48 protein-coding genes are annotated in these 53,625 nt (G+C 69.0%); 21 read left to right on the top strand and 27 right to left on the bottom strand.

The window, feature by feature from the left end; genetic code table 11:
* Window positions 1–229 precede the first annotated feature (229 nt).
* Together ACFVM3_RS25420 and ACFVM3_RS25415 are read left to right on the top strand one after the other, a co-directional pair.
* Window positions 230–1,564 carry an MFS transporter gene (locus tag ACFVM3_RS25420; protein WP_378442350.1) on the top strand — a complete coding sequence of 445 codons (1,335 nt, stop codon included), beginning with the start codon at window positions 230–232 and terminating at the stop codon, window positions 1,562–1,564.
* On the top strand, window positions 1,561–3,000 hold the full coding sequence (locus tag ACFVM3_RS25415) for an FGGY-family carbohydrate kinase (RefSeq protein WP_378442348.1): 1,440 nt from the start codon (window positions 1,561–1,563) through the stop codon (window positions 2,998–3,000). Before ACFVM3_RS25420 ends, ACFVM3_RS25415 begins: the two co-directional genes overlap by 4 nt.
* 4 nt (window positions 3,001–3,004) lie before the next feature.
* Here the strand turns inward: ACFVM3_RS25415 and ACFVM3_RS25410 are convergent, their stop codons facing one another.
* Window positions 3,005–3,982 carry a hypothetical protein gene (locus ACFVM3_RS25410; RefSeq protein ID WP_378442346.1) on the bottom strand — a complete coding sequence of 326 codons (978 nt, stop codon included), beginning with the start codon at window positions 3,980–3,982 and terminating at the stop codon, window positions 3,005–3,007.
* Between the two features lie 123 nt (window positions 3,983–4,105).
* Here ACFVM3_RS25410 and ACFVM3_RS25405 point away from each other — a divergent pair, with 123 nt between their 5' ends.
* The 4 genes from ACFVM3_RS25405 (at window position 4,106) to ACFVM3_RS25390 (ending at window position 9,364) form a co-directional block, all read left to right on the top strand.
* Entirely contained in the window at window positions 4,106–5,335 is a 1,230-nt protein-coding gene (locus ACFVM3_RS25405) for a DUF445 domain-containing protein (RefSeq protein WP_378442344.1), read from the top strand.
* A gap of 50 nt (window positions 5,336–5,385) precedes the next feature.
* Entirely contained in the window at window positions 5,386–6,612 is a 1,227-nt protein-coding gene (locus ACFVM3_RS25400) for a DUF445 domain-containing protein (RefSeq protein WP_126730196.1), read from the top strand.
* 49 nt (window positions 6,613–6,661) lie between these two features.
* Complete coding sequence (locus ACFVM3_RS25395; protein ID WP_378442343.1) at window positions 6,662–7,885, top strand: DUF445 domain-containing protein; 1,224 nt, start codon at window positions 6,662–6,664, stop codon at window positions 7,883–7,885.
* Between the two features lie 165 nt (window positions 7,886–8,050).
* Window positions 8,051–9,364 carry a hypothetical protein gene (locus tag ACFVM3_RS25390; protein WP_378442342.1) on the top strand — a complete coding sequence of 438 codons (1,314 nt, stop codon included), beginning with the start codon at window positions 8,051–8,053 and terminating at the stop codon, window positions 9,362–9,364.
* Here the strand turns inward: ACFVM3_RS25390 and ACFVM3_RS25385 are convergent.
* From ACFVM3_RS25385 to ACFVM3_RS25375, 3 genes are read right to left on the bottom strand one after another with little or no spacing between them, the layout of a single operon-like run.
* Window positions 9,361–10,239: a metal ABC transporter permease gene (locus ACFVM3_RS25385; RefSeq protein ID WP_378442340.1), complete on the bottom strand. Its 879-nt coding sequence runs from the start codon at window positions 10,237–10,239 to the stop codon at window positions 9,361–9,363. The two genes, ACFVM3_RS25390 and ACFVM3_RS25385, sit on opposite strands and share 4 nt — an antisense overlap.
* 4 nt (window positions 10,240–10,243) lie before the next feature.
* On the bottom strand, window positions 10,244–11,077 hold the full coding sequence (locus ACFVM3_RS25380; RefSeq protein ID WP_378442338.1) for a metal ABC transporter ATP-binding protein: 834 nt from the start codon (window positions 11,075–11,077) through the stop codon (window positions 10,244–10,246).
* On the bottom strand, window positions 11,077–12,009 hold the full coding sequence (locus ACFVM3_RS25375; RefSeq protein ID WP_378442336.1) for a metal ABC transporter solute-binding protein, Zn/Mn family: 933 nt from the start codon (window positions 12,007–12,009) through the stop codon (window positions 11,077–11,079). Before ACFVM3_RS25375 ends, ACFVM3_RS25380 begins: the two co-directional genes overlap by 1 nt.
* Window positions 12,010–12,209: 200 nt before the next feature.
* Between ACFVM3_RS25375 and ACFVM3_RS25370 the strand changes: the two genes are divergently transcribed.
* The 4 genes from ACFVM3_RS25370 (at window position 12,210) to ACFVM3_RS25355 (ending at window position 15,936) form a co-directional block, all read left to right on the top strand.
* Window positions 12,210–13,310: a LacI family DNA-binding transcriptional regulator gene (locus ACFVM3_RS25370; protein WP_378442334.1), complete on the top strand. Its 1,101-nt coding sequence runs from the start codon at window positions 12,210–12,212 to the stop codon at window positions 13,308–13,310.
* Between the two features lie 51 nt (window positions 13,311–13,361).
* On the top strand, window positions 13,362–13,856 hold the full coding sequence (locus ACFVM3_RS25365; RefSeq protein ID WP_378442332.1) for a beta-class carbonic anhydrase: 495 nt from the start codon (window positions 13,362–13,364) through the stop codon (window positions 13,854–13,856).
* Window positions 13,857–14,009: 153 nt separating this feature from the next.
* A complete protein-coding gene (locus ACFVM3_RS25360; protein WP_378442330.1) occupies window positions 14,010–14,885 on the top strand; it encodes an A/G-specific adenine glycosylase in 876 nt (291 codons plus the stop codon).
* An 88-nt stretch (window positions 14,886–14,973) separates the two neighbouring features.
* Entirely contained in the window at window positions 14,974–15,936 is a 963-nt protein-coding gene (locus ACFVM3_RS25355) for an N-acetylmuramoyl-L-alanine amidase (RefSeq protein WP_378442328.1), read from the top strand.
* Here the strand turns inward: ACFVM3_RS25355 and ACFVM3_RS25350 are convergent.
* Window positions 15,926–16,708, bottom strand: coding sequence for an alpha/beta fold hydrolase (locus ACFVM3_RS25350; protein ID WP_378442326.1), 783 nt, complete (start codon window positions 16,706–16,708; stop codon window positions 15,926–15,928). The genes ACFVM3_RS25355 and ACFVM3_RS25350 overlap by 11 nt on opposite strands.
* Here ACFVM3_RS25350 and ACFVM3_RS25345 point away from each other — a divergent pair.
* Window positions 16,707–18,149 carry a M1 family metallopeptidase gene (locus ACFVM3_RS25345; protein WP_378442324.1) on the top strand — a complete coding sequence of 481 codons (1,443 nt, stop codon included), beginning with the start codon at window positions 16,707–16,709 and terminating at the stop codon, window positions 18,147–18,149. The genes ACFVM3_RS25350 and ACFVM3_RS25345 overlap by 2 nt on opposite strands.
* A 31-nt stretch (window positions 18,150–18,180) precedes the next feature.
* Here ACFVM3_RS25345 and ACFVM3_RS25340 read toward each other — a convergent pair whose 3' ends face one another.
* Window positions 18,181–19,392, bottom strand: a complete 1,212-nt coding sequence (locus ACFVM3_RS25340; protein WP_378442322.1) for an FAD-dependent monooxygenase — start codon at window positions 19,390–19,392, stop codon at window positions 18,181–18,183.
* Window positions 19,393–19,432: 40 nt separating this feature from the next.
* On the opposite strand from ACFVM3_RS25340, the gene ACFVM3_RS25335 reads away from it, so the two are divergent.
* Window positions 19,433–19,741, top strand: a complete 309-nt coding sequence (locus tag ACFVM3_RS25335) for an antibiotic biosynthesis monooxygenase (protein ID WP_016337748.1) — start codon at window positions 19,433–19,435, stop codon at window positions 19,739–19,741.
* On the top strand, window positions 19,734–20,561 hold the full coding sequence (locus ACFVM3_RS25330) for an NAD-dependent deacetylase (protein ID WP_378442320.1): 828 nt from the start codon (window positions 19,734–19,736) through the stop codon (window positions 20,559–20,561). Before ACFVM3_RS25335 ends, ACFVM3_RS25330 begins: the two co-directional genes overlap by 8 nt.
* Window positions 20,562–20,610: 49 nt before the next feature.
* Here the strand turns inward: ACFVM3_RS25330 and ACFVM3_RS25325 are convergent, their stop codons facing one another.
* Window positions 20,611–21,630 (bottom strand): endonuclease/exonuclease/phosphatase family protein, encoded by a 1,020-nt coding sequence (locus tag ACFVM3_RS25325; RefSeq protein WP_378442318.1) that lies wholly within the window; start codon window positions 21,628–21,630, stop codon window positions 20,611–20,613.
* A 135-nt stretch (window positions 21,631–21,765) separates the two neighbouring features.
* On the opposite strand from ACFVM3_RS25325, the gene ACFVM3_RS25320 reads away from it, so the two are divergent.
* Window positions 21,766–22,743, top strand: a complete 978-nt coding sequence (locus ACFVM3_RS25320) for an ATP-binding cassette domain-containing protein (RefSeq protein ID WP_378442317.1) — start codon at window positions 21,766–21,768, stop codon at window positions 22,741–22,743.
* Window positions 22,740–23,540 carry an ABC transporter permease gene (locus tag ACFVM3_RS25315; protein ID WP_378442316.1) on the top strand — a complete coding sequence of 267 codons (801 nt, stop codon included), beginning with the start codon at window positions 22,740–22,742 and terminating at the stop codon, window positions 23,538–23,540. Before ACFVM3_RS25320 ends, ACFVM3_RS25315 begins: the two co-directional genes overlap by 4 nt.
* Before the next feature lie 62 nt (window positions 23,541–23,602).
* On the opposite strand, the gene ACFVM3_RS25310 is transcribed toward ACFVM3_RS25315, so the two are convergent.
* Window positions 23,603–26,788, bottom strand: coding sequence for a BTAD domain-containing putative transcriptional regulator (locus ACFVM3_RS25310; protein WP_378442314.1), 3,186 nt, complete (start codon window positions 26,786–26,788; stop codon window positions 23,603–23,605).
* A gap of 101 nt (window positions 26,789–26,889) precedes the next feature.
* Here ACFVM3_RS25310 and pcp point away from each other — a divergent pair, with 101 nt between their 5' ends.
* Window positions 26,890–27,525 (top strand): pyroglutamyl-peptidase I, encoded by a 636-nt coding sequence (gene pcp, locus ACFVM3_RS25305; protein ID WP_340685372.1) that lies wholly within the window; start codon window positions 26,890–26,892, stop codon window positions 27,523–27,525.
* On the opposite strand, the gene ACFVM3_RS25300 is transcribed toward pcp, so the two are convergent.
* Entirely contained in the window at window positions 27,526–29,301 is a 1,776-nt protein-coding gene (locus tag ACFVM3_RS25300; RefSeq protein WP_378442312.1) for an Hsp70 family protein, read from the bottom strand.
* Window positions 29,302–29,621: 320 nt separating this feature from the next.
* On the bottom strand, window positions 29,622–32,180 hold the full coding sequence (locus ACFVM3_RS25295) for an ATP-dependent Clp protease ATP-binding subunit (protein WP_378442310.1): 2,559 nt from the start codon (window positions 32,178–32,180) through the stop codon (window positions 29,622–29,624).
* A 345-nt stretch (window positions 32,181–32,525) separates the two neighbouring features.
* On the opposite strand from ACFVM3_RS25295, the gene ACFVM3_RS25290 reads away from it, so the two are divergent.
* Window positions 32,526–33,344 (top strand): iron-sulfur protein, encoded by an 819-nt coding sequence (locus ACFVM3_RS25290; protein WP_378442308.1) that lies wholly within the window; start codon window positions 32,526–32,528, stop codon window positions 33,342–33,344.
* On the opposite strand, the gene ACFVM3_RS25285 is transcribed toward ACFVM3_RS25290, so the two are convergent.
* The gene (locus ACFVM3_RS25285; RefSeq protein ID WP_378442306.1) at window positions 33,341–33,922 is read right to left on the bottom strand and encodes a TIGR03086 family metal-binding protein; all 582 of its coding nucleotides are present in this window, start codon (window positions 33,920–33,922) and stop codon (window positions 33,341–33,343) included. The two genes, ACFVM3_RS25290 and ACFVM3_RS25285, sit on opposite strands and share 4 nt — an antisense overlap.
* A gap of 82 nt (window positions 33,923–34,004) precedes the next feature.
* Between ACFVM3_RS25285 and ACFVM3_RS25280 the strand changes: the two genes are divergently transcribed.
* Window positions 34,005–34,844 (top strand): DUF6597 domain-containing transcriptional factor, encoded by an 840-nt coding sequence (locus ACFVM3_RS25280; RefSeq protein ID WP_378442304.1) that lies wholly within the window; start codon window positions 34,005–34,007, stop codon window positions 34,842–34,844.
* 6 nt (window positions 34,845–34,850) lie between these two features.
* On the opposite strand, the gene ACFVM3_RS25275 is transcribed toward ACFVM3_RS25280, so the two are convergent.
* The gene (locus ACFVM3_RS25275; protein ID WP_005165380.1) at window positions 34,851–35,204 is read right to left on the bottom strand and encodes an Lsr2 family protein; all 354 of its coding nucleotides are present in this window, start codon (window positions 35,202–35,204) and stop codon (window positions 34,851–34,853) included.
* Window positions 35,205–35,355: 151 nt separating this feature from the next.
* Window positions 35,356–36,867, bottom strand: a complete 1,512-nt coding sequence (lysS, locus tag ACFVM3_RS25270; protein WP_378442302.1) for a lysine--tRNA ligase — start codon at window positions 36,865–36,867, stop codon at window positions 35,356–35,358.
* Between the two features lie 96 nt (window positions 36,868–36,963).
* On the opposite strand from lysS, the gene ACFVM3_RS25265 reads away from it, so the two are divergent.
* Together ACFVM3_RS25265 and ACFVM3_RS25260 are read left to right on the top strand one after the other, a co-directional pair.
* The gene (locus ACFVM3_RS25265) at window positions 36,964–37,740 is read left to right on the top strand and encodes a class I SAM-dependent methyltransferase (RefSeq protein ID WP_378442300.1); all 777 of its coding nucleotides are present in this window, start codon (window positions 36,964–36,966) and stop codon (window positions 37,738–37,740) included.
* Window positions 37,737–38,498 carry a class I SAM-dependent methyltransferase gene (locus ACFVM3_RS25260; RefSeq protein WP_378442298.1) on the top strand — a complete coding sequence of 254 codons (762 nt, stop codon included), beginning with the start codon at window positions 37,737–37,739 and terminating at the stop codon, window positions 38,496–38,498. The genes ACFVM3_RS25265 and ACFVM3_RS25260 overlap by 4 nt, the downstream gene beginning before the upstream one ends.
* 95 nt (window positions 38,499–38,593) lie before the next feature.
* On the opposite strand, the gene ACFVM3_RS25255 is transcribed toward ACFVM3_RS25260, so the two are convergent.
* The 7 genes from ACFVM3_RS25255 to ACFVM3_RS25225 form a co-directional block, all read right to left on the bottom strand.
* Complete coding sequence (locus ACFVM3_RS25255) at window positions 38,594–39,382, bottom strand: type III pantothenate kinase (RefSeq protein ID WP_378442296.1); 789 nt, start codon at window positions 39,380–39,382, stop codon at window positions 38,594–38,596.
* A gap of 4 nt (window positions 39,383–39,386) precedes the next feature.
* Complete coding sequence (panD, locus tag ACFVM3_RS25250) at window positions 39,387–39,881, bottom strand: aspartate 1-decarboxylase (protein ID WP_016337767.1); 495 nt, start codon at window positions 39,879–39,881, stop codon at window positions 39,387–39,389.
* A 12-nt stretch (window positions 39,882–39,893) separates the two neighbouring features.
* The gene (gene panC, locus ACFVM3_RS25245; RefSeq protein ID WP_378442294.1) at window positions 39,894–40,802 is read right to left on the bottom strand and encodes a pantoate--beta-alanine ligase; all 909 of its coding nucleotides are present in this window, start codon (window positions 40,800–40,802) and stop codon (window positions 39,894–39,896) included.
* Window positions 40,799–41,725: a Rossmann-like and DUF2520 domain-containing protein gene (locus ACFVM3_RS25240; protein ID WP_378442354.1), complete on the bottom strand. Its 927-nt coding sequence runs from the start codon at window positions 41,723–41,725 to the stop codon at window positions 40,799–40,801. The genes panC and ACFVM3_RS25240 overlap by 4 nt, the downstream gene beginning before the upstream one ends.
* A gap of 135 nt (window positions 41,726–41,860) precedes the next feature.
* Window positions 41,861–43,030 carry a PrsW family intramembrane metalloprotease gene (locus ACFVM3_RS25235; RefSeq protein ID WP_378442293.1) on the bottom strand — a complete coding sequence of 390 codons (1,170 nt, stop codon included), beginning with the start codon at window positions 43,028–43,030 and terminating at the stop codon, window positions 41,861–41,863.
* Between the two features lie 28 nt (window positions 43,031–43,058).
* Window positions 43,059–45,050 (bottom strand): DUF6779 domain-containing protein, encoded by a 1,992-nt coding sequence (locus tag ACFVM3_RS25230; protein WP_378442291.1) that lies wholly within the window; start codon window positions 45,048–45,050, stop codon window positions 43,059–43,061.
* A 69-nt stretch (window positions 45,051–45,119) separates the two neighbouring features.
* The gene (locus tag ACFVM3_RS25225; RefSeq protein ID WP_378442289.1) at window positions 45,120–45,581 is read right to left on the bottom strand and encodes a DUF3180 domain-containing protein; all 462 of its coding nucleotides are present in this window, start codon (window positions 45,579–45,581) and stop codon (window positions 45,120–45,122) included.
* A 60-nt stretch (window positions 45,582–45,641) separates the two neighbouring features.
* On the opposite strand from ACFVM3_RS25225, the gene ACFVM3_RS25220 reads away from it, so the two are divergent.
* Window positions 45,642–46,583 carry a MerR family transcriptional regulator gene (locus tag ACFVM3_RS25220; protein ID WP_378442287.1) on the top strand — a complete coding sequence of 314 codons (942 nt, stop codon included), beginning with the start codon at window positions 45,642–45,644 and terminating at the stop codon, window positions 46,581–46,583.
* A 329-nt stretch (window positions 46,584–46,912) separates the two neighbouring features.
* Here ACFVM3_RS25220 and folK read toward each other — a convergent pair whose 3' ends face one another.
* The 7 genes from folK to ACFVM3_RS25185 form a co-directional block, all read right to left on the bottom strand.
* Window positions 46,913–47,401: a 2-amino-4-hydroxy-6-hydroxymethyldihydropteridine diphosphokinase gene (gene folK / locus ACFVM3_RS25215; protein WP_378442285.1), complete on the bottom strand. Its 489-nt coding sequence runs from the start codon at window positions 47,399–47,401 to the stop codon at window positions 46,913–46,915.
* Window positions 47,398–47,757, bottom strand: a complete 360-nt coding sequence (gene folB, locus ACFVM3_RS25210; RefSeq protein WP_020632060.1) for a dihydroneopterin aldolase — start codon at window positions 47,755–47,757, stop codon at window positions 47,398–47,400. Before folB ends, folK begins: the two co-directional genes overlap by 4 nt.
* Entirely contained in the window at window positions 47,750–48,592 is an 843-nt protein-coding gene (folP, locus tag ACFVM3_RS25205; RefSeq protein WP_378442283.1) for a dihydropteroate synthase, read from the bottom strand. Before folP ends, folB begins: the two co-directional genes overlap by 8 nt.
* The gene (gene folE, locus ACFVM3_RS25200) at window positions 48,589–49,203 is read right to left on the bottom strand and encodes a GTP cyclohydrolase I FolE (RefSeq protein ID WP_378442282.1); all 615 of its coding nucleotides are present in this window, start codon (window positions 49,201–49,203) and stop codon (window positions 48,589–48,591) included. The genes folP and folE overlap by 4 nt, the downstream gene beginning before the upstream one ends.
* Window positions 49,172–51,589 carry an ATP-dependent zinc metalloprotease FtsH gene (gene ftsH / locus ACFVM3_RS25195; RefSeq protein ID WP_378442280.1) on the bottom strand — a complete coding sequence of 806 codons (2,418 nt, stop codon included), beginning with the start codon at window positions 51,587–51,589 and terminating at the stop codon, window positions 49,172–49,174. Before ftsH ends, folE begins: the two co-directional genes overlap by 32 nt.
* Before the next feature lie 189 nt (window positions 51,590–51,778).
* Complete coding sequence (locus tag ACFVM3_RS25190) at window positions 51,779–52,612, bottom strand: ESX secretion-associated protein EspG (RefSeq protein WP_378442278.1); 834 nt, start codon at window positions 52,610–52,612, stop codon at window positions 51,779–51,781.
* Window positions 52,613–52,810: 198 nt separating this feature from the next.
* Window positions 52,811–53,605 (bottom strand): ESX secretion-associated protein EspG, encoded by a 795-nt coding sequence (locus ACFVM3_RS25185; RefSeq protein ID WP_378442352.1) that lies wholly within the window; start codon window positions 53,603–53,605, stop codon window positions 52,811–52,813.
* Window positions 53,606–53,625 lie beyond the last annotated feature (20 nt).

Below are 53,625 nucleotides of genomic sequence, written 5' to 3'. Positions count from 1 at the left end.
TGAGTGTTTCGGGTCGTTCTAACGACCCAAAACACTCACGACCCCCTGTACCGATGCCGGCGTTTCGCGTGATCCGGCGGACGACACGCGTGACTGGATGGACGGGAAGGCCCCCCACCCCAACCCGCCCGGGCGCGCGAGGCTAACACGAAAATCCACCGATGTAACATCTTGAAAGTTAAGTTAACACGATCCATGATACGCTGAACACGACGTCATGGAGGCGTGCATGAACCAGGTAACACCGCCGTTATCGCGATCCGGGAGCGGGTTCGCCCGCCTGCTGAACCGTTGGGGCCTGCCCGCCCCGCTGTTCCTCGGCTACGCCGGGCTGCTGCTGTTCATGATCGGCGACGGAGTCGAGTCGGGCTTCATCGCGCCGTTCATGGCGGACAACGGCGCGGGCACCGAGATCAAGGCCTCGTACGTCATCACCGTGTACGGCGTCGCCGTGATGCTGGCGTCGTGGTTGTCGGGCGCGCTGTCGGACCTGTGGGGGCCGCGGCGTGTGATGATGATCGGCCTGGCCATCTGGCTGGTGTTCGACGTGCTGTTCCTCGCGGTCGCGGTGTCGGGCGAGAACTACCCGTTGATGTTGGTGTTCTACGGTCTCCGCGGCTTCGGCTATCCGATGTTCGCGTTCGGTTTCCTGGTCTGGATCACCGCGGTGGCGCCGGTCGCCAGGCTCGGCGCGGCCGTGGGCTGGTTCTACTTCGCGTTCACCGGCGGGTTGCCGACGCTGGGCGCGCTGGTCGCGAGCTTCACGAACCCGGTGCTGGGCCAGTACGGCACGCTCTGGCTGTCTGTGGTGCTGCTGGCGCTCGGCGGAGTGCTGGCGATCTTCGGAGTCCGGCAGCGAACCGGGTACACGCGGCTCGCGCCGCCGGACGTGAAACCGGTGCAGAGCCTGGTGTCCAGCGTGTCGATCGCGTGGAAGAAACCCCGCGTCGGCGTCGGGATGCTCGTCCGTGTCATCAACACGGCGCCCGAGTTCGGGATGCTGGTGTTCTTCCCGACGATCTTCATCGAGGACATCGGGTTCGGGGAGAGCCGCTGGCTACTCCTGGTCTCGGTCATCTACGGCACGAACATCTTCTTCAACCTGATCTTCGGCGTCCTGAGCGACCGGATCGGCTGGCGCACCACGATCTTCTGGTTCGGCGCGATCGGCTGCGCGATCTCGATCCTGTTGCTGTACTTCGTCCCGATCGCCATGGGCGCCGAGTACTACTGGCTCGCCCTGCTCGTCGGCGCGCTGTACGGCGCCACGCTCGCCGGATTCGTGCCGATCTCGGCGCTGCTCCCCTCTCTCGCCCCGGAGAACAAGGGCGGCGCGATGGCGCTGCTGAACCTCGGCGCGGGTGCGGCGGCGTTCGTCGGGCCGGCGATCGTCAGCCTGTTCCTCGGCCCGCTGGGCGCGGCCGGGGTGGTGATCGTCTTCGCCGTGCTGTATCTGGTCGCGGCGGTCATGGTGCGCTACCTGAAGTTGCCCGATGAGACGGCGAAGGCGATCGAAGAGGACAAGAGTCTGCAAGAAGTCGGAGAGAAGGTCGTCACCACGTGAACGAACCCGTCACGATCGGCATCGACGTCGCCACCGCGGGGGTTCGAGCCCTCGCGGTACGCGGCGGCACCGTTCTCGCTTCGGCCGCCGCGCCGCTGCCCACACCGGTCCGCGACGGCCGCGGGCACAGCGAGCAGGACGCCCGGTCCTGGTGGCCCGCGGTGAAGACGGTGCTGGCGAAGGTCACCGGCGAGCTGCCGGGCAGGGGCGGCGAGGTCGCCGCGGTGGCCGTCGCCGCGACGTCGGGGACGATCGTCGGGGTCGATGCCTCGGGCGAGCCGGTCACGCCCGCGCTGATGTACGACGACCGGCGTGGCGCGGAGCTCAACCGCAAGGCCACCGAACTCGGCGCGGAACGCTGGCGGCGGCTCGGATTCGGCGTGTCCGCCACGGCCGCGCTCGGCCGCATCGCCTGGCTGGCCGGGCACGTCCCCGGCGTCGCCGGGGTCCGGCACACGCCCGATCTGATCGCCGCGCAGCTCACCGGCGGGCCGGTGGCGGCCGACTGGTCGCACGCGCTGAAGAGCGGCTACGACCCGCTCGCCCTCGAATGGCCGGGCGAGGTGGTCGATGCCTTGGGCATACCGGAGAGCCTGCTCCCCTCGGTGGTCGCACCGGCCACCGTGCTGGGCGAGGTGGCCCGTCCGGTCGCCGGGCTCCCGGCAGGCTGCCCGGTCGTGGCCGGGATGACCGACGGCTGCGCGGGCCAGCTCGCGGCCGGGGCGGTCACCCCCGGGAGTTTCGTCGGGATCCTCGGCACGACCTATGTGCTCAAGGGAGTCACCGAAGAACTGGTCCCGGATCCGACGGGGGCGATGTACAGCCACCGTCATCCGGACGGCTGGTGGCTCCCCGGCGGCGCGTCGAACACCGGCGGCGAGGCCGTCGCCGGGCAGGGCCGCCTACCCGAACTCGACGCGGCGGCGGCCGCGCTGGGTCCGGCCAAGGTCGTCGCGTACCCGTTGCGGCGCAAGGGCGAACGCTTCCCGTTCACCAGCGCGGACGCCGAAGGCTTCGTGTCCGGCGAAGCCGACGAGGTCGAGCTGCACCGGGCCAGGCTGGAGGGAGTCGCCTTCCTCGAGCGGCTGGCGTTGGATCACCTCCGCCGGCTCGGCGTCACGATCACCGATCCGCTGCTGGCGGCGGGCGGCGGCAGCAAGAGTCCTTTGTGGACGCGGATCCGGGCGACCGTCACCGGTCTCGGCCTGCGGGTGTCACCACAGGCCGAAACGGGATACGGCGCCGCGCTGCTCGCCGCTGCCGGGGTCCTGCCGGGCGGGCTCACGGAGGCGTCCGCGGGGCTCGGCAAGGGAACTCTGGTCGAACCCGACGAGCGCGAAAGCGCCGCGCTCGCCGAGTCGTACCGCCGGTTCTGCACCGAGTTGCACACCAGGGGCTGGATCGACGACGAGTTGTTCGCCGTCGCCCAGCGGTGAGAGATCAGGAAGGACGTGGGCCGTTGGTCTTGGTAGGAGCCGGCTTCGGTGTGGACGCGGACGGTTTGTCTGCTTCCGGCTTGGGTGCCTCGTCGGCGTCAGGGGCGGGAGACAGCAACCGGATGGCCTCCTGGACGGCGACGTCCGTGGCGGAAAGCCGGTCGGCGACCTTCGACCGGAGGTCCAGCGCGAGCTTCCTCGCCTGCTGAGCTTCGGCCTGCTGGGTCTTCGCGTCGGCGAGGGCTTCCGCGACCTGCTCCTGCTTCGCGGCGATGTCCTCCGCCGAAGACTTCTCCGCCTTGGCGATCTTCTCCGCCGAGATCCGTTCGGCTTCGGCACGCTTGGCCGCGGACATCCGGTCGGCTTCCGCGATCTTGTCCGCGGACGCCTTCTCCGCCTCCGCGCGACGAGCGGCCGATGCCTCCTCGGCCTTCTTGTCCGCCGCGGCGCGGGCCCGGACGCTCTCCAGGTCCAGCTCCTTGCGTTTCTGCGCCGCCTCGGAGTTCAGCCGCTCGATCTCGGCCTTGGCGTCCGCGAGCAGCTTCTCGCGTTCCGCCTGCGCGTCCTTGGCCGCCTTGTCGATCGCGCGCTGCGTCTCGTGGGCGTACTTGTCCGCTTCGGCCCGCGTCGCCTTGGCGTCGGCTTCCGCGGCGGCCTTGAGGTCGGCGATCTCCTCCTCGGCGAGCTGCATCATCATGCGGACGCGTTCGGCCATCGCACCGGCGCCGGACGGGCTCGCGCTCATCCGCACGAGGGCGGCCTTCGTCTCGTCCAGCTCCTTCTGGGCGTGGCCGAGCGCCTTGGTGAGCTCACCGGCGGTCGCCACGGCCTCGTCGCGGCTGCGTGAGGCCTGCTTGATTTCGGCCGCCAGCTCGGCGAGACGCTCGTCGACCTGACGCTTGTCATAGCCACGCACGGAGCCCGCGAATTGGGGCGATTTCGCTGAGGGCGCCTGAGGCGCCGTCTTCTCAGGAGCGACCATGGCGGCCACCTTAATGAGCAGGGACCCGTCGGGCAGTACCGCCAAACGGCTGCACTCGGCGTGCGGTGGGGCGATCACATGGCATCCTGCATTGTTGACAGGTCGTAAGCAGAGGAGGCCCGGTTGGACATCTCGGCGATCCTCGAAGACATCCGCGAGCACTGGCACGTCTACGCCACGATGCCCTTCATCGCCGCGCTCATCGGGTACATCACGAAACGCGTCGCGATCGAGATGATGTTCCGGCCGCTCGAGTTCGTCGGGATCAAACCCTTCCTCGGCTGGCAGGGGGTCATCCCGGCCAACTCGCGCCGGATGGCGACCACCGCCGTCGACCTGCTGACCAAGAACCTCGTCGACCCGCAGGAGATCTTCTCCCGGCTCGATCCCGACGAGGTGGTCAAGGAACTCGAGGAGCCGCTCCTCAAGGCCGTCGAGGACGTCACCCGCGAGGTCATGGAGCAGTACCAGCCCAGACTGTGGGAACTGCTGCCGACCCGTGCCCAGCGCATGCTGGTCGACCAGGTCCGGGCGCAGGCGCCGAAGGTCGTAGCGAAGCTGATGCGCGAGGTGTCGACGAACATCGACGAGGTCCTCGACGTCAACGAGATGCTGATCAACGCGATGGTCCGCGACAAATCGCTGACCTGCCGCCTCATCAAGGAGGTCGCGACCCCGGAGCTCCGCTTCATCGCCCGGTCCGGCATCTGGTTCGGTTTCGTCATCGGCCTGATCCAGTTCGTCGCGTGGGCGCTGACGAAACAGCCGTTGATCATGCCGATCTTCGGTTTCGTCACCGGCTTCGTCACGGACTGGCTGGCGCTGAAGATGATCTTCTACCCGCGCGAGCCGCGCCGGTTCCTGTTCTTCAGCTGGCAGGGCATGTTCCAGAAACGCCGCCAGGCGGTCGCCAAGGACTACGGCGCGCTGATCGCGGACGAGGTCCTCACCGTCCGGAACGTGATGGAGGCCGTGCTCACCGGGCCCAAGTCGGACAAGCTGTTCGCGATGATCACCCGCGAGGTGCAGCGCACCATCGACGCGCAGGCGAGCATCGCGAAACCCTTGGTGGCGCTGACCGTCGGCGGGGTCCAGTACCAGGAGATGAAGAAGGCCGCGGCGGAGAAGGCGATCGCGTATCTCCCCGAAACGGTGAAACACGTGGAGAGCTACGCCACTGACGCGCTCGACGTCCGCAACACCATCGTCACGAAGATGCAGCAGCTGACCCCGCTCGAGTTCGAGGGCATCCTCCGTCCCGCCTTCCAGCAGGACGAATGGAAGCTGATCGCGGTCGGCGCGGTGATCGGCGGGCTCGTGGGTGAACTTCAGGTCCTGCTACTCCTCCATTGAGGACAGGCGGCTAGGTTGCCCCTCAAGCGCGACGCGGGAGGGGCTCGGAAGTGGACGCCGTCATCGCCGATCTCGGCGAGCACTGGCCGGTGTACGTCAGCATGCCGTTCATCGCCGCGCTGATCGGCTACGTCACCAAACGTGTCGCCATCGAGATGATGTTCAAACCGGTGGAATTCGTCGGCGTGAAGCCGTTCCTCGGCTGGCAGGGGGTGCTGCCCGCCAACGCCGAGCGCATGGCCGCGACCGCCACCGAAATGCTGACGACCAACCTCGTCGACCCGAAGGAGATCTTCGCCAGGCTCGACCCGGCCCAGGTGGCGAAGGAGATCGAGCAGCCGCTCCTGCGTATCGTCGAGGACGTCACCCGCGAGGTGATGGAGCAGTACCAGCCCAGACTCTGGGAAGTACTCCCGAACACCGCCCAGCAGTTGCTGCTCAAACGCGTGCAGGCCGAGGCGCCGCGCGCGATCACGAAGATCATGGGCGAGATCGCGGAGAACATCGAGGACGTGCTCGACCTCAAGCACATGGTCGTGACGAATCTGGTGCGCGACAAGGCCTTGCTGAACCGGCTGATCCGCGACATCTCGCGGCCGGAGATGCGGTTCATCGCGCGGTCGGGGATCGTGTTCGGGTTCTCGCTCGGCTGCGTTCAGCTGCTGGTGTGGGCGCTGACGAAGTCGCCGATCGTGCTGCCGCTGTTCGGTATCGGCATCGGCTGGTTCACCGACTGGATCGCCCTGAAGATGATCTTCCTGCCGCGGGAGCCGAAGCGGTTCTTCGGCTTCTACACCTGGCAAGGCGTGTTCCAGAAGCGCAAGGACCAGGTCTCCGCCGACTACGGCGACATGATCGCGCGCGAGATCATCACCATCCCCAACCTGCTCGAAGCCGTGTTGAGCGGGCCGAAGTCGGACAAGCTGTTCACGATGATCACCCGCGAGGTGCAGCGGACGATCGACGCGCAGGCGAGCGTCGTGAAGCCGTTCGTCGCGCTGGCCGTCGGGAGCAGGCGGTTCCAGGAGATGAAGCAGACGGCGGCGGCGAAGGCGGCGGCACGGATCCCGGAGACGATCCGCCACGCCGAGAGCTACGCGGTCAACGCGCTCGACGTCCGGAACACCATTGTGGACAGAATGCGGCGGCTGAACCCGCTCGAATTCGAGCAGCTGCTGCGCCCGGCGTTCCGGCAGGACGAGTGGAAACTGATCGCCGTCGGCGCGGTGATCGGGGGCCTTGTCGGTGAACTTCAGGTGCTTCTGCTGCTCCACTGACGGCCACCCGCTACCGTTTCCCCTTCCCTGAGCGAAGCGAGGAGGTCGTGTGGACGCCGTCCTGGACGACCTCGCCCGGCACTGGTGGCTGTACGCCGCGATCCCGTTCGTCGCCGCGCTGATCGGCTACGTCACCAAACGCGTCGCCATCGAGATGATGTTCAAACCGCTCGAGTTCGTCGGGATCAAACCGTTCCTCGGCTGGCAGGGCGTGGTGCCCAAACACGGCGGGCGGATGGCCGCGGTCGCGACCGAGCTGCTGACGTCGAACCTGCTGGACGTCAAGGAGGTCTTCCGGCGGATCGATCCGGCGATCATCACGCGCGAGATCGAGCAGCCGCTGCTGCGGGCCGTGGACGAAGTCGCTCGCGAGGCACTCGAAAAGCACCATCCCAGGCTCTGGGAGGTCATGCCGACGATGGCGCAGGAGCTGCTGATCAAGCAGGTCCAGTCGTCGACGCCGCGACTGGTGCGCGAGTTCATGACGGAGATGACCGAGAACCTCGACGAGGTGCTCGACTTCCAGCATATGACCGTGCAGCGGCTCACCAGGGACAAGAAGCTGCTCGTCCGGCTGATCCGCGAGACGTCGCGGCCGGAGATGGCGTTCATCGCGCGCACGGGGATCTACTTCGGCTTCGGGCTCGGCATCGTGCAGGCGATCGTCTGGGCGGCGACGAAGGAACCCTGGGTGCTGCCGATCTTCGGCGGCTGCATCGGGCTGTTCACCGACTGGCTGGCGATCAAGCTGATCTTCGTGCCGCGCGAGCCGGTGCGGGTCGGCCGGGTGATCCTGCAGGGCAAGTTCCAGCGACGGCGGGCCGACGTCGCGCACCAGTACGGCGAGATGATCGCGAACGAGATCCTCACCGTGCCGAACCTGCTCGACGCCGTCCTGCGCGGGCCACGATCGGACCGGCTGTACGCGCTGGTCGAGCGGCTCGTGGCGCGGGCCGTCGACGAGCAGGCGAGCGTCGCGAAACCGATGGTCGCGATGGCCGTCGGCGGGCAGCGGCTGAACGAGATCAAGCAGGCGGCCGCGCGGAAGGCGCTGGAGCGACTGCCACCGACGATCCGCCACGCCGAGGGCTACCTGACCGAAGCGATGGACGTCGCGAAGATCGTCGAGCGGCGGATGCTCGGGCTGACGCCGCTGGAGTTCGAGGGGCTGCTGAGGCCGGCGTTCCGGCAGGACGAGTGGAAGCTCATCGCGGTGGGCGGGCTCATCGGGTTCCTGGTCGGCGAACTCCAGGTCCTCCTCATGCTCCACTGATCGCGTTTAGCCCGCTAAACGCGATTTGGGTGGGCTCGCTTGCGAGGAACCCAGCTGTCCTGAAGGTCACCTTTGAGACGTTCAACGTCCCAAAGGTGACCTTCAGGACAGCGGAGGTGGGGCGGTTCTCACGCGCGCGCGATCCGGGATGATTACGGTGATGGGGTGGCGTCCGAACCCCAGCAGCTGCCAGCCGTCCACGAGGCGTGGCTTCCGCGTGAGCACGCGTTGCACCGTCCCCGTCACGGTGGCAGGCAACTGACCGCGCTGATCAGCGCGCTCCTGTTCTTCACCACCCCCGCGCTGCTGTGGGTGTTCGGCGTCCGGCCCGGCGAGATCGAGAACCACAAGCTCGCGAGCTTCCCCGGTCTCGATCGGGGCTGGGGGTTCTTCACCGACATGCCGACCTGGGCGATCGACCAGCTGTCGTTCCGGCCGGGCGCGATCGCCGCCGCCGACGCGATCAGCCGCGGCGTCTTCGGCGAGAGCGCCCCGCTCGACCAGCCGCCACCGCAGCAGCAGGCGGGCCCGATCCCCGCCCCGCCGTCGCCGTCACAGCCCAAGACCGCGCCCACCCAGGGGCCGACGCCGAACGCCGCCTCCGGATACCGCCGCGTCGTGCAGGGCCGTGACGGCTGGCTGTACTTCGGCTACGACGCCGACGCGAAATGCGATCCGTCCCGGCCGCTGGGCGAGACCATCGCGAAGATCAACGAGCTGCGGCGCGCGGTGGAACAGTCCGGGAGGCGGTTCGAGCTCGTCGTCGCGCCGGACAAGTCGACGATGGTCCCGCAGTTCCTGCCCGACACCTACCCCGGCAAGGACTGCTCGCGCTCGGCCGAAGCGTCCACCTGGCACCGGATGACCAAGGACGCGCGCGCGATCGACCTGCGGCCCGAGCTTCGGGCGTCCGAGGGCCGGGTGCAGCGGCCGATCTACCCGGCGAACGACACCCACTGGGCCGACGAGGGCGCGCTGGTGATGACGCGCGCCATCGCGAACGCGATCAAACCGGGTGTCACGCAGACCTGGGTGAGCGTTCCCGTCGGCCAGTACGAAACCTCCGCGGATCTGCCGCCACTGATCAACAAGCAGGGCACGAAATCGAACACGGTGTACAGCCTCCGCCCGGACGGCGTCGTCGAGCGCGCGGGCGCGTCGAACGGCGACATCGACCGGCCGGTGTATCGCACCGCCAGCCCGCTGATCGGGACCGTCGACGAGAAGGTGCTGATCTACGGCGACTCCTTCACGAAGGCGTCTTCGCGGTATCTCTCCGGCGCTTTCACGAACCTGACGATGCTGGCGCACTTCACCCAGAAGACGTCACAGGCGGAGGCCGTCGACGCTTTCGTGAACGCGGACGTCGTGGTCGTCGAAGCCGTGGAACGCAGTGTGGCCGGCGGTCAGCTCGCGTTCATCGCCCCCGACTTCCTCGAAGCGGTCAAGAAGGCGCTCGCCGAGCATCCGATCCGCTAGCGCACGGCTTGTGCCGCCGCCGTCGGCTCGACGCGGATCCGTGAGTTCCGGCCGCGCAGCCACGCGATGAGACGACAGACGAGATAGATCACGAACGAGATCGTCGTGACGAACGCGCTCACGGGTTTCCCCGGTGCCAGCGAAAGGATGATCCCGCCGAGCGCGGCGATCTCCGCGAACACGATCGACAGCACGGTCGCCTTCCACGGGCTCGCCGTGACCCGCGCGGCCGCCGCTGCCGGGGTCACCATCAGCGAGACCACGAGCAGGGCGCCGACGATCTGCACCCCGAGCGCGCTCGAAATCCCGACCAGCACCGCGAAGATCAGCGACAGCATCCGCACCGGCACGCCGCGCGCCGTCGCGACCGCCGGGTCGACCGTGGCGAACAGCAGCGGCCGGTAGATCACGGCGAGCACCACGAGTACGACGACCGAGGCGCCGACGAGCAGGTTCAGGTTGGTCGAGTCGATGGTGATGATCTGCCCGACCAGGATGCCGAACTTGTTGGCGCTGCGGCCTTCGTAGAACGACAGCAGCAGGACACCCATGCCGAGGCCGAAGGCGAGGATCACGCCGATCACGGAGTCGCGTTCGGACTCGCGGCCGCCGAGGAGCCCGATCAGCAGGGCGGCGATGACCGCACCCGCGAGGCCGCCGAGTTCGACACCGACCCCCAGCAGCAGCGCGCCCGCCGCACCGGTGAAGGCCAGTTCGGCGGTGCCGTGCACGGCGAACGACATCCGCCGCATGACCACGAGCGGGCCGAGCACCCCCGCGACCAGGCCGAGGACGGCGGCCGCGAGCAACGCCGTCTGCACGAAGTCGAGACCGAGGAGTTCGCCGGTCAGGGCGAAGTCGAACATCTTGTCCACGGCGCTAAGAAGCCTGTTCGTCGATGTGGTGGGGTTCGTCCTCGCACAGCGCGCTCTGCGCACCCGCGACGTGGATCTGCCCGCCGACCTTGAGCACCTCGATACGGGTGCCGTACAGCTCGGACAGCGTCTCCGAGTTCATCACCTCGTCCGGCTTGCCGACCCGGAACTGGCCGTTCACCAGGTACAGCACCCGGTCCACATAGGACAGGATCGGGTTGATCTCGTGGGTGACGAACAGGACGGCCGTCCCGGCGGAGCGCCGCCGTTCGTCGATCAGCTCGCTGACCGCGCGCTGGTGCGCGAGGTCGAGGGACAGCAGCGGCTCGTCACAGAGCAGGACTTCGGGGTCGCCGACCAGGGACTGCGCGACGCGGAGCCGCTGCTGCTCGCCACCCGAAAGCCGCCCCACCGGCTGTTTCGCGTACGCCTGCGCGCCGACGGACTCGATCGCCCGCGCCACCAGCTGACGCCGCTTCGAGATCCCGAAAAGGCCGGTACCCCACCGATGCCCGTCCAGCCCGAGGCCGACCAGGTCCACGCCGCGCATCGTCAGGCCCTCATCGAGGGCGCGCTGCTGCGGGATGTAGCCGATCCGCCGGTTCGTCCCGCCGGGGCGCCGCCCCGCGATCTCGACCGTTCCCTCGGGCAGCCCCTGCTGGCCGAGCAGCACCTTGAGCAGACTGCTCTTCCCGGAGCCGTTCGGCCCGAGGATCGCGAGGAACTCGCCGGGCTCGACGTCGAGGTCGAGCCCGGACCAGAGGATCCTGGGGCCGAACGCGAGGCTCGCCCCGCGGACACGGACCGCGGGGCGAGCTTCGGCAGGTACGGAGGTCACTACTTCAGTGCTCCGGCCAGCGCGTCCACTTCCTTGGTCATCCATGCAATGTAGTCGGTCACACCCTGGGGCAGCGTTTCGGTGACGTCGATGACCGCGATACCGGCGTTCTTGGCGTCGCCGACGACCTGCTGCGTGACCGGGGTGGTGGTCTGCGCGTTGTTGACCAGCGCCTTGACCTGCTTGCCGGAGATCAGCTGCTTGACCTCGTTGAGCGCGGCGGCGGGCACGTCCTGCTCCGCTTCCACGGCCTCGGCGAAGGCCGGCGGCGTCGCGTCGGTGACCTTCGCGCTGTCGAGCAGGTAGTGCGCGACGGGCTCGGTCGCGACGACCTTCGCGCCCGAGGCGCCCAGACCCGAGACCTTCTTGAGGAGCTCCTGGGTCTTGCCCTTGAACGCGGTCGCGTTGGCGGTGAAGGCGTCCTTCGAGGCGGGCTGGATCTCGCCGAGTTTCGCGGCGACCTGGTCGGCGACCTTCTCGACACCGGGCAGGCTGTACCAGACGTGCTCGTTCTCGTCGCCGGTCGCGGCGATGTCGACGGCGACCAGCTTCTGCGCGCCGGTGGCCTGGTCGGCGAGCTTGGAGAAGAAGTCGTCGTAGCCGCCGCCGTTGGACAGCGTCAGCTTCGCGTTCTTCGCGGCGACGGCGTCGCTCGCGGTGGTCTCGTAGGAGTGCGGGTCGGCCGAGGGGTCGTGGATGATCGAGGTGACCTCGACCTTGTCGCCGCCGACGGCGGTCACGACACTGCCCCAGACGTCGGTCGAGGCGACGACCTTGATCTTCTCGCCGCCACCCGGGTTCGCGGCGGACGCGTTCGGCGAACCGGTCTCCGTCGACGCCTTGTCGCTCGACGCGCAGGCCGTCGCGCCGAGCGCGAGGACGGCCAGGGCCGACACGGCCGCGAAAACACTCTTAGTACGGCGGGAATTCATTTACTGCACTCCTGCGGATGCCCTGGCCAGGTGTCGCCAATGCCGGGTAATGGAAACCGTTGTCAGATTCAACTGTACCCCATCAGGATGACGACGCCTCCGGCCCAGGTCCGAGCTGTACCCAGGGTCACTCTGAATCGAGACCTGCCACACGTCGGGTGATGCTTCTGCAAAACGTTCTGAACCGTTACGGTTTGCGGATGGGCCGTCCTATCCGCACCAGGAGGCAGGCGACACTGGCGTCGTTGGCCGCAGAGCTCGGTGTGTCGAGGACCACCGTCTCGAACGCCTACAACCGACCGGACCAGTTGTCCCCTGAGCTGCGCCGTCGCGTCCTCGAGACCGCACGCCGCCTCGGCTACCCGGGCCCGGACCCGGTGGCCCGTTCACTGCGGACGCGCAAAGCCGGCGCTGTCGGTCTTTTGCTCACCGAAAACCTCTCCTACGCCTTCCGCGACCCCGCCGCCGTCGGCGTGCTCGAAGGGCTGGCGCTGGCCTGCGAGGACGCGGGCGTCGGCCTGCACCTGGTCCCGGCGAGCCCGGGCAGGGAGGACGTCGCGGCCGTGCACCGCGCCGGCGTCGACGGCTTCGTCGTCTACTCGGTACCCGACGACGACCCTCATCTCGGGGCCGTGCTGGAACGCCCGGTGCCGACCGTGATCGTCGACCAGCCGCGCGTGGACGGGGTCGACCGCGTCGGCCCGGACGACGCGGCCGCGGTCACCGCGATGGCCGAACACCTCATCTCCCTGGGGCACCGGCAGATCGGCGTGCTGTGCATGCGGCTGGCCCGCGAGCGCAACGACGACTTCGTCTCCATCCAGCGGCAGAGCGCCGCGCACTTCCACGTCCAGCGGATCCGGCTGGAGGCGCTGGCCGCCGCGTTCTCGGCGGCCGGGGTCGACTGGGCGACGGTGCCGGTGGTCGAGCGCTTCGATCACACCGTGGACGACGGCGCGTCGGCCGCACGCCAGCTGCTCGACGCGTATCCGCAGGTCACCGCCGTGATCTGCACCTCGGACATCCTCGCCCTCGGCGCGCTCGCCGAGGCGGAGCGCCGGGGCCTGCGCGTGCCGCAGGATCTGACGGTCACCGGATTCGACGGCATCACCGAGGCCGAGCGCTCCGGGCTCACCACGGTCCACCAGCCGGTGCTCGAGAAGGGCAAGGCGGCGGGCAAGCTGCTGCTCAGCTCGGCCGACCGGGTGGGGCCGAAGGTGATCACCCTGGCCACGGAGCTGCGGGTCGGCCGCACGTCGGCGCCGCCACGAACGGCGGAAGAACGCTGGTTCGGGCCGTGATCTGCGTCCGCACACGTTGCTCTCCCCCGGCGTGTCGGTTCCAATGAGCGGGTGACCTCAATCGACGTACTGCTCAAGCGCAACCAGGAGCTGGGTGATGTCACTCCTGGTGACCGCTCGTCCCCGAGGCCATCACTCCAGGTGGCGATCCTGACCTGTATGGACGCCCGTATCCGGGTGTTCGAGATCTTCGGCCTGATCCAGGGCGAGTCCCACATCCTGCGTAACGCGGGCGGGGTCGTCACCGACGACATGATCCGCTCGCTCGCCCTCAGCCAGCGGAAACTCGGCACCCGCGAGGTGCTGATCGTGCAGCACACCGACTGTGGCCTGTCCATGGTCACCGAGGACGACTTCAAGGACGAGCTCGAAGCCGCCAGCGGACTTCGCCCGACATGGTCGGTCGAGGCGTTCCGCGAGGTGGAGGACAGCGTGCGCCGGTCGGTGCAGCGTGTCCGGCGCAGCGACTTCCTCCCGCACACCGACAATGTGCGCGGGTTCGTCTACGACGTGAAGCTGGGCCGCCTGACCGAGGTCGCGCACTGACGGAAACCCGCCGCGGGGGCGCCGATCCCGCTGAACGTCACGTTGAGCGAGGAGGCGCCCCTTCATCGTGTTTCCGTGGGCCTCCGGCCCAAAGAGGGCGCCCTTGTGGAGACGCCTTTGGGCCCGGTGGGTCGCACCTTTAAGCTTGGCCTGGTGGGCGTCGACGCGGATGTGCTGACCGAGTGGTTCGACGAAGTGGGGCGCGACCTCCCTTGGCGTGAAGCGGAATGCACCGCCTGGGGTGTGCTCGTCAGCGAGATCATGTTGCAGCAGACACCGGTCGCGCGGGTCCAGCCGATCTGGCTCGACTGGATGGCGCGCTGGCCGGTGCCGTCGGCGCTGGCGGCGTCGTCGCAGGGCGAGGTCGTGCGCGCCTGGGGCAAACTCGGCTACCCGCGGCGCGCGTTGCGGCTGCACGCCGCGGCGGCCGTCATCGCCGCCGAACACGGCGACGTCGTTCCGTCCGATGTGGACACTCTGCTCGCGTTGCCCGGCATCGGCGCGTACACCGCGCGCGCCGTCGCCGCCTTCGCCTACGGCAAGCGGGCGCCGGTGGTGGACACGAACGTCCGGCGCGTGGTGGCCAGGGCGGTGCACGGCGCCGGTGACGCCGGGCCGCCGTCGAACACCCGCGACATGGCCGACGTCGAGGCGCTGCTGCCGCCGGAAGACGCGCCCGCCGCGAAACTTTCGGCCGCGCTGATGGAACTCGGCGCGCTCGTCTGCACCGCGCGTTCGCCGCGATGCGCGGACTGCCCGATCTACGACGACTGCGCGTGGCAGCACGCCGGACGGCCCGCGTACGCCGGGCCCGCGAAGCAGGTCCAGAAGTTCGCCGGCACCGACCGTCAGGTGCGCGGGCTGCTGCTCGACGTCCTGCGCGGCAGCGAAGGCCCGGTCGAGAAGGCACGGCTCGATCTCGTCTGGCACGAATCCGGGCAGCGCGACCGCTGCCTCGACTCCCTGCTGGTGGACGGGTTGCTCGAACAGACCGGGGACGGCCTGTTCGCCCTGCCTGGCGAACACTAACGCATTACGACAAAAGTTGGTCAATGGTTGTCATCGGCGCGATGGCGGGTTAGTTTTCCGGCCAACGCGCATGATGGGAGTTTCGCCCGTGGCCGACTTCGACCGACGTACCGCGCTCAAGGGCGGCCTGACGGTAAGCGCCGTCGGGCTACTGGGGACAGCAACGATTTCCGCCGCCGACGCGGCGTCCGGGGTGACAGAACCGAAGATCCACGGAACGGCCGCGTGGAGCGCGCGGCCGCCGAACGGCACGATCGAGGTGCAGAACCACAAGCCGACGTACATCGTCGTGCACCACACGGTCGAGCCGGGGAACGTCACCGACTACACGCTCGAACACGCCTTCTGGGCGTCGCGCTCCATCCAGAATTTCCATATGGACACCCGCGGCTGGATCGACACCGGCCAGCAGTTCACGAACAGCCGCGGCGGGCACATCACCGAAGGCCGGCATCGCAGCCTGGAGATCCTGCGCGGCGGTACCCAGCACGTGCTGGGCGCGAACGTGGGCAACAACAACAGCACCTGCATCGGGATCGAGAACGAAGGCCTCTACAGCAAAGAGGACGTCACGCCGGCGCTCTGGGACTCGCTGGTGAAGCTGGTCGCGTACATCGCTTCGCAGTACGGGATCTCGCCGGAATTCATCAAGGGACACCGGGACTTCAACTCGACCGAATGCCCCGGCACCGTGTTGTACGACCGGCTTCCGGAGCTGCGCACCGAGGTCGGCAAGGTGCTGGGATCGTCGTCGCCGAAGGTGAATCTGCCGGAGTGGCCGCTGCTCAAACCCGGTGACAGCGGGCCGCGGGTGCGGATGGCGCAGGAACTCCTGCGGGCACGCGGTTTCGCCGTGCCCACCGATGGCCTTTTCGGACAGTCCACAAAGGACGCTGTGGCCGCGGTGGCGGCCCGGCACGGGCTGGAGCGCGACGCCTGTGGCGCGACCGCGGCGACCGACGAGACCGGCTTCCTCGGCTCGGACGTCTGGCCGCTCATCGTCGGGTCCGGCACCGATCCGCGGGCGCTGAAAGCCCGGCTCAACCGATGACGTCGGAGAGGAACGCTTCGACGGCACCGAGGTAGGTCTCCGGCGCCTCGTCGTGCACCACGTGCCCGGCGCCATGGACGACGATATGCCGTCCGAGGCCGCCGGGCACGCGCGCGGCCAGCTCGGCCTGCTGACCGTGCGGCATCGCGGTCCGTTCACCTTCGATCGCGAGCAGCGGGCATTTCACGCGTTCGACGAACTCCCAGAAGTCGCGCCTCCCCCATTCGGCCGCGATCTCGTACAGATCCGGGAGGGCGGCGATCAGGTGGTAGCCGTCTTCGCGTTCCTCGACGCATTCGATGAAGTAGTCGCCGGTGTCGCCGAAGAATTCGCGCACGTGGGCCAGCGACCGGAACGGGACGGGCCACGATTCGAAGTACCCGCGCCAGGTGTCCACGGTCCGGCCGCGCTGGTCCGGCGCGAAGTCCTCGCAGACCACGGCGCGGACGAGCTCGGGATACGTGGCCGCGGTGACCCACGCGTGCAGGCCGCCCATCGAATGTCCGATCAGGACCGCGGGCTCGCCGAAGTTCCGCAGCACCGCGGCGACGTCGTCGGCGAACCGCTCGGTGCGCCATGGCCCGCCACGCGGTCCGCGTCCGTGACCTCGCGCGTCGAGCCCGTGGACACGCCCGTACGGCTGGAGCCTCCGCGCGACCCGCCACCACGTCGTCGCCCTGCCCATCAGCCCGTGCAGAAGGACGATCGGCGGCCCGTCGCCGCCGAAAGTGATCAACCCGTCGCGCTGGATCACCACTAAGCTCCCCTCCATGCGCAGCCGTGTCCCCGCCGCCGGTCTGGTCATGGGGGCCGTCTGCGCCCTGATTATCGGATGCACCGCCGAGCCCGCTCCGGCCGCGCCCCCACCGCCGCCGCCGATGAACCCGGCTCCGGGCGCTTCGGGCGCGGGCGATCCGTACTGCCCGATGGACGGGAACGGCGGCTATGACGCGACCGAGTACCAGGTCGGGATCACCTACGACCCGGCGAAAGGGCGTCTCGACGGCGACACCACGGTGATCGCGAAAGCGACCCAGGACCTCGATCGGTACAACCTGGACTTACGCGGCTTGACCGTGCAATCCGTTGAAGTGGACGGAAAACCGGCGAAGTTCGCGCGCGAGGGCGAATTCGAGCTCGTGGTGACACCCGCCGAGCCGATCCGGAACGGGACCCCCTTCCGCACGAAGGTCGTCTACGGCGGCGACCCGTCGGCGACACCCAAGGCCGGCGGCAGCGAGAACGGCTGGCAGAAGTCGAAGGACGGCGGCGCGTTCATCGTCGGCGAGCCGCATTCGGCGTCGTTCTGGTATCCCGTGAACGAGACCCCGCGCGACAAGGCGATGTTCACCCTCACCGCCCGCGTGCCGGACGGCTGGACCGTCATCTCGAACGGGCGCGAGATCCAGAAGACCTCGGCGAACGGCTGGACCACGACGTCCTGGCAGGAGCGCACGCCCGTGGCGTCGTATCTGACCACGGTGGCGATCGACAAGTTCACCGTCGACCGGATGGCGCTTCCCGACGGGACGCCGGTGGTCAACGCGTACGCGCCGGGCGCCGAGGACCGGCGCGACACCGGCAGGCGGCTGCCGGAGATCATCGGTTTCCTGAGCTCGAAGTTCGGGCCGTATCCGGTGGACGCGGCGGGCGGCATCTATCTCGACGAGGACATCCATTTTTCGCTGGAGACCCAGACCAGGCCGACCTACGCGAAATGGGCCGACCTGATCACCGTGGTGCACGAAACCGCGCACCAGTGGTTCGGCGATTCGGTGACCCTGAAATCGTGGTCCGACATCTGCCTCAACGAATGTCTCGCGTCGTACGCGCAATGGCTGTGGCAGGAGTCGCGGGACAACGAGAACCTGGACGACCGCTATCGCGCCGCCCTCGAGATCATGCGCGGCAGCCAGGATTTCTGGGCGCCGAAACTGGTCGACATGGGGGCCGGGAAGGAGTTCCACGGCGTCTACGACAAGGGGATCCTGGCCATCCACGCGCTGCGGCGGAAGATCGGCGAAGGAGCGTTCGGGCGCCTGCTGAAGGAATGGCCGGCCGCGTACCGGAACGCCAACGCGTCCTGGGCGGATTTCGAGGCGTTCACGGTCAAGCTTTCGGACCAGAACCTGCGGCCGTTCTTCGACGCGTGGTTCCACGGCACGACGATCCCGCCGGACGCCGAACTGCTACCGGGCACCCTGCGAGGCTGACCATCTCCCGCATTTAGTCCTCTAAATGCGGTCAGACGCCGGGGTGGTCCGGCAGGTCGATGCCGTTCACGACGTCCCGCATCTTCCGCGAGGCCAGCGCGGCGAACGGCTTGAGCCGCATCACCCGCATCATCACGTAGCGCATCCGCAACGACGTCCGCGACTTCGCGAAGATCGACTCCGCGTTCTCCCGCCCCATCTCCTGCGTCTTCTCGACGAACTCGCGCATGACCGCCTCATAGCGTTTGAGCCCGGTGTCGAGGCCGGCCGCGAGCTCCCCGGCGAGGACGTACGCGCCGACGAACGCCAGGCTCGTGCCCTGGCCGGAAAGGGGCGAAGGGCAAAAGGCGGCGTCACCCAGCAGCCCGACGCGGCCGCGCGACCAAGACTCCATGATCACCTGGGCGCACGAATCGAAGTAGAAGTCGGGGGCCTCGTCCATCCGGTCCAGCAGCCAGGGCGCCTCCCACTCCATCCCTGCCGCGAGCTCGCGCACCAGGGCCTTCTGCGCCTCGACGTCGCGATAGTCGTAGTCGATCTTCTCCGCGACGAACCCGAAGTAGGCCATCGCCTCGTCGCCGTCGCGGACGGCGCGAATCCCGGCGGACCGGCCGACGTCGTCGTAGCCGACGGCCCAGTTCCGCAGGCCTAGCCGGTTCGGCACGGTGAAGAACGCCAGGTACGAGCCCAGATGCCGGACGAACCTGGACTCGTCGCCGAAGGCCAGCGCCCGCACTCCCGAATGCAGCCCGTCCGCCCCGATGACCATGTCGTACGTCCGCCGCGCACCGACGGCGAAGGTGACATCGACGCCGTCGGCCCGCTCGTCCAGCGCGGTGATCCGGTCGCCGAAGACGTACTCCGTCGTCTCCTTGGTCGCCTCGTAGAGCACTTCGGTCAGGTCGCCGCGGAGGATCTCGATCTCGGCGACGACGCCGTCACCGTCGAAGTCGTCGGCGCGGATCGTGGCCTTCGTGCGGTTCTTCCGGTCGACGAGTGTCTCGCCCTTCGTATCCGTGCAGGCGGCGCGGATACGTTCGTCCAGGCCCATCCGGCGCGCGACCTCCTTGGCCGTTCCGCGCAGGTCGACGGCCTGGCCGCCGGGGCGCAGCGAAGGCGCGCGCTCCACGACGGTCACCTGGAAGCCGTACCGGGCGAGCCAGAAGGCCAGCGCCGGCCCGGCGACGCTCGCCCCGGAGATGAGGATCTTGGTGTCAGCCACTCTTGGGAAGGTCCCACGCATCACATCGCGGCGCAAAAGAGTTTCGTCGTAGGCTGGCGGCATGGCAGTCGTGAAGATCAACGCGATCGAGGTCCCCGAAGGCGCAGGCCCCGAGCTGGAGAAGCGGTTCGCCGCGCGGCTGCACGCCGTCGACAACCAGCCCGGCTTCCTCGGCTTCGAGCTGCTCCGTCCGGTCTCCGGCGAGTCGCGCTACTTCGTCTACACCAAGTGGGAGTCCGAAGAGGCGTATCAGGCGTGGGCGTCCGGCCCGGCGCGCGAGGCGCACGCGGGCGAGCGCGCGAAGCCGGTTTCCACCGGCGCGAACCTGCTGGAATTCGAGGTCGTCCAGGCTTCGAAGCCGGGTGAGTGAGCTCGAACGAGCCGCGGAACTGATCGACGGCGCCGGCGCGCTGCTCGTCTGCGCCGGTGCCGGGATGGGTGTCGACTCCGGCCTGCCCGATTTCCGGGGCGACGAAGGTTTCTGGAAGGCGTATCCGCCGTACGAGCGCCTGGGCATCAGCTTCGTCGAGCTGGCCGACCCGCGGCATTTCGCCGAAGACCCCGAGCTGGCCTGGGGTTTCTACGGGCACCGGCTCGCGCTGTACCGCGCCACCGTCCCGCACGACGGCTTCCGTCTCCTGCTGTCCTGGGGAGCGCGCAAACCGGGCGGCACCCGCGCGTTCACGTCCAATGTGGACGGACAGTTCCAGAAGGCTGGCTACTCCCAGGTCGCCGAGGCGCACGGGTCCATCCACCAGCTGCAGTGCCTCGCCAGGTGCACCAAGGAGATCTGGCCCGCGGACGACGTCGCGGTCCCGATCGACGAAGACAGCATGCGCGCGCTCGAACCGCTGCCGTCCTGCCCGCGCTGTGGCGGCCTCGCCCGGCCCAACATCCTGATGTTCGGCGACTACGACTGGCTCGGGCAGCGCAGCCAGGCCCAGCTCGACGAGCTGAACGCGTGGCGTCGCCGGCATCGCGACCTCGTCGTGGTGGAGCTCGGCGCCGGACAGGCCGTGCCGACGGTGCGGCGGTACTCGGAGCTGGCCAGCGCCGCGACCGGCGCGCTGGTCCGGATCAACCCGCGCGAGCCGCAGGTCCGGCACGGCCGCGGCGTTTCCCTGGCGAGCAACGGCCTCGAAACACTCAAGGCACTGGACGCGCTGCTGAAGGGGACCATGCCCGCATGAGACGCGGTGAAGGGAGCTTTCACCGCGTCTCATGCGGTGAAGGGAGCTTTCAGCCCGCTCTGGGCAGGACGATCTCCGCGTAGACGGCGTCGTGGTCGCTGCCCGGCGTCTCCAGCACCTTGAAGTCCGCGATGGCCGTCCGCTTGTCCGCCAGCACGTGGTCGATCGGCACCGGCGGCACCAGCCCGTTCGTCCAGGTGCCCTCCAACGCCTTCCCCAGCTGATCGGCCGCGTCCACGTATCCCCTGGTCAGCAGCTCACGAATGAGCGCGTGGTCCAGACTGGCGTTGAAGTCGCCCGCCAGGATCCGGATGTCGTGCTCGGCGTCGGCGTACGGCAGGTCCTTGGCCTCGTCGACCCAGGCGTGCCGGTCCCACATCGGCGCCGCCGGGTGGACCGCGACGACCTCGATCCGGACGCCGTCGCCAAGGTCCACGCTCGCGCTGGGCTGCTTGTAGTCCGAATTTCCGCTCAGTTTCAGCGGCGTGAGCGGATACCTCGACACCAGCCCGGAGCCCGACGCCCATTCGGCCGGGTGCAGCACGTGGTAGGGCAGGACCTGGAACAACCCGGCCCGTTCGAGCCCGGCGACGGCCTCGGGCGTCATCTCGGTCAGGCTCAGGACGTCGACCCGGTGCTCCTTCACGTAGCCGACGATCCGGTCCGGATCGGCCTGCCCGCCCAGCATGTTCGACGCCAGCACGCGCACGTGCTTCCCGTCGAGCGCCTTCTGCTCGTTCGCGAACGCTCGCGGAAGCACCAGAGACGCGATCGTGCAGGTCAGCACCAGCGCGACCACCCCGGTCCACCAGCGGCGGAGCCCCAGCGCGAGGAGGCCGAGCACCAGCGTCGCGATCCCGGCGTACGGCGTGAGCGCGAGTGCGGCGATCGTGTACGTGTTGCCGTCGTAGCCCACCAGCCGTAACGCCGTCAGCACCGCGAACGGCACGACCGCCCCGATGAGCAGCCCGCTGACCAGCTTTCGCCCGGCACCTCGCGGCACCACGCGTTCTTCGATCACCATGCCGTCGAGTATGCCGATCACCAGCGCGGCGGCGGCCGTCTCCACAACACCTTCACAACCTCCTCACACCACGTCTACCAGCGCTTATCAGCTCCTGTCAGCCGCTGCCAGCGCGCTGTGCGCGGTCTGCCAGGCCAGGGGTGCACCTTGATCGGCGGGGCGAGATCCACAGGAGGAACGATGACTCACGCGATCAGGGCCGAGGGCCTGGTCAAACACTATGGGGAGACGAAGGCGCTCGACGGGGTCGATCTGGAGGTCCCCGCGGGCAAGGTGGTCGGGGTGCTGGGGCCGAACGGCGCGGGGAAGACGACCGCCGTCCGGATCCTGGCCACTTTGATCCGCCCGGACCGCGGCCACGCGAGCGTCTTCGGGTACGACGTCGTCAAGAACCCGATGGCGGTCCGGAGCATGATCGGGCTGACCGGGCAGTACGCGTCGGTCGACGAGGACCTTTCCGGTACGGAGAACCTCGTCCTGATCGGCAGGCTGCTGGAGTTCTCGAGGGCGGACGCGAAGAAGCGCGCGGCCGAGCTGCTGGAGCGGTTCGAGCTGACCGACGCCGCCGGCCGCGCGATCAAGACCTACTCGGGCGGGATGCGGCGGCGGCTCGACCTCGCCGCGAGCCTGGTCGGCCGTCCCAGGGTGCTGTACCTGGACGAGCCGACCACCGGGCTCGACCCGCACGCCCGCAACGAGGTCTGGGCCGTGGTCCGGACGCTGGTCGCCGACGGCACGACGGTGCTGCTCACCACGCAGTACCTGGAGGAGGCCGACCAGCTGGCCGACACGATCACCGTGTTCGACCACGGGCACGTCGTGGCGAACGGCCGGGCCGACGAGCTCAAGCGGCGGACCGGCGGCCAGACGCTGCAGGTCCGGCCGTCCGCGCTCGCCGACCTCGACGCCGTCGAGCGCATCCTGGCCGGGCTCACCGGTGCCCGGCCGCACCGGGACGACGACACCGGGCTGCTCACCGCGCCCGTCGCCGACCCGGTCCTGCTGTCCACTTTGGTCCGCAAGCTGGACGAGGCCGGGATCACCGCGGACGAGCTGGCGCTGCGGCTGCCCAGCCTCGACGAGGTGTTCCTCGCGCTCACCGGCAAGAAGACCGACGAGTCCACAAAGGACACGACTCCGGAAGGGAGCCTGGTATGACGACCATCGCGATGCCCGCGCCACCACGGCGCGTTTCCCCGTCGAGCAGCGTGCGGCACGGGCTTTCCCTCGCCTGGCGTGGCGTCCTGAAGATCCGCAAGAACCCGGAGCAGCTGGCCGACGTCACGCTCGCGCCGATCATCTTCCTGGTCATGTTCGTCTACCTGTTCGGTGGCGCGATCATGGGCAGCACCGAGGGCTACCTCCAGATGATCGTGCCCGGCATCATGGTGTTCAACATCCTGCAGGCCAGCATGACCGTCGGCGTCCAGCTGAACACCGACGTCACCAAGGGCGTGTTCGACCGGTTCCGGGCCATGCCGATCGCGCGGTCCGCGCCGCTGATCGGCGCCGTGCTGGCCGATATCGTGCGGTACCTGGTGTGCCTGGTCGTGCTGATGGTCGTCGCGACGATCATGGGCTACCGGATCCAGACCGGGCCCGCCGAGTTCGCGCTGGCGATCGTGCTCGTCATCGCGTTCGCGCTGGCGTTCTGCTGGGCTTCGGTGTTCGTCGGGATGCTGGTGAAGAGCCCCGGCGCGGTGCAGGGCCTGATGTTCGTGGTGCTGATGCCGCTGACCTTCGGCAGCAACGTGTTCGTGCAGACCGACACCATGCCCGGCTGGCTGAAGGCGTGGGCGGACATCAGCCCGGTGACGCAGATGTCCGACGTCCTGCGCGGGCTGATGAACGGCGGGCCGGTCGCCGGACCGCTGACCGGCGCGCTGATCTGGATGGCGGCCGCGCTCGCGGTCTTCTTCCCGCTCGCCACGTGGGCTTACCGGAAGCGCGTCTGACGGGGGTCAGGGGGAACGCGCGTGAAGGGCTCCTTGCCTCTGCCGAGGCGAGGAGCCCTTCTTCACGCGCCCGCTTCCTGGCAGATCCAGGAGACAAGATCCGCTCGGGACAGACCGGCGTCCTGGGCGAGGAGCTCTTCGTAGCGCTCCTCGCCGAAATGTTCGCGAAGATCGTCGATGAGCTGCCGGATGCCGGGCTCTCCGAGGTCCAGCCTGCCGCGCAGCAGCTTCGCCGCGCCGAGCAGCCGGACAGCCGTCTCCGGCCGCCCCTGCCGGAACCGGATCAGGCCGCAGACCTCGACGATCCGGCCGAGATCGGGCATGTCGCCGCGTTCCGCGGTGGATTTCACGACGATCGCGGCACCACGCTCGGCCTCGTCCAGATCTCCGGCGGCCAGCGCGATCTCCGTGTCGATGTACCCGCCGAATTCGTCGCCGAACATCCCCGGCATCGGCACCGTCGCCATGAGCTCCCGGAACCGGACGCCGACCGCGCGCGCCTCGTCGATCCGTCCGGCGCGGCTGAGCAGATCCGCCTTGCCCACCAGCACCATCACCGCGAGCTGGTCGTTGCCCGTCTCGATCGCGTAGCGCTCGGCGTCGCGCATCTCGCGCATGGCCGTGTCGAGGTCACCGGCCCGCGCGTACTCCGTCGCGAGCCGCCAGCGCTGCTGGATCACGTCGTCCTGCGACCCCAGTTCGAGCGCGAGGGCGAGGCCTCGCCGGTACAGCGCGAGCGCGGCGTCGTGATCGCCCGACATCGAGATGTCGCTCGCCTTCATGCCCACGGCCATCGCGGTGCCCCAGCGGTCGCCCACGGCCGTGAACCCTTCGTAGGCCCTGTCCCTCGCCCTGTCCGCGCCTTCGGGATCGCCGTCGTCGGCGAGGATGAAGCTGTACGCCCACGACCCCGCGGACCTGGCCCACGGGTCCGGGCTCGCCAGCGCCCGCGCCACCTCGCGGTGCGCGAGTTCCTTGTTCTGACTGAAGAAGGCCAGCATCGGCAGGCCGATCGCCAGACCGGCGAACCGGGTGTACGCGTTCGTCCGCACACAGTCGTCGATGAGTTCACGCACGAGTTCGCGGTCGCCGACGCCCGGCACCATCGCGGTGATCTCGCGCATCGCCCGGAACGCGGCAGCGAAGTCCTCCTCCAGACGGTCGCCGAACGTGAGCACCTCGGCGACGAAGGACTCGACCCGGTCGCTGTCGCCCTTGATCAGCCAGTACCAGAAGGTGCCGCCGAACAGCCGCGTCGCCATTTCCACGTCGTCGGCGTCGATGGCCTGCCGGAGCGCCGTCACGATGTTGCCGTGTTCCGCGTCGTAGCGCGAGATGGCGATGAGCTGATCCGCCGTCCGCAGCATCGGCTCCAGCCGTTCGACCAGCTGGGCGTAGTAGCGGTGATAGGACTTCGTGAGCTGCTCTCGCTCTTGGGCTTCGTCGAGACGTTCCGCCGCGTAGGCCCGGATGGTCTCCAGCATGCGGTACCGCGGCTCGCCGTGGTCTCCGGCGACGGCGTCCACAATGGACTTCTCGACGAGCGAGCCGAGGACGTACAGCACGTCTTCGGCGGGCAGGCCGTCACCGGCGCAGACGCTTTCGGCCGCCTCGACCTCGGCGCCCGCCCCGAAGACCGAGAGCCGCCTGGCGAGTACGCGTTCGGCGTCGTCGAGCAGGTCCCAGCTCCACTCGACGACGGCCCGCAGCGTGCGCTGCCTCGGCAACGCGGTCCGGCTGCCGGAGGTCAGCAGGCGGAACCGGTCGTCGAGCCGCCGCGAGATCTGCCCGACGGTCATCGACCGCAGCCGCGCGGCGGCCAGTTCCAGCGCCAGCGGCATCCCGTCCAGCCTGCGGCAGATCTGCGCGACGCCGTCCACAGTGGACTCGTCGAGCACGAAGTCCGGGCGCACGGCCACCGCCCGGTCGACGAACAGCCGGATCGCGCCCGCCTCGGCGGCCTGGGAAACGGTCGGCGTACCTTCCGGGACGGCCAGTGGTCCGAGCGGGCACAGCGTCTCGCCGTCGATGGCCAGCGCCTCACGGCTCGTCGCGAGGATGCGCAGAGTCGGCACGCGGCGCAACAGCGTGTTCGCCAGCTCCGCGGCCGCGTCGACCAGATGCTCGCAGTTGTCCAGTACCAGCACCGATTCACCCGCGCCGAGCGTCTCCACGACCCTGGCCAGCGCGTCGACCGGGCGGCGCATCGGATCGCCGCCGTGCGAAAGACCGAGATCCCACAGCTCCAGTGCGGCGAAAACCGCGCCGGGCAGGTCACCCGGGTCGCGGACGCCGGCGAGCGGCACGAACCAGACCCGTCCGCGCGCGTGCGCCGGATGCCGCGTCGCGACCTCGGTGGCCAGCCGCGTCTTCCCGGCGCCACCTGGCCCGACGAGCGTCACCAGCCGCGCACCCGCGAGAAGCTCGGCGACCAGCTTCAACTCGTCGTCACGGCCGACGAAACTGGTGAGCCGGACCGGGAGATGATCGGCGGCCGCGGGCGGCGGGCCGAGTTCCCCGCGCAACGCGGCGAGATGGATCTCCCGGAGTTCGGCCGACGGGTCGACGCCGAGCTGATCGGCCAGCGCCGCCCGGACCTCTTCGTAGACGGCGAGGGCGTCGGACTGCCGGTCCGCCGCGCACAACGCCCGGATCCACAACCCGGCGAGCCGTTCACGCAGCGGGTGCCGCGTGGCCGCCTCCTTGAGATCCGCGAGCACCCGGTCGTGCCCGCCCAGCCGGATCTCCGCCTCGAAACGGTCCTCGGCGGCTTCCAGGCGCAGGTCCTCCAGGCGGGTCGCCGGCGCCTGCGCGAACGGGGCATCGAGCACGTCGGACAGCGCCTGACCACGCCAGAGGCCGAGCGCTTCGGCGAGTACCGCGGCCGCACCGGCGTCCCGTCCCGCCGCCAGCTCCGCTCGGCCCTCCGCCGCCAGGCGCTCGAAGCGGCACACGTCGACGTCCTCGCGAGCGACGTCGAGGCGGTAACCGCCGGGGCCGGAGTCGAGGGTGACGTCTTCGGCGCGCAGCACCTTGCGCAACCGCGAGACCAGGGACTGCAGCGCGTTCGCCGCGTCGGCGGGCGGTTCCGCGCCCCAGAGACCGTCGATGAGGGCCGCCGCCGGGACGGCGCGGCCGGGCTCCAGCGCGAGCCTGGCCAAGAGCATGCGGAGGCGGGCACCGCCGATGTCGACCGGGGTGCCGTCGCCGGCCTCCGCTCCGACCGGGCCCAGCAGCGTCACACGCACGCCCCCAGCTTTCCAGAACACGCAAACGGATAGCCCATAGGCGACTGAAGTAGGGAATTCAAGTCGGCCGCCTGACCGGCGTCACACGTTAGGGTGAGGACATGACGTCCGTGCTCCTCACCGGTTTCGAACCGTTCGGCGGTGAGCGGGTGAATCCGTCGTGGCAGGCGGTTTCCCTGCTCACCGGACGGCGGCACGACACCGTCGCCGTCGAACTGCCGTGCGTTTTCTCGCGTTCGCTGGTCACCTTGCGCGACGCGATCGACGAATACCGGCCAGAACTCGTGATCTGCGTCGGGCAGGCGGGCGGGCGCCCCGACGTCACCCCGGAACGGGTCGCGATCAACCTGATCGACGCCCGTATCCCGGACAACGCTGGTTCGCAGCCCGTCGACGTCCCGGTGATCCCCGGCGGGCCGAACGCGTACTTCACCACGCTGCCGGTGAAGGCGTGCGTCACGGGGATCAAGGACGCGGGGCTTCCGGCGTCGGTCTCGCACACCGCCGGGACGTACGTGTGCAACCAGGTCTTCTACGGGCTGATGCACTTGCTGGACAACGACTTTCCCGGCGTACGCGGCGGTTTCGTGCACGTGCCGTACACGCCGGAGCAGGCCGCGCGGACGACCGCGCCGAGCCTGGCGGTGCACCGCGCCGCCGAGGCGCTGGAGATCATCGTGGAGACCTCGCTTTCGGTGACCGAGGATCTTTCGACACCGGCGGGCACCCTGCACTGATCAAGGCTTGAGCTGCGCCGTGAAGAACTCGACCATCTCCGCGGTCGTCCGCGCTGAGCCATCGCCGCGGGTCGAGACGAGCATCGCGCTCAACGGCGCGTCTTCGGTCCCGAAGAGCACGATGCCGCTTCGCGTGCCCACGCCCGCCAAGTAGCGCCCCCGGAGCCCGTCGGCCGCCCAGGTGCCCTCCACGGGCTTACCCTTGGTCATGCGCTGCCGGACGCCGTCCTCCAGGCCGGTCATCGCGACGCCCTGGTAGTAGTTGATCGCGTTCGATCCCTTGTCGTCCTTGAACACGCAGGTGACCGCCGACGCCGCACCCACCGTGGCGGCCGCGTCCGGCGCGTCCCGGCAGTCGTCCCGCTGCGGGATGACCGCGGCGATCCGGCGGAGACAGTCCGTGAACCCCTGCGCGTCCTTCTGCCCCGGCTGTTCGCAACTCACCGGCTTCGCCGGGGCAGGCCCGGCGACCGGCTCGTCTTCGCCGCCGCTGAGCAGGACGATCGTCGTCACGATCGCCGCGAGAGCGAGCCCGACGACGCCGTAGGCCGTGGGCTTCTGCCAGTTCCGGCCCGGCGGGGGCGGTGGCGGTGTCCAGCGCGGTGGTTGCGGGCGACGCGGCGGCTGTTGTTGCACCGGTTGCTGCTGCACGGGTTGCTGGCGCACCGGCGGCGCGACCGGCGCGAAGGCGGGCACGGTCAGCTGGGAGTCCTCGCCGCCCGCGGGCACGTGGAGCAAGCCGAACGCGACCGCCGTCTCCGGCTGATCCTGTGTGGTCGGCGCGATCCTGAGCTGATTCGCCAGCAGGCTCGCCAGCAACGGCATCCGGCTCGGCCCGCCGACGAGGTAGACGCCGCCGAGCCGGTCCGGGGACAGCCCGGCACGGCGGATCGTGGTGGCCAGAAGCTCGGCGCTGCGCAGGAAACTCGGCCGGACGAGCGCCTCCAGCTCCGTCCGGGTCACCCGCACGTCGCCGAACGGCTCCGGCATCGGGATCTCGGTCTGCTGATGGCGGGACAGGCTTTCCTTGGCGTCACGGACGTCCTGCAGCAACGACCGGCGCGTCCGGCGGTCGCTGACCGACTGCGGGCGCAGGATCCGTTGCCAGCGCGCGGGTTCGGAATGCGACACCTCGCGGCCGATGTGCACCAGCAGCGCCTGGTCGATGTCGAGACTGCCGAGATCGGGCAGACCGTCCTCGGCCAGCACGGCGAACCCCTGCGCGCTGACCCCGACCACCGCGCAGTCGAAGGTGCCGGCCCCGAGGTCGTAGACCGCGATCGGACCCGGTGGCCGGTGACCGTTGCCGAGGGAGGCGTAATGGGCGGCGGCGGCGACCGGCTCGGGAATGAGCGTCGTCGTACCGAAACCGGCCTTGAGCGCGGCGTCGCGGAGGATCTGCTTGCGATCCGGGCCCCAGCCCGCAGGATGCGAGATGCGCACCTGCGCGGGCGGACGCTGGAGGAGCAGCTCGGCCTCTTCGCCGACCCGGCGCAGGACCGCGGCGAAGGCGTCGGCGATGGGGAGCGAGACGTCACCGAGCTGGAGGGCGCCCTCGTCGATGCGCCGCTTCGGATTCGCCTCGAACCGGCTCGGATCCAGCCGGGCGCGGCGTTCGGCGTCACGACCGACGAAGACAGTGCCGTCCTTGTCGACGTAGATCGCGGACGACATCGTCACCGACCCGTCGATCTCGACGACCTGCGCCCCCCTGCCGTGGATCGAAAGCACCCCCACCGTGCTGGAGGTACCGAAATCGATCGCCAGAACGTCCACCTGACCCCCTCCCGGACCCGAAGGCATCGTCTCACGCCCCCCGATCACGCGAGTTCCGCCTCTGATCACGCGAGTTACGTCCCCCATCACGCGAGTCGCGCGCCTGATCACGCGAGTTCGCCGTCTGATCACGCGTGTCGTCCGTCTGATCACGCGAGTTCGCCATCCAGGCGCACCGGCCCCTGTGCGGGAAGGCGAACTCGCGTGATTGAGCGGCGAACTCGCGTGATTGGGCGCGTAACTCACGTGATCAGAGGGCGAACACGCGAAAGTGCCCGCCGCGGCGAACCCGCGACGGGCACTTCCGGAACCGAAAGGACTTACTCGCCCTCGGTTTCACCGTTCTCTTCGGTCGAGCCGGCACCGATGCTCACCGGCGGGGCGTCCGGGACCGACGAGGGCCGGGCTTCGCCACGGAAGACGAAGTGCGCCTTGTCGTCCTTCTCGCCCTCTTCGTCGTTCCAGCCTTCGACGTCGACCAGGATGATCTGGCCGGCCTGGACCTCGCCGAACAGGATCTTCTCCGACAGCTGGTCCTCGATCTCGCGCTGGATCGTGCGACGCAGCGGCCGCGCGCCCAGCACCGGGTCGAAGCCGCGCTTGGCGAGCAGCGACTTGGCCTTGGGCGTGAGCTCGAGCTCCATGTCCTTCGCCTTGAGCTGCGTCTCGACCCTGGCGATCATCAGATCGACCATCTGGATGATCTGGTCCTTGGTCAGCTGGTGGAAGACGATGATGTCGTCGATCCGGTTCAGGAACTCAGGCCGGAAATGCTTCTTCATTTCCTCGTTGACCTTTTGCTTCATCTTCTCGTACCGGTTGGCGGTGTCGCCCCCCTGCGAGAACCCGAGCGAGACGGACTTGGAGATGTCCGAGGTACCCAGGTTCGAGGTGAAGATGAGCACGGTGTTCTTGAAGTCGACCGTACGACCCTGGCCGTCGGTGAGACGGCCGTCTTCGAGGACCTGCAGGAGCGTGTTGTAGATCTCCTGGTGGGCCTTCTCGATCTCGTCGAACAGCACCACCGAGAATGGCTTGCGCCGCACCTTCTCGGTCAGCTGGCCGCCCTCTTCGTAGCCGACGTAGCCCGGAGGGGCACCGAAGAGCCGCGAAGCGGTGTAGCGGTCGTGGAACTCGCCCATGTCGATCTGGATGAGCGCGTCGTCCTCGCCGAACAGGAACGCCGCGAGCGCCTTGGACAGCTCGGTCTTACCGACACCGGACGGGCCGGCGAAGATGAACGAGCCGGAGGGGCGCTTCGGGTCCTTCAGGCCGGCGCGGGTGCGGCGGATCGCCTGGGACACGGCCTTGACCGCGTCCTCCTGGCCGATGATCCGCTTGTGCAGCTCGTCCTCCATGCGGAGCAGACGCGTGGTCTCCTCCTCGGTGAGCTTGAACACCGGGATACCGGTCCAGTTGGCGAGGACCTCGGCGATCTGCTCCTCGTCGACCTCGGCGACGACGTCGAGGTCGCCGTCCTTCCACTGCTTCTCCCGCTCGCCCTTCTGGCCGAGGAGGGTCTTCTCCTCGTCACGGAGGCGGGCGGCGCGCTCGAAGTCCTGCGCGTCTATCGCGGACTCCTTGTCCCTGCGCACATCGGCGATCTTCTCGTCGAACTCGCGCAGGTCCGGCGGCGCGGTCATGCGGCGGATGCGCATCCGGGCGCCGGCCTCGTCGATCAGGTCGATCGCCTTGTCCGGGAGGAAGCGGTCGTTGATGTAGCGGTCCGCGAGGGTCGCCGCCTGCACCAGGGCGCCGTCGGTGATGGAGACGCGGTGGTGCGCCTCGTACCGGTCACGGAGACCCTTCAGGATCTCGATGGTGTGCTCGAGCGACGGCTCGCCGACCTGGATCGGCTGGAAGCGGCGCTCCAGCGCGGCGTCCTTCTCGATGTACTTGCGGTACTCCTCGAGCGTGGTCGCGCCGATCGTCTGCAGCTCACCACGGGCCAGCATCGGCTTCAGGATCGACGCGGCGTCGATCGCGCCCTCGGCGGCACCCGCGCCGACGAGCGTGTGCAGCTCGTCGATGAACAGGATGATGTCGCCGCGGGTCTTGATCTCCTTGAGCACCTTCTTGAGGCGCTCTTCGAAGTCACCGCGGTACCGGGAACCGGCGACCAGGGAGCCGAGGTCGAGGGTGTAGAGCTGCTTGTCCTTCAACGTCTCGGGCACCTCGCCCTTGACGATGTTCTGCGCGAGCCCCTCGACGACGGCGGTCTTGCCGACGCCGGGCTCGCCGATCAGGACCGGGTTGTTCTTGGTGCGCCGCGACAGCACCTGCATGACCCGCTCGATCTCTTTGCCCCGGCCGATGACCGGGTCGAGCTTGCCTTCGCGGGCCTGCACGGTCAGGTTGCGGCCGAACTGGTCGAGCACCAGCGACGACGACGGGGTGCCTTCACCGCGTCCGGAACCGGTCTCGGCCGACTCCTTGCCACCCTGGTAGCCAGACAGCAGCTGCAGGACCTGCTGACGCACCCGGTTGAGGTCCGCGCCGAGCTTGACGAGCACCTGCGCGGCGACGCCCTCACCCTCGCGGATCAGCCCGAGCAGGATGTGCTCGGTGCCGATGTAGTTGTGGCCGAGCTGCAGCGCTTCGCGCAGGGACAGCTCAAGCACCTTCTTGGCCCGCGGGGTGAAGGGAATGTGCCCGCTCGGGGCCTGCTGCCCCTGGCCGATGATCTCCTCGACCTGCTGGCGGACGCCCTCCAGCGCGATGCCCAGCGATTCCAGCGCCTTGGCGGCGACACCTTCACCCTCGTGGATCAGACCCAGGAGGATGTGCTCGGTGCCGATGTAGTTGTGGTTGAGCATCCTGGCCTCTTCTTGGGCCAGGACGACCACCCGCCTCGCGCGGTCGGTGAACCTCTCAAACATGTGCACTCCCTCGACTGCTGCGACGGCGGCCCGTTTCCATCGTGCTTTCACCGCGATGGATTCAGCACCGTGAGACCACTCTAGTAGCCATGCGGTCGCGCTGGCGTACCACTACGGCTGATTGCGGCCCGTTCGCGCCCCGGCCGTTCTCCGGCCGTGCGCTCTTTCATCTTCCGGTTGCCCTGCACCTTTACGTCAAGCCCAACGTGCGAAGGCGCGCCCGGATTCCGCCGGACGAGCGTTGTCCGCTGAGCGCGAACACGGGCCCGCCCAGTGGATGGACACCCGTCCGGAGTAGTCACGATCGTATGTAAGGTTAGCCGTACCTAATGACGGGAGGGCGGCGTGTCACATCTTCGGACGCTCGCGTCACCCGAAGGCGGACTCCGGGCCTCCCTCTCCAGGATGCCCGAGGACGCCCGCCTCCGCCTTGACGTCCCGGCGGACGAACCGGGCTGGGTCCGTTGCGGCGACCTGCTCGGCGAACCGGACCGGCTCGTGCGGTGGCGGGAGCGGCTCGCCCGCTGGCTGGCCGAGACGTACCCGGAGGCGGCCCGGATCCCCGAACGGACCCCGGCGAAGTGGATCGTGTCCTGGTACCTGCACGTCCCGGCCTTCGCCGGCGCGATGCTGCTCCACCACGGCCGCCGCGTCCCGTCGCTGGCGCCGTCCGCGCTGGCGTTCCATATCGGCGCCGACCGGCCCCATCCCGACTCCGTCGCCGTCCTCGGTGACGGTTTCCACTGTCTGCCGACCGACCCGGACTCCGCGCATCCGGGTGCCGTCGTGGTCCCGGACGAGCGGACGCTGGCGACGGTGCTGCGGGGCAGGTTCGTCGCCCACGCGAGCCGGTTCATCGACGTCTACGGCCCGCTGACGAGGCTGGGGCGGCGGCAGTTGTGGGCGGCCGCCACGGACGCGCTCGACAACGCGCTGTGGTCGGCGGGACGGCTGGGCGGGACACCGGAATCCGAGTGCGCCGGCGTCGCGGACGCCGCTTTGGTCCTCGAAGCCCGGTTCCCGCCGCTGACATCGCCGTCGAAGCTGACGCAGGCCATGGGAGCCGACGGGCGCCGCGAGTGGATGAGAAACCGCGAAAGCTGCTGCTACAACTATCTGCTTCCCGCGGAATCGGAGTGCGTCGGCTGCCCGAGAGTTCGTTAAGGCCTCCAGCCGGGATCACGTCCCGTCGCGCCCAAGGCGCGCTCGAACGTCGTCGCGTCATCCGCGACGGTCACTTCTTCGCCGTACACCTTCATCGCACGCGCCTGATCACCGATCTCCAGCGCGATGGCGTACACGGCGTCGGCGACTTCGGGGAGAACGGTGAACTCCGCGCCGGTCGCCCTGGCGAGGTCCCAGGCGTGGAAGACGAACTCGTCCAGCACCATGTACCCCGCCATCGACGCGGGCATCGGGTTGCCGCCGAAGGTGGTCTGCCCCTGCCACGCCTCAGGCGCGCCGAAGACGTCCACGAGGCGCGCGGTCTGCTTTTCGATGCCATCGAGCCATTCGTCGCCGACGAGGTCCGCCTCGGCCTCGCCGGAGGACACCTCGGGCGGCGCGGCCTTGCGCCCGGCGGCTTCGAGCCAGGGGCCCCAGTAGAGAAGGTGGTTCAGCAACGCGCGGACGTCGTATTCGGCGCACGGCGTCCGCGCGGAGAGGTCGGACTCGCCGATCCCGCGCAGGATTGCGGTGAATTCCGCGGCGGCGGGGGCGATCAGGGCAGCGTGTTCGGACATGAGGGCATGAGTTCACGGAACCCTGTGCGCTGTCTTGAAGAAACACGACAGGGTTGGGCCGTGTCCGGCATAGATTGATCCGGTGAGCGGGCACCGGATCCCGGCGGGGATCGTCAACGCGCGGGAGGCGAAGTTCAGCCTCGTCCGGCATCGCCCCACGCCTGCGCTGCGCCCGTTCGTCGACCACCACTGGGTGTTGCGCTGGGACCTGAGCGGCCGTCCGCCCCATGAACAGGTGGTTCTGCCCAATCTCGCGGTGAACGTCACGTTCTTCCGCGACGCGGCAGGCGCGTTCGGCCCTGGGAAACGACCTTTCCGCTACACCGTCGCCGGCACGGACCACGGTATCGGCGTGCGATTCCGGCCGGGGGCTTTCCGGGCATTCCTCACCGGTCCGGTCTCGATGATCTCCGGCGGTTCCGTTCCGCTCACCGATCTCTTCCCCGGTGCCGGATCGGTGACGGAATCGGTACGGAATGCGACGGACGACTTCGAAATGGTCCGCCGCTGCGAGGAACTGCTCCTCGCGAAAGATCCGGTGCTGACCGCCGCGGCCAGGACGGCCGTCGAAGCGGTCGAAACAATCGCGGCCGATCCGGCCATTACCAGAGTCGGCGAGCTGTCAAGCCGGACGGGCCTGTCTCACCGAAGCCTGCAACGCCTGTTCGCCGAACATGTCGGCGCCGCCCCCAAATGGGCGATTCAGGTATACCGCTTGAACGACGCGGCGGCACGGATCGCCGCCGAGGAACGGCCGGACTACGCGGAACTGGCGACCGCGCTGGGCTATAGCGACCAAGCGCACTTCATCCGGGATTTCCGCTCCGTGACCGGATGGGCGCCCACCGAGTACGCCCGCTTGAACCGTGTACAAGAACAAGAAAGCCGCCGGGAACGGATTCCCGGCGGCCATCAGGTCTGAAAGACCTCAGTTCTTCTTGTGGTAGGCCTCCACGACCTCGGACGGGATACGTCCGCGGTCGGAAACCTGGAAGCCGTTCTTGCGGGCCCAGGCGCGAATGGCCTGGTTCTGCTCGCGGTCCACGGTCGCGGGACGGGCGGCGGCCTTCACACCGGCGACCGGACGAATGGCGGTGCGCTTACGGCCACCCGCACGGCGGGCGTGCTCCACATACTGGGCCAGCGCGTCACGAAGCTCTTCCGCGTTTTCCGCGGAAAGGTCGATCTGGTAGCTCACACCGTCCAAACCGAACTCGACGGTCTCTTCCGCCTCGGTGCCGTCGAGGTCGTCGACGAGCGAGACGAGCACCTTCTGTGCCATCTGTTTCCTCCTGCTGGGGGCTTACACGAATGATCTGGTACGGGGCATGCCCCGGACAGAAGACTTTGTCTAGCGACATTAATACCCGCTACCGAGACATAACGCAAATCTTGTTTACGAGAACGATCGAGGTATCTGTCACGCGGACGGGTTATTCGGGTCGGACGAGCGGGAACAGGATGGTCTCCCGGATACCAAGGCCGGTCAGCGCCATCAGCAACCGGTCGATCCCCATTCCGACACCACCGCTCGGTGGCATTCCGTACTCCAGCGCACGGAGGAAATCCTCATCCAGGTTCATGGCCTCACTATCGCCCTGCGCGCCCAGCCGAGCCTGTTCCACCAGCCGCTGACGCTCCACGACGGGATCGACCAGCTCGGAGTATCCGGTGGCCAGTTCGAATCCGCGCACGTACAGATCCCACTTCTCGGCGACCCCCGGCTTGCTGCGATGTTGCCTGGTCAGCGGGGATGTCTCGACCGGAAAATCACGGACAAAAGTAGGTTCGTGGAGATGATCGCCGACGAGATGTTCCCAAAGTTCTTCGACGAGTTTGCCATGACCTAACTTTGGGTCGAGCTCCAGCTCTCGCGCTTCGGCATAGGAACGCAGCTTGTCCGCCGATGTCTCGGGAGTGACCTCTTCCGACAACGCCTCGGACAACGACTCGTACATTCCGAGTGTGGTCCACTCGCCGGACAGGTCGTACTCCGAACCGTCGGCGAGAGTGACCACCTGAGTACCGAGAACGTTCTGCGCCGCCTCCTGGATGAGCTGGCGCGTCATCACCGCGTTGGAGTCATAGGTCGCATACGCTTCGTAGTACTCCAGCATGGCGAACTCGGGCGAGTGCGACGAGTCGCTGCCCTCGTTCCGGAAGTTCCGGTTGATCTCGAAGACCTTCTCGATACCGCCGACCACACAACGCTTGAGGTACAGCTCCGGCGCGATCCTCAAGTAGAGGTCGAGGTCGAAGGCATTCGAATGTGTGACGAATGGCCTTGCCGCCGCGCCGCCGTGCAGCGTTTGCAGCATCGGGGTCTCGACCTCGAGGAATCCCCGGCCGTGAAACGAGTCACGCAGGGAACGCAGCACACCGGCGCGGGTACGGACCACGTCCCGCGCCTTGGGACGCACGATCAGATCGACATAACGCTGCCGGATCCGCGTTTCCTCGGCGAGATCTTTGTGCGCCACGGGCAACGGGCGCAATGCTTTCGACGTGATCCGCCACGAGTCCGCCATCACGGAAAGCTCACCGCGCTTGGAGGTGATGACCTCGCCGGAGACGAATACGTGATCACCGAGATCGACATCGGACTTCCACGCCGCGAGCGCGTCCTCGCCGACCTTCGCGAGGCTGAGCATCGCCTGCAACTCGGTGCCGTCGCCTTCACGGAGACTCGCGAAACACAGTTTGCCGGTATTCCGCATGAACATGACCCGGCCGGTGACGCCCACGATCTCGCCGGTGGCGGTGTCCGAGGGAAGACCGGAATGCTTCTCGCGCACTTCGGCCAGCGAGTGCGTCCGGGGCACCTCGACCGGATACGGATCGATACCCTCCGCGATTATCCGGTCGCGCTTGTCCCGGCGCACCCGCATCTGTTCCGGCAGGTCTTCGTCGGGGCTCACGCCCTCGGATGCGGGGATTTCAGTCATGGCGCACAGCGTACGAACCCGCCGCTTCCCTACGCCAACCGGATTACCTTTTCCGGGTCCGGACCGGCCGGTTTTCTGTCCTTTAACCTTGAGCGCGTGAACTCATCGAGTCCCGGCATCGAACCCGAACTGCACGCCCGCCGCGCCGCCTCGTTCGGTGCGAGAGCCGCCGCCTATGCCGCGCATCGGCCGGACTATCCGGAAAAGGCACTGGCCTGGGGGCTCGCCGGCGCCCGGCACGCGCCGGAACGGGTACTGGATCTCGCGGCCGGGACCGGCAAGGTCAGCGAAGGGCTGCTCGCGCTGGGGGTCGAGGTCACCGCGGTGGAGCCGGACGACCAGATGCTCGCGGAACTGAAGAAGGCGCTCCCCACCGTGACCCCGCTCATCGGGACGGCCGAGGAGATCCCGCTGCCCGGCGGTTCCGTCGACGCCGTGGTCGTCGGCCAGGCCGTCCACTGGTTCGACCTCGACCGGGCGTATCCGGAGATGGCCAGGGTGCTGAAACCGGGAGGCGTCGTGGCCGCGCTGTGGAACCACGACGACGACGAGTCCGCGGGCTGGCTCGCCGAGTTGAACGCGTTGATCAAGACCTCGATGAGCAGGCGCTGGCTGAGCGACTACGAATCGTTGCCGGAACACGAGGCCTTCGAGCCGTTCGAGAAGAAGACCTTCGGCCACAAACAGTCGAGGACCGCGGAGACCCTGGTGGCGACTCTCGCCACCCATTCGCACATGCTGGTGGCGTCGGCGGAGGAACGCGAAGCCAAACTTCGCACGGCGCGGGAATTCCTCGACCGGCACCCGGAAACCGCCTCGGGGGAATTCGACCTGCCGATCACCACCACCGTCTTCCGGGCGCGTAAGCGATGACCGACTGGAAGGCGACGTTCACGGCGACGTTCGGTGCTCCCGCGTCGGCGGTGTCCGCGCGGATCTGGGCCGAGGTGTACGGCGACGAGTACCCCGCCGAGCTGGACACCTACAGCTTCGTGACCCGGACCGACCTGCACCGCATCGCGGCCGAGGCGCACCTGGAGCCGGGTGGGCGGCTGGCCGACATCGGCTGCGGGCGCGGCGGCCCCGGGCTGTGGGTCGCCGCGCGGACCTACGCGACGCTGACCGGCGTCGACATCGCGGAGACGGCGCTGGCGTCGGCGCGGCGGCGCGCGGAGGCGATGGACATCGAGGCGACCGAGTTCCTGGCCGGCGGTTTTCAGGACACCGGACTGGACGACGCGTCGTTCGAAGCGGTGATGAGCGTCGACGCGCTGCTGTTCGCGCCCGACAAGCGGCGTGCCTGCGCGGAGTTCGCGCGGATCCTCGTGCCCGGCGGGCGTCTGCTCGTCACGACCTGGGACTTCGACGGGCAGCCGGTGAACCGGCCGCCCCAGGTGGCCGACCACCGGCCGCTGCTGGAAGCGGCGGGATTCGACGTCCTCACCTACGAGGAGACGCCGGACTGGCGAGCACGGCAACGGCGGACCATGGAGCTCTCGCTCGCGCGGGTGGAGGAATTGGCCGAGGAATCGGGGCAGGACCCGGCGCAGCTGCGGGCGAGCCTCGAACAGACCCTGCGGAACCAGGACCTGATGACGCGGCGGGTGCTGATGGTCGCCTCACGCCGGTGACGGAAGGCGTGACTCGCGTGATTGGGCACGTAACTCGCGTGATTGAAGGCGTAACTCACGAGTTACGTGTCTGATCACGCGAGTTACGACTCTGATCACGCGCGGGACGTGGCGCGGTTCCGCTCGTAGACCAGCCGGAGGCCCAGGAGCGTCAGATCCGGGACGTGCTCGGTGATCGTCTCGGACTCGCCGAGCACCAGGGGCGCGAGGCCGCCCGTCGCGATCACCGCGACCGGCTTCGCCCCGCCGGGCGCGAGTTCGCGCTTGATCCGCTTCACCAGCCCGTCGACCTGGCCGGCGAAACCGTAGAGGATGCCGGATTGCAGGCATTCCACGGTGTTCTTCCCGATCACCGACCGCGGCGGCACCAGTTCGACCTTGCGCAGCGCCGCGGCCCGCGCGGCCAGCGCGTCGACCGAGATCTCGATGCCGGGCGCGAAGGCGCCGCCGAGGAACTCGCCCTTGGCGGAGATGGCGTCCACATTGGTCGAAGTCCCGAAATCCACCACCACACAAGCGGTGTCCGGATGCAGATGGTGCGCGGCGAGGGTGTTCACCAGCCTGTCCGCGCCCACCTCCTTGGGGTTGTCGACCAGGAGCGGCACACCGGTGCGCACCCCCGGCTCGACGACGATCTTCGGCACTTTGGCGTAGTACCGCGAAAGCATGACGCGCAGCTCCCGCAGCACCGCGGGAACCGTGGACAGCGCGCTGATCCCGGTGATCGCGTCCGCGTGTGAGCCGAGCAGGCCGCGCATGGTCAACGCGAGTTCGTCGGCGGTCATGCGCGCGTCGGTGCGCATGCGCCAGTCACCGATCAGGTCCTGCCCGGCGTACAGGCCGAGCACGATGTTGGTGTTGCCGACGTCGACCGTGAGCAGCAAGGGCTCAGCTCTCGGCGTGCAGCAGCGCGTCGAGACGGCGGGCGTCGGCGGTTTCGGCGACCGGGAAGGTCATCGTGTCGTCGTCCGCCAGCGTCACGGTGCCGCTCAACAGACCGGAACCCTCCGGCGCGTGCCCGGGGTTGGCGCCCTTCTCGACGATCCGGTTGTCCGCGTCGACGAAGACGACCCGCGGCCGGAACGCGGCCGCCTCGGCGTTCTCCATCTGCGCGTACGAAATCAGGATCACCAGATCGCCGGGGTGCACCAGATGCGCCGCGGCACCGTTGATGCCGAGCACCCCGCTGCCGCGTTCGCCCGCGATCACGTACGTTTCGAGCCGCGCGCCGTTCGTGACGTCCACAATGGACACCTGTTCGCCCGGCAGCAGATCCGCCGCGTCCATCAGGTCCTCGTCGACGGTCACCGAGCCGACGTAGTGGAGGTCGGCCTGGGTGACCGTCGCCCGGTGGATCTTCGATTTCAGCATCGTGCGGTACATCGTGGACTCTCCCTATTCCCCTGCGTCCAGCGCGTGTTCCGGATGGTCCGCGGCGGCGCCGAGCACCACCGGGACGTTGTCGATCAGCCGGGTACTCCCCACCCTGGCCGCGATCAGCAACCGCGCCTCACCGTCCACGGGCGCGGGCCCGAGGTCGGTTCCCCTCAATTCCAGATAATCGACCTCGACCGCGGGACGCGCGGCGAGGGTCTGCCTGGCGGTCGCCAGCACGGCTTCCGCGCCGTCGCGTCCGACGAAGGCACCCGCGGTGAGTGCCGCCGACAACACGATCGCGTCCTCGCGCTGTTCCGGAGTCAGGTAGACGTTGCGCGAGGACAACGCCAGCCCGTCGCGTTCCCGTACCGTCGGCACCCCGATGACGCGGGTGTCGAAGTTCAGGTCACGCACCATCTTCTTGATCAACACCAGCTGCTGGTAGTCCTTCTCCCCGAAGAAGGCGTAGTCCGGCCGCACGATGTTGAACAGTTTCGCCACCACGGTCAGCACGCCGGCGAAATGCCCCGGCCGCACCGCGCCTTCCAGCTCGTCGCCGAGCGCGCCGGGGTGCACCGTGATGGTGGCCCCGTCGGGATACAGATCCGACGCCTTGGGCAGGAAGCCCAGCTCGACGCCGTCCTCCTTCAGCACCTCGAGGTCCTTGTCCAGCGGACGCGGGTACGCCTCGAAGTCCTCGCCCTCCCCGAACTGCAGGGGGTTCACGAAGATCGACGTCGCGACGACCGTGTTCGGCAGCCGCTTCGCGCGGCGGATCAGCTCACGGTGCCCCGCGTGCAGTGCGCCCATCGTGGGCACGAGCGCGACCTTGCGGCCGACGCCGTGCAGGGCACGCGTCACCTGGCTGACCTGCTCGGGCGGCTGGAAGGTGTGCAGCGTGCCTCGGGCGAATTTCGGTGTGGTCACTGGTTTTGCTGCCCTTCGGCGGGATCTGCGGGATCACTGAGGATTTCGGTGAGCTCGGCGGCGGCCGAAGCGTCCAGGAGCCCGGCGGCGTCGCCGCGCGCCAGCGTGCGCTTGGCCAGCGCGCGGTAGCTCGGGGCGATGTCGGGGCCACGTTCGGCCAGCACCGCGAGATGCTTACGCACGGTGCCGAGATCACCACGGGCCACCGGCCCGGTCAGCGCCCGGTCCCCGTGTCGCAGAACATTATCCAACGCCGCCGACAACAACGGAGCCACCAGGCGTTCGGGCTGGGCGATTCCCGCCTCCCGCAACAGTTCCGCGCAGTCGGCGACCAGTGTCATCAGGTGGTTCGCGCCGTGCGCCAACGCCGCGTGATAGAGCGCTCGCGCCTCGTCAGGGACCCGGACGGGCTCCGCGCCCATCTCCACGGTCAGCGCTTCGCCGACGTTCCACGCCGCTTCGTCACCCTCCGTCGCGGTGACACCGACGCTGCAGGTGGCCAGCCTGTCGAGGTCTTCGGCGCGGCCGGTGAAGGTCATCACGGGGTGCAGGGCCAGCGGCAGCGCCCCGGCCTCGGCGGCGGGCGCGAGGACGTCGATTCCGTGCGCGCCGGAGGTGTGCACGACGATCTGCCCCGGCCGGAGGGATCCGGTGGCGACGAAACCGCGCACCATCCCGGCGAGCGCGTCGTCCGGAAGGGCCAGCAGGACCAGGTCGGCACGGCGGGCGACCTCGTCGGGCGGCAGGAGGGGCACGTCGGGGAGCAGTTGCTCCGCCCGGCGCACGGAGGCGTTGGAAAGGCCCGAAGCGGCGACGACCGTGTGCCCGGCCCTGGTGAGCGCGGCGCCGACGACACTGCCGACGCGCCCCGCGGAAACGACGCCGACGGCCAGGCGAGCGGGCCTCATCATGGCGTGCGCCAGTGGACGCTCATGGTCGAAAACTCCTCAACTCGTTCCAGTCCCGCTCTGCGGTCGCGGGTACCAGACGACGGCGCGAGGGTAACCCTCGGGCACGGGTCTGAACCGGCCCCCGTGACCAGCTTCACCTGACAGTGGTCATCCGCGCGGCGCGCCGTCGGCCAGCCGCACGGCCTCGGCCCGCGACGTCTTGAGCACCTGGAGCAGCTCACGTTGCCGCTGTTTCGCGTCGTCGGTGAGCTTCCGTCCGCGCCTCAGGAACGCGAGCTCGGTCACGCTGGCCTGGTACCGGCCGACGGCCTTCGCCGCCTCCCGCCCCGACTGCTTCCGCGCCTGTTTCCGCCACGACCGCCGTCCGGAGAGGCTGGCCAGCAGCGCGACCTCGGTCGGGGCGATCCAGCGCGCGTCGACCATCATGGGCAGCGCCGCCGCGACGATCCGCTGCTCACGGCGTCGCTGCATCACCACCACCGAGAAGACCCCGATGAACAACGGCACCATGATCAGGAAGTAGACGTTCAGGAAGGTCTTCGCGCCGCCGAGCAACGCGGCACCGTTCCACAGCGCGTGCAGCAGCACCGCGACCACGTAGCCGCCGATCGGCGCCAGGACCCGCAGCGAGCGCACCTTGCTGCTCGCGGCGATGCCGAGCCCGATCCCGGTCATGACGGCGAACAGCGGATGGGTGAACGGCGAGAGCACGCCGCGGAGGAAGAACGCCGCGAGCACACCGGCGCTCGTGCCGTCGCCGAAACCGTGCTCGGCGAAGGCACGGCCGAAGTAATAGATGTTCTCGGTGAAGGCGAAACCCGCCGCGGTGAACCCGGCGTAGACGATGCCGTCCACGACGCCGTCGAACTCGATCGGGCGGCGCCACCACAGCAGCAGGATGAAAGCGGCCTTCGCGGCCTCCTCGACCAGCGGCGCGGAGACCAGGCCGCTGATCTTGCTGCCGGCGCCCGTGCCGAGCAGCAGTTCACCGACGGCCTCGGCACCACTGTTGAGCAGCAGCGCGATGATCGTCGCGACACACGCGCCCCAGACGAAGGCCAGCAGCAGGAGCTTCGGCGGTTCCGGTTCCCAGCGGTCGACCCACAGGAACGCGGTGACCACCACGGCGACCGGCACCAGCGCCGCGAGCACGCCGATCCCCACCGCGAGCGGGCCGACCTTTTCGGTCACCGTGCCGAAGACGAACAGTCCGCACAGCGCGACGGCGATCAGCCCGAGCACCGGCAGCAGCACGGTGATCGACCGAGACCGGCGGATCCGGTCGGGGCCGGGCGCCGGGGAGGAAGGCTCGCTCACAGCGGGTCACCCTACCGTCGGTACGCGATCAGTCTTCGGCGCGCCGCCTGCGCCGCGGAGTGGATTCGTTCGCGCCGTTGGCGGCGAGCAGATCCATCACCGACCGGCCGGACGCGTGGGAACCCGCGGCGGAGTCCTCCGGACGGCTGTGCGAAGACCCGTTGCGGGACGGCTCCTCGTCGTCCGGCTTCGCCCGCCTGCCGCCGTGACGGCCGCCGGTGGACTCGGTGCTCTGCCAGGCCGGGGGCTCCCCGTCCGGACGGCGGCGACGGCCGCCGCCGGTGGGCTCGGGAACGTTCGGGGCCGGGGTGAGCGAAACCGAGGAGTCTTCCGCCGCGCGACGACGGCGTCCACCGCCGCCGTTCTGCGCCAGGCGGATCTCTTCGGGCAGCGTCGGGTTGACCGCGGGCGGCTCCTCGGCGGGCGGCGAACCGTGCCGCGACGGCGCCTCGGCCGCCGGACGACGCACCGGTTCCGGCTCCGGCTTCCGCACGGGCTCGGCCCGGCGAGGCGGTTCGGACACGGCCGGGATCGACGGCGGGGTCGGCGGCTCCGGCTCACGGCGCGGCTCCGGCCTCGGCTCGGGACGCGGTTCCGGCCGGGGCAGGGACGTCGAGGGCTGCGGCTGCTGGGGCTTGGGACGCAGCCGGTCCTGGAAGTCGTCCTTCCTGGGGAACGCGGCGCTCAGGTCGGAGACCGGGCGCTCCTGCGTCCACGACGGCTTCCACTCGCCGGTGGCCTCCATCGGCTCCGGCGCGGCGGGCTTGTTCGCGGGCGGCGGCGTGCCTCCGGCCGGACGGGACCGCTCGACCGGCTTCATACCGGGGCGGGTCAGGCCGAGCTCGCGGTTCGGGCGGGGACGGTCCGGCTCGACCTTCTTCACCGGCTTCGCCTGCACGGGGGGCTTCACCGGCGGCGTCTGCTTCCGGGTCTGCTCGTCGGGCCGCGTCGCGGGAGGACGCTGCACGGTGCCGGCGTCGAGCCGCTGCTGCAGCGAAGTCTGCTGCGGGCGGCGGGGCGGTTCGTTGCGCTGGGGCTGCCGGGCGACGGTGGGCATCGACGGCTGCGAGACCTCGGAGCGCGACACCCCCGGCATGGACGGGCGGGACACCTCGGCGGGGGTCACCGGCGGCGGGGTCTTGCGCTGGGCGTCGACCCTCGGCATCGGCCGGGAGACCTCGGCGGGCGACATCCCGGGGTTCGACAGCTCCATCCGCTCACGACGGGCGGCTTCGGCGGCGAGCGCTTCGGCCGCCTTCGAGGCGCGGGCGTCCGCCTTGCGCATACTGCGGCGAGTCGACTCGTCGACCGGCTTCGGCCGCTGGACCTGATTGTTCTGGCCGTAGCCGTTGGTGCCGTTGACCTGGCCGTTCGACGGTTTACGGCGAGCGGCGGGCGGCGTCCCGGCCCGCGCGGAAGCGGGTTCGAGGACGCGGTCGATCATCTCGGTCGGGCGGTCGCGGTCACGCTCGTCGACGTCGATCGTGGTGCTCTTGGCCGCCATGAGCTGGGGTTTTCCGTTGCCGTTCTCGGACCCCGCGCTCATCAGCTGCTTGTTGTCGAGGGACCGCATCCGGGTGGCCTGCGCGGTGAGCGCGACGCGTTCGAGGAGAACCTCGCCGCCGAAGAGCGACTGGAGGCTTTCACGCAGAGCGCTCACCTCGGCTCTGAGCGCTTCGAGCTCCTCCTGGGAGCGGCTCTCGGCGGCCTGCCGGGTCTCCGCCTCGATTTCGAGCTCGAACTCGCGGCGGGCGGCGATCTCGCGTTCCAGTTCCAGCTCGTAGACGGCCTGCGCCTCGGCGACGGCGTCCTCGCTCTGTGACACGTGCTTGCGGTAGCGGACCGCCAGGAACGCGCCGATCAAGGCGGCCCACAGCGCCGCGACGATCCCCAGACGCAAGTAGCGGAGGTCGTCGGAAAGCACCAATGCGAGAGTCGCGCCGACGGCGAGAACCAAGCCGACGACAAGCCACGGCCTACCCGCAAGGCGGCCGCGCGAGTCGTCACCCACCCCGGTCATGCCCAACACCGTACCTTCTAGTAATCCGAACGAGACCTAGTCGGTACTTCGAGCGGTGGCTCCCGAGCGTTAACCGGTCGGCTCGGGATCGCTGTCCCGATCACCGCCCTCGGGGGTCCGGCAGCAGTGTTCGAGCCATAAAGCCGCAGCTACCAGCGCCGCCGAGCTGACGATCCCGACCGTCGCCGAGCGGAGATCGCCGCTCGCCGCGAGGAGTTCGTCACGTCGCGGAAAAAGATACGCGAAAGCCGCGAGCCAGGCGCCCGTCATGGCGGATCCGGCGAGCGAAGAGGCCTTGGCGAGGGCCACCGATCGGGCGACGGAGATCGCGGCGAGCACACGGCCCTCCTTGATCCGCGACCGGATGATGAAGGCGAGCACGAACTCGCAGAGCGCGAGGACGAGCAGCGTGATTCCGGCGAAGAGCGGGAGCGCGGGGATGGATCCGTAGGCGACCTGGAAGACCAGATAAGCCAGGACCAGACCCAGGAGGCCGGCCACCGCCAGCTCACGTGGCCGGGTGAAGTGCATGGTCCAACGCTACCTGGCAGGCTTGACTCTCCACCAACTGGAGAGTCGACGATGAAGCATATGGGCACCGCAGCGGTTTTCACCATCGGGGAGCTGGCCAAACGGACCGGCCTGCCGGTGAAGACCATCCGCTTCTACTCCGACGAGGGGCTCCTGCCGCCGACCGACCGCACCGGCTCCGGCTACCGGCTCTACGACGCCACCGCGATGGCGCGCCTTGAGCTGGTCCGGACGCTGCGGGAGCTCGGGCTCGGCCTCGCCGACGTGGAGCGGGCGCTGACCAGGGAAGCGACCATCGGGGACCTCGCGGTCCAGCACGTCGCCGCCCTGGACGAGCAGATCCGGCGGCTGGAACTGCGCCGCGCGGTCCTGCGAGCGGTGGCCAAACGGGACTCACCACTGGAGGAGGTCGAACTGATGAACAAACTCGCGTCGATGTCGGACGAAGACCGCAAACGTTTGCTCGACGAGTTCTGGGCGGAAATGGTCGAGGGGCTCGAACTGGACCCGGAGTTCTACGAGCGGATGCGCTCGGCGAAACCGGAACTCCCCGACGACCCGACGCCCGAGCAGCTGGAGGCCTGGATCGAGTTCGCCGAACTCGTGCAGGACGAGGAGTTCCGCGCGTCCATCCGCCGGATGAGCGAGTGGCACTCGCAGCTCCGGAAGCAGGACGGAGCGGACTTCGGCGCGAAGCAGCAGGAGCTGTGGATGGCGTGGAGCGCGAAGGCGACCGAAGCGCTCGAAGCCGGCCTCGCGCCGGACTCGGCCGAGGGGCGCGAGCTGGCGGAGACGATCTTCACGCAGTCTTCGCGGAACGGCCGGGACCCGGCCGATCCCGCCTGGCGGAAGCGGCTGACCGACGGGATGGCGATCAGCTCCGACCCGCGCGCCGAGCGGTACTGGCTGCTGCTGGGGAAGATCAACGGCTGGCCGCCGTTCCCCTCACAGATGGCGCAGGCCGAGTGGATCATCGCCGCCCTGCGCTCGGCGCTGAAGTAGCAAGGGACCTTTGCTACCACTCCCGCATTTAGTCGACCAATTGCCTGGCCGACGGGCGCCGGGTGGGCGTTGCGAAAACCACTTTCGCAACGTTGAAGGTTGCGAAAGTGGCTTTCGCAACCTCTCCGGGGTCGCCGCCCCTCGCAATCAGGCGACTAAACGCGGTGGTTCGCATCACGAACCACTGGGGGCTTGGCCGTGACCGTGTGGGTTTTGGGGCGTCAGGTGACCAGAAATCCACACAGTCCCCCCACTTCCGGGGCCGGGACCGAACGCGAGGGCGCGTTTCGTCCTCTGGATGCGGTGGTTCGTATCGCGAACTACCGCATTCAGAGGACGAAACGCGTCAGCCGGACGGAGTCACGGTCCGAAGCGGGACGGGCGGCGAGGAGGTCGGCGACGGGACCGTAGCCGGGAAGTACCGCGTCGGGCTCGATCTCCAGCCAGGGGATCAGCACGCTCGCGCGCTCCGGCGTGCCGGGATGCGGAAGCAGCAACTGGGGGTCGTCGGAGCGAACCCCGTCCACGGTCACTATGTCGACATCCAGCGTGCGCGGACCCCACCGGAGTTCGCGCACGCGCTCCGCCGCCTGCTCGGCGGCCTGCCCGGTGCGCAGCCAGTCCCAGTGATCACGCGCCGGGTCGTCGACCAGGACGACGGCGTTGAGGAAATCCGGCTGGTCCTCGACACCCCACGCCTTGGTCTCGTAGACCGACGACACCGCGACGACCGCGGGCCGGACCGCGTCGACGGCGGACTGAAGGAACGCGAGCCGGTCCCCCAGGTTGGAACCGAGCGAGAGCAGCGCGCGGCTCATCGCTCCCGCCGCACCGTGACCGCGACGTCGTCGAAGTTCAGCGGGATGGGCGCGGACGGCTTGTGCACCGTCACCTCGACGGCGGTCAGCCGCTCGTCGCGCAGCACCTCGTCGGCGATCTTCCCGGCGACACTCTCGATGAGGTCGTACGGCTCGCCCGCCACGATCCCGGCGGCGAGTTCCGCCAGTTCGCCGTAGTGCAGCGTCTTGGTCAGATCGTCGGACGCGGCGGCCGGGCCGAGGTCCAGCCACACCACGATGTCGACGACGAACTCCTGCCCGTCCCGCTTCTCGTGGTCGAAGACCCCGTGCCTGCCGAAGACCCTCAATCCGGTCAACGTGATCCGGTCAGACAACGGGACTCCCCTTCCGCCAAGCCGCCGCGACGGTCACGGCGTCGATGCTCGCGCCGACCTCGTGCACCCGCACTCCCCAGGCGCCGGCCGCCGCGGCGAGCGCGGACACGGCCGCGGTCGCGTTCTCACGACCGTCCGGCGGAGCGGGCTTTCCGTCCTTTCCGGACAAAAGTCGCCCCAGGAACCGCTTGCGCGATGCGCCGACGAGAACCGGGAAACCCAGTGACAGAACGGAATCCAGGCCGTTCAGCAACGCCCAGTCGTGCTCGGCGTTCTTCGCGAACCCGAGCCCGGGGTCGAGCACGATCGCACCGCCGTCGACACCGGCGGCGAGCGCTTCGTCCACTCGGGACACCAGTTCGGCGCGCACGTCCACGACGACGTCCTCATAGGACGCCAGCGCGTTCATGTCCTTGCTGTGCCCGCGCCAGTGCATCAGGACATACGGGACACCGGTCTCGGCGGCGACCTTCGCCATGTTCGGATCGGCCAGCCCACCGGAGACGTCGTTGATGACGGACGCGCCGGCCTCGACCGCGGCGAGGGCGACCTCGGCCCGCGTGGTGTCCACGGACATCGCGACACCGTCGGCGGCGAGCGCGCGGATCACCGGCATGATCCGGGAAATCTCGGTTTCGGCGTCCACCCGGGACGCTCCCGGCCGCGTCGACTCCCCGCCGACGTCGATCAGATCCGCGCCGCGCGCCCACATCTCGTGCGCGTGCTCCAGCGCCTGCTCGACACCGAGGTAGCGGCCACCGTCCGAAAAGGAATCCGGGGTGACGTTCAGAATGCCCATCACCGCGCACCGGCCGGGCCGGGGCAGGGCGGTCATCGACGGCCCTTGATCAGATCCAGCGCCTCCGCCCGCGAGGACGCCGAAGTCTGCAGCAGCCCGCGCACGGCGGACGTCGTCGTCCTCGCGCCGGGCTTGCGGATGCCGCGCATGGCCATGCAGAGATGCTCGGCCTCGACCACGACGATCGCGCCGCGGGGCTCGAGTTTGCGCATGAGCGCGTCGGCGACCTGGGAGGTGAGGCGTTCCTGGACCTGCGGGCGCTTGGCGTAGAGATCGACGAGGCGGGCCAGTTTGGACAGGCCGGTGACCTTGCCATGGCTGTTCGGGATGTAACCGACGTGGGCGACACCGTGGAAGGGCACCAAATGGTGTTCACATACCGAAAACAGCGGAATGTCCGTCACCAGCACGAGTTCTTCGTGTGCCTCGTCGAACGTGCGGTCCAGGACGTGGTCCGGTTCGGTGTAGAGCCCGGCGAACATTTCCCGGTAAGCGCGAGCGACCCGGGCCGGGGTCTCCAAGAGACCGTCCCGGTCCGGGTCCTCACCACAGGCGAGCAGGAGTTCGCGTACGGCCTTCTCGGCCCGGTCCTGGTCGAAGACCGGGCTTGCGCCGTTACCGCTTGGTGTCGTCCTGTCCGTCGTCACGCCGTTGCTGTCCTTCGTCCTGCTGACCGCCGGGCTGGTCAGCGAACCAGCCGTCACGCGGGCGGTCTTCGGCGGGACGCCAGGGCTGGTTCGGCTGGCCGCCCGGCTGCGTGGCCGGGGTCCATCCGGGAGGAGCCCCGTAGTTCGGCGGGCCGCCAACGGGCCCACCCTGGTAACCGCCTGCCGGACCGCCCGGCTGCTGACCACCATATGCCTGGGGCCAGTGAGCGGTGCCGTTCGGCCCACCGTTGGGGCGACCACCGTTGGGGTAGGCGCCCGGCGGCGGCGGAGCGTACGGGTTCGCGTTCGGGTCCGGCGGCGGAGCGGGCTGCGCGTACGGCGGGCCACCGGGAAGGTCGCCGCCGCCCTGCGCGGTGCCGACCGGGGTCGGCGCCGGCTGCAGCACCGGCTGTTCCTTCTTCTCCTCCGGCGGAGGCCACGGCTCGCCGCGCTCCATGGCCAGCTCGCCGGGGGTCTTGATCGGCGGCTTGTCGGACGGCTTGCGGTCGCCGAACTCGTTGAAGATGGTGATGTGCGGGCGCTTCTCGACGGTCGCGAAGATCCGCTCGAGGTCCTTGCGGGTCAGCGTCTCCTTTTCGAGGAGCTCGATGACCAGCTCGTCCAGCACGTCGCGGTAGGTGCTCAGCACGTGCCACGCCTCGGTGTGCGCGGTCTCGATGAGCTTGCGCACCTCCTCGTCGATCTCGTGCGCGACCTCGAGCGAGTAGTCCGCCTGGCGGCCCGCCGAGCGGCCGAGGAACGGGTCGCCCTGCTCCTGGCCGTACTTGACCGCGCCGAGCCGTGCGCTCATACCGTACTCGGTGACCATCGCGCGGGCGATCTTCGTCGCCTGCTCGATGTCGGAGGAGGCACCGGTGGTGGGCTCGTGGAAGACGAGCTCCTCCGCCGTCCGGCCGCCCATCGCGAAGACCAGGCGCCCGATCATCTCCGAGCGGGTCATCAACTCCTTGTCGTCCTCCGGGACGAGCAGGGCGTGACCGCCGGTGCGCCCGCGCGGCAGGATCGTCAGCTTGTAGACCGGCTCGATATCCGGCATCGCCCACGCGGCGAGCGCGTGCCCGCCCTCGTGGTAGGCCGTGATCTTCTTCTCCTTCTCGGAGATGATCCGGCTCTTGCGGGCGGGGCCGCCGACGACACGGTCGACGGACTCCTCCAGCGCGGCGTCGGTGATCACGTGCCCGTTCTGACGGGCGGTGAGGAGCGCGGCCTCGTTGAGCACGTTCGCCAGGTCCGCGCCGGACATGCCGACGGTTCGCTTGGCGAGGCTGCTCAGGTCGGTGCCCTGCGCGATCGGCTTGCCCTTGGCGTGCACCTCGAGGATCGCCTTGCGGCCGCGCATGTCCGGCGCGGACACCGGGATCTGGCGGTCGAAGCGGCCGGGGCGCAGGAGCGCCGGGTCGAGGATGTCGGGGCGGTTGGTCGCGGCGATCAGGATGATGCCGCCGCGCGCGTCGAAGCCGTCCATCTCGACGAGCAGCTGGTTCAGCGTCTGCTCGCGTTCGTCATGGCCGCCGCCGAGGCCGGCGCCGCGCTGGCGGCCGACCGCGTCGATCTCGTCGACGAAGATGATGCAGGGCGCGTTCTGCTTGGCCTGCTCGAACAGATCGCGGACTCGCGAGGCGCCGACACCGACGAACATCTCGACGAAGTCGGAACCGGAGATCGTGTAGAACGGCACGCCCGCCTCGCCGGCGACGGCTCGCGCGAGCAGCGTCTTACCGGTACCGGGCGGCCCGTAGAGCAGGACGCCCTTGGGGATCTTCGCGCCGAGCGCCTGGTAGCGCGCCGGGTTCTGCAGGAAGTCCTTGATCTCGTACAGCTCTTCGACGGCCTCGTCGGCGCCCGCGACGTCGCCGAAGGTCGTCTTGGGCATGTCCTTGTTGAGCTGCTTGGCCTTCGACTTGCCGAAGTTGAGGACGCGGTTCCCGCCGCCCTGCGCGTTGTTCATCATCCACATCAGCAGGCCGAGCACGAGCGCCAGCGGGATCGCGAAGATCAGGATCTGGGTGAGGACGTTCTGCTGGGTGACCTTGGTGGTGAACTTGACCGGGTTGTCACCGCTCTTCAGGCCGATGAGCTGGCCGTAGATGGTGCCCGCGACGTTCGCCGGGTACTGCGCGATGATCTGGTCGACCTGCTGGCCGTCGACCTCGATCTTCTTGTTCAGCAGCAGCTTGATCTGCTGCTCCTTGTCCTCTTGCGAGGCTTCCTTGACGTTGTTCGCGGTGATCTGCTGGTTCGCGATCGAGATCGGCACCTGGGTGTAGCCACGATCACTGTCGAAGATCGTGTTGTATGCGAGAAACGCCAGTACCGCCGCGAGAATCCAGAGCACTGGGTTCTTGAGCACGCTCTTCCGGTTCATACGACTCGGCCCTGGTGGCCTCGACCCTTCCTGGTTGGGCGGCTCCTGTGATACCCGCCATCACGATCTTGACGACCCATGGTGCTCCGACACCCGCCCCTCAGGATACCGCCCGCCTGGACGGATGAGGGTGGTGAGCCTCTCGGACGTAAACGGCGGACGTCGCGCGAGGGTTCCCGGAGCGGAGCCCTAGCGTGTGTCCACCGCCACACCGGCGGCCATTTCACCCAGCCGCATCCGGAGTGTCTTGACGTCGGCGGGCGAGACGGTGACCCACTCGCGTCCGTCCGGACCGGCCTGTGACGTGCTGAGATAGCGTCCGCTGGCGGTGTCGAACCAGCCGAGGACCCGTGACCGCTGCTTGGCGCCCACGTGGGACCGGCTGTTCGCTGCGAGCTGACCGCCGCGCAGCCTCGGCTGGCCGGTGAGCTTGCCGAACGCCTCGCGCGGGTCCGCGGTGATGCGTTCACTGAGCGAGACGCGCGCCTTGTCCTTGCGTCGGGGCTTCGCCGCTTCGGGCTCCTCGGCCTGCTTCGTCGGGTTGATGGCGGCGCGGATCGGCTCGGTGCGGCGGGCGTCGTCGATCGGCAGCGTGACGGACGCCTCCGAACCGCGCTGTCCGGGGGGCAGCAGGTCGACGACCGCTGTCGGGAGCCCGTCGGCGGGTGCCTCACGCAGCCAGATCCCGGACTGGTCCTGGATCGCGATCACCGCGTCGCGGCCGTCGGTGGCGCCGAGCACAGCGACGGTCGGGGCCTGGAATTCGGGGATGTGCAGCGCGTCGATGGTCAGCGAACCGCGGGCGAGGAGGTACAGCCAGTCCTCGATCCGCCGCTCCAGCCTTCCCCTGCCGTCGCGGATGCCGCGGGCCTGGAGTTCGTTGTCGACGCGCTGGCGCAGCGCCCGGCGTTCGAGCTCGGTCGCTCCGTGCGACCGGACGCGCAAGGGGTATGGCAGGTCGCCGAGCTCGGCGGACTCCCAGAGGAAGTCGAACGCCATCGGCGTGAAGTGTTCCTGGTGCATGTGCTCCGTGCCCTCCCGGCACCTCGGCTTCATGGGCCTCGGGACGCCCAGAGGTTCACGATAGCGAAGGGGTACGACGGTCGGCGGCCGGATGCGGGAAACGTCCGCGGCCTGGCGCCGGGAGATGCAATGAAAGGCTCTTTACTTGCAAATTTTGCAAGTAAAGAGCCTTTCATTGCACGCGAAGGGACCTGAAACTCAGTGCGCGGGCGAGGCTTCGGAAGCGATCTTCCCCAGCAGCTCCGTGAGCCGCTGCCGCAGCGTCGCCGGGTCCGCGGGGGCGACGGTGATCCAGTCCCGCCCGTCGGAACCGCGGGTGGCCTGGGTGAAATACCGGCCGGACTGCGTGTCGAACCAGCTCAGCACCGAAGACCGGCTCCGCGTGCCGTGTTTGCTGCGCGCGTTGGCACCGAACTGGCCACCGCGAAGCCGCGGCTGCGCCTGGAGCCTCGACAGGGCCTTGCGGTCCTCGTCGGACGTCGCCGAGCCGTCGATCTGCGGCTGACGACGCTGGAGGAAGTCCGCCCCCGAAGCGCCGACGAGCCCGTCCAGCGGGAGGGTGATCGACTTCTCCGTACCGCGCGTCCCCGGCGGCAGGAGGGAGACGATCGCGCTCGCGAGGCCGTCCGGGGCGATGGGGTGGAAGTGGAAACCGCGCGGGTCCTGCACCGTCAGCAGGCCCTGGCCGCCGAGTAGCGACGCGACCGCGAGCAGCGGTTCGGTGTTGGGATTGTTGAGCTGGACGCAGTCCAGGCTCAGGTCCGGCCTCGCGAGGACACCGAAGTAGTCCTCGATATGCGGCTCGGGACGTCCGCGCTCGTCGGCGAGGCGGCGCTGGTTCAGCGACTGGAGCGTCTGCGTCCGCAGGGCGGCACGCTCGTCCATGGTCGCCCCGTGCGAGCGGAGCCGCAGCGGGTACGGCAGCTCTCCGGCGTTCGCGCCCTCCCACAGGAAGTCCAGCTCGACCGGGGTGAGCAGGTCACCGTTCGCCATCTTCCGCCCCCAAACAAGTC

The organism is Amycolatopsis sp. NPDC057786, from assembly GCF_042797905.1.
Classification (GTDB): Bacteria; Actinomycetota; Actinomycetes; order Mycobacteriales; family Pseudonocardiaceae; genus Amycolatopsis.
Note: the sequence above shows the minus strand (reverse complement) of the source record. Positions and strands in the feature narration are given on the sequence as shown.

What these genes read in the sequence shown, in the direction of transcription:
- ACFVM3_RS25420 (WP_378442350.1), top strand. Translation starts at nt 230, where the DNA reads ATGAACCAGGTAACACCGCCGTTATCGCGATCCGGGAGCGGGTTCGCC.
- ACFVM3_RS25410 (WP_378442346.1), bottom strand. Translation starts at nt 3,982, where the DNA reads ATGGTCGCTCCTGAGAAGACGGCGCCTCAGGCGCCCTCAGCGAAATCG.
- ACFVM3_RS25375 (WP_378442336.1), bottom strand. Translation starts at nt 12,009, where the DNA reads ATGAATTCCCGCCGTACTAAGAGTGTTTTCGCGGCCGTGTCGGCCCTG.
- ACFVM3_RS25370 (WP_378442334.1), top strand. Translation starts at nt 12,210, where the DNA reads ATGGGCCGTCCTATCCGCACCAGGAGGCAGGCGACACTGGCGTCGTTG.
- ACFVM3_RS25345 (WP_378442324.1), top strand. Translation starts at nt 16,707, where the DNA reads ATGCGCAGCCGTGTCCCCGCCGCCGGTCTGGTCATGGGGGCCGTCTGC.
- ACFVM3_RS25350 (WP_378442326.1), bottom strand. Translation starts at nt 16,708, where the DNA reads ATGGAGGGGAGCTTAGTGGTGATCCAGCGCGACGGGTTGATCACTTTC.
- ACFVM3_RS25340 (WP_378442322.1), bottom strand. Translation starts at nt 19,392, where the DNA reads ATGCGTGGGACCTTCCCAAGAGTGGCTGACACCAAGATCCTCATCTCC.
- ACFVM3_RS25335 (WP_016337748.1), top strand. Translation starts at nt 19,433, where the DNA reads ATGGCAGTCGTGAAGATCAACGCGATCGAGGTCCCCGAAGGCGCAGGC.
- ACFVM3_RS25320 (WP_378442317.1), top strand. Translation starts at nt 21,766, where the DNA reads ATGACTCACGCGATCAGGGCCGAGGGCCTGGTCAAACACTATGGGGAG.
- ACFVM3_RS25315 (WP_378442316.1), top strand. Translation starts at nt 22,740, where the DNA reads ATGACGACCATCGCGATGCCCGCGCCACCACGGCGCGTTTCCCCGTCG.
- pcp (WP_340685372.1), top strand. Translation starts at nt 26,890, where the DNA reads ATGACGTCCGTGCTCCTCACCGGTTTCGAACCGTTCGGCGGTGAGCGG.
- ACFVM3_RS25295 (WP_378442310.1), bottom strand. Translation starts at nt 32,180, where the DNA reads ATGTTTGAGAGGTTCACCGACCGCGCGAGGCGGGTGGTCGTCCTGGCC.
- ACFVM3_RS25285 (WP_378442306.1), bottom strand. Translation starts at nt 33,922, where the DNA reads ATGTCCGAACACGCTGCCCTGATCGCCCCCGCCGCCGCGGAATTCACC.
- ACFVM3_RS25275 (WP_005165380.1), bottom strand. Translation starts at nt 35,204, where the DNA reads ATGGCACAGAAGGTGCTCGTCTCGCTCGTCGACGACCTCGACGGCACC.
- lysS (WP_378442302.1), bottom strand. Translation starts at nt 36,867, where the DNA reads ATGACTGAAATCCCCGCATCCGAGGGCGTGAGCCCCGACGAAGACCTG.
- ACFVM3_RS25260 (WP_378442298.1), top strand. Translation starts at nt 37,737, where the DNA reads ATGACCGACTGGAAGGCGACGTTCACGGCGACGTTCGGTGCTCCCGCG.
- panD (WP_016337767.1), bottom strand. Translation starts at nt 39,881, where the DNA reads ATGTACCGCACGATGCTGAAATCGAAGATCCACCGGGCGACGGTCACC.
- ACFVM3_RS25230 (WP_378442291.1), bottom strand. Translation starts at nt 45,050, where the DNA reads ATGACCGGGGTGGGTGACGACTCGCGCGGCCGCCTTGCGGGTAGGCCG.
- ACFVM3_RS25225 (WP_378442289.1), bottom strand. Translation starts at nt 45,581, where the DNA reads ATGCACTTCACCCGGCCACGTGAGCTGGCGGTGGCCGGCCTCCTGGGT.
- ACFVM3_RS25220 (WP_378442287.1), top strand. Translation starts at nt 45,642, where the DNA reads ATGGGCACCGCAGCGGTTTTCACCATCGGGGAGCTGGCCAAACGGACC.
- folK (WP_378442285.1), bottom strand. Translation starts at nt 47,401, where the DNA reads ATGAGCCGCGCGCTGCTCTCGCTCGGTTCCAACCTGGGGGACCGGCTC.
- folP (WP_378442283.1), bottom strand. Translation starts at nt 48,592, where the DNA reads ATGACCGCCCTGCCCCGGCCCGGCCGGTGCGCGGTGATGGGCATTCTG.
- ftsH (WP_378442280.1), bottom strand. Translation starts at nt 51,589, where the DNA reads ATGAACCGGAAGAGCGTGCTCAAGAACCCAGTGCTCTGGATTCTCGCG.
- ACFVM3_RS25190 (WP_378442278.1), bottom strand. Translation starts at nt 52,612, where the DNA reads ATGCACCAGGAACACTTCACGCCGATGGCGTTCGACTTCCTCTGGGAG.
- ACFVM3_RS25185 (WP_378442352.1), bottom strand. Translation starts at nt 53,605, where the DNA reads ATGGCGAACGGTGACCTGCTCACCCCGGTCGAGCTGGACTTCCTGTGG.